The following is a 55,679-nucleotide window of genomic DNA, read 5'->3' on the forward strand; positions in this document are numbered from 1 at the left end:
GTTGCCGCCGGGATGGGGACTCGCCTTCTTGGGATTGCCACGCACAACGTCGTGCCTGGCCGAATCGCAGGGGCTTGGCAGGCAGCCTTGGAGGCTACGGGAAAAGGCGGTTGTGGGCAGGGCGCGGCGAGGCCATCGGCGCGCCAGCGCCCAGGGGGGCTACCTTTCCCCCCGCGGCGGCGCGCAGCGCCGGCGGGGAGGGGGACTGAACCTATGGGTTTCAGGCCGACGCCGCAGGCGGCGGGGCGAAGGGAGCGAAGCGACCGGAGGGTAGGCGGATCGGCGCTCAATTTGCGGCCGGCGCCTCGCGCGCGACTCTCTCTCAAACCTATAAAACCTATAAATACCTATTGAGTACCGTTTTTGGGACTAGCATCAGGCCGTTTTTGGGCCTGGCCGCTGCCAAAATTGGGCCGGGCGAAAGACCTTTTTGGGCCTGGCCCGAATTTGGGACTAGTTCCAAAATTGGTCCATGCTGTGGATAACGTTCAGTGCGGCGGTGGCATGCCGGCAGCTTGGAATACGCGCTGCTTGAACCAGGCTTCCGGCTCGTTCGGGCGAATGCTCAGTCCGAGGCTCTTGCCTTTGGCGACAATGCCGCCCCAGGTGGCATGCCACGGAGTGCGCGAAGCCTTGGGCTCCCATTCCCGGAAGACCCAAAGCCGCCACGACTCGAACCAGTCCGACGACATGCCAGCGTCACCAGGGCGTGAACGCATGTACGCCGCGAAGGTGGCCGCCATGGCGTCGATCTTCTCCGGATTCCAGTGCGGCCGTTCGCGCGCTGCCCAAACGCGCCAGCGCTCTGGCAGTGTCCATCCCGCGGGCAGCCGCGTGGGTGCGGCACCGGCGGCGGCTGCGTGCTGGCCATGCCGGAGCCGGCCAGGTCGTTCTGCAGCCGTAGGTTCATGATCTGTCTTGACAAGCGCCTGCCGCACGCCTGTGGCCACCGCGGCGCATCCTATCTCGTGCACCTCTTCGGCCGCCGCGCTCGCTATCTCCGCAGGCGTGACCGCCTCGGATACTCGGCGGTCGTGGTCAGGCTCTCCATCGGGTTCATTGCTTGGCCCGGCTCCGCCATCGTCTGGTTCGGTCTGCGTTGACGCACTGACATTGCCTGCGTTTACACCGAATGCAGGGGGCAGGCCCACGAGCGGCACGGCGTTGGGACACAATCGATAGACGATGCAGCTGCGGTTCTCGCCCGTACGGTGTCCGGTATCCTGAATGGCGCCCAGCTTGCGCAACCGGCCCAGCGCTTCGATAACCGTTTTGCGATTCAGGTGGGTGACCTTGCTCAGGTACTCGATCGAGGCAAACACGGTCCATTCCTCTGCGTCGTAGCGCACCAACATGGCGAGGTTCAGCAGGATGAGCTTGGACGATGATTTTTCGACGTTGGCCAACCTGGCCCATTTTGTTGCTTCAATGCTCATGGCCGCCCCTTGTGCTGCAGCAGATTCTTACCGGGTAAAGGATTTGTCCAGCTCGGGCCGCTCACACGCCATCCTCCTGCACCGTTTCAGCGATCGAGGCGCGCGGCCGCAGCGGCAGGCCGTGTCTTTCGTAGAACTCGCGGCGAGCCAGGAGCCAGGCCTTGTACGGCCAGGCGCGGCGCTCGCCCCAGGGATAGGCGTCGCGGATCGCGAGATGAATTTGCTCGAGCGTTTGGCCTTCGGCTTGGCCACGTTCGTACACTTGCTGCATGATTCTGTACGCCATGCGGGTGCGCGCTTCCTGCGCGCCGCGTTGGCGGTTCGCGTGGGTCATGGAAGTCTCCGGGGAATGCGGGACGACGCGGGTGCGTCGAGGGCAGGGACAATCAAAGGCCGGCGCTGGCGCCGGGGTTGAAATAGACTTCGACGAGCTTGTAGTCAGCGAAGTAGAGCGCGATGTCCAAGGTCGAATGCAAGTAGCGCAGGATCGTGTCGAGATCCATGGCATTACCGGCTATGGATTGCTTAACCAACAGCGCTACACGGCTGTACGTATCGGCGGCGCTATTGGCATGGGTCGTGGTTACCGATCCAGGGTGGCCCGTATTGAGCGCGTTCAGGTAGTCCCAGGCTTCTGGACCGCGCAGCTCGGACAGGAAGATGCGATCTGGCGAACTGCGCATTGCGGCTGCAATGCAGTCGGTGGCCGACATGCGCCCCGCGCCAGTGCCGTAGATCATGTGAACGCGATTCGGATGGTTAGGCAGGAACAGTTCGTGCACGTCCTCGATCGTCAGAATCCGTTCCGTGACCGGCACGCATTCGATCAGGCTACGCGCGAAGGTGGTCTTCCCCGATCCGGTCTTGCCGGCCACGATAATGTTTTTGCAGCTCTTGACGGCAAGTTCCAGAAACTCGCGCATGCGCCGTTGCTGCTTGAGCTCGAGCAGCTTCCGATCTTGAGGGGTCACCGCCGCCGCTGCGTGATCGCCGCCGCCGCTGACGTCCACCCACTTCTCGAACGCGCCTTCGGCCTGCAGCTCGTCGAGCGTCTTGACCAGGCTGCTGTGCTTGCGAATGTTGATGGACAACGTGCCATCAATGACGGCTGGAGGCCTGGCAACTTGGCCCCGTTCCCCATCCGGCAGCACCAGGGACATGATGGGGGTAAAGTTCACGTTGTTGTAGCTGGCCATGGCGGACACGAGGGCGTCCAAGTATCCGAACGTGAGGGCCGCGTCTTCGTGCTCGTGCCAGCGGCCGTTCTGCCGGGTCAGAATGAGGCCGGGGCGCGGAATCGTGATCTCGCGCACCGCATCGTCCGCCATGTAGTGGGCGACCGGGCGCAGCAGCTGGCGCAATGCAATGTCGTTGGCCACCGCCACAGCGGGCGGAGCGCTATGGGAGTCTTTCATAGTGATCAGAATAGAAGGTGCTGGCCGGGACGCGGCAGGCCAGCGAGGTGGTCAAAGGGTGTTTGGCGACCTACCGCGACACAGGGCGCAGGGCGTAGACCGAGCTGAAGTCCAGATCCCGGGCCACGTAGATACCGATGCGCCCGCCCTGGTTGCGATACAGCGTCGGCGGGATGTTGATCGAGTTGTCCAGCACTGTGCTGACGGCGTCCCGCGCGGCGTCGCCCGTCGAATCAAATCGAATCGACCCGCTGCTGTTGTCGCCACGAGAGGAAGCCCAGGCGCCGAAGTCGCTGATTAGACTGACCAAAATCGCGCCGCCGAAGCGTTCGGCGAAGTGCGTGTCGATGTGGCCATCCAGGCCGGCTTCACCCAGCGCGCCAGTGCCCGGCGAATCCAGGTGGATCACCACGCCCTTGGGCGTCTCCAGCCGGGACCAGACCACGCCAATGCGAGGCTGCCCTTGCGACAGCACACCCTGTTGGTAGCCTATGAACTTCGTTCCTTCGTCGATCAGGACGACACGGCCGCTGGTTGAGCGAACGTCGTGCGGCGCGTAGCAGGTGATCATGCCCGCCTGGGCGCTGACGAACCTGGTGTCCTGGACGCAGTCGATCATTGTTCCCTGCGTAATGAGCAGGTCGCGGTTGCCGAGCGTGCCGGCTCGAGCGGCGGTCAGCTTCATGGGCTTGAGCCGGTCGGACATGGGGCCGCTGTCCGGTTCGCGTGTGGCTGCCTGGGTCGGAGCCTGCTGTCGGCGTTCACCCTGGCCGTCCTTCCCGGCTTGCAGACCGCTCGTCAGGCGGCGCTTGACGACGGGATCCTCGACCACGGACTGCACCAGGCTGCCCAGGTTGCCGGTCGCCGGCGGCGGAGCAGTCAGGTCAGGGAGAGAGGCTCGATTCGGCTCAGGTGGAGGCGGCGGTGGCGGCGCAGGCTTGTCCTCGGGCAGCTTGAGCTTGGGCAGGATGTTCTCTATCTTGGCTTGCGCCACAGCATCCAGTTGGGTGCTGCCATCCGGACTGGCAATCATGGCACGCCATATCGCGGTGCCCGCCAGTAATATGCCACCGAGCACTACCAATGAGAAGAACGCCTTGGCACCAGCTGCCGTCGGACGAGCGGCTCCTTGCAGGTCTGGTGCGCCACGCCCCTCGATATGCGCCTGTTGTCGTTCAATTTCGGCGACCGCGTCGATGCTTTTACGCGCGGCGCGCCGGCGTCTGAAGAATCTCATGGTTTCGGCTCCTCCAGCAGCACGCGCTCCACTGCCGGCGATACCGTTCCCGTCGACAGCGAGCGGGCAGAGAGCGTGCCTTCGTTGTGAACCGCAACGACCTGGTCGCCCAATCGAAGATGCCAGCGCTTGGCGACGCGATGCAACACGATCGTCCGATTGCCTTCCATGTGGCGATTGGCGATGACTTCGTTGCCGTCGGCGTCCACGAAGTAGACCGTCGGAAGATCCTGACCCGGTGCGAAACGCAGCCAAGTCTGGGCACCATCGTCCCAAGCCGCCTCGGGTCCAATGCCGGTGTCGCCGCTCATGGTGTATCCCTGCCAGTTGATGGCCAAGTCAGCCGCGGCCAACTCCCGTTGCACATGCTCCCGCTCTTGTTGCTGCACCGTCTTGGCGTGCTCGGCGTCCGGATAGCGCAGCACGAGCCGGAACACTTCTCGCCCTTTGCGCTCCTTGGCGTACTTGAGCAGAAAGGAGTAGGTGCGCTTCGTGGTGATGTACAGCAGGTTGGTGTCGGCCTGTTCCACGATGGGCTTGAGCAAGAGGTGCTTGCCGATTTGCTGGAAATCGTAGGCGGCCGAGTCGCCGAAACCATGCGTCACATACTCTTCGTCGTCATTGAGCTGAATTTGGGTGGCTACCCCCAAGGTGGTGTCCACCTGGATCACGTCTGCCGGGTCGTAGTCGGTCCAGCGGATGCGCGGATCCTTCGGCGAGGCCTGCGGCCGGTCCAGCGCCCATGCGGTTGGGGCGGCGCCGCAGAGCGCGGCCGCAAGCACCGCTGCGGCCAACGCTTTCAGGCGAGTGTTCATCGGCTGTATTCCATTCCGTGGTTGTGCTCGTGGGTGCGGCTGTGCGCATGCTCCAGGCCGACTCCCATCTCTTTGTCGCGCGCGGGATCGCGGACCAGGCCCACGCCGCCCACGGCCTTGAAGGGATAGCTGATCGAGAGCGATTCTTCTTGACCCGTCAGCTCGAACGACCGATTCAACGAGTTTCGCGCGTGCACGATAAAGTCGCCCGTGTCGCGGTCCAGCTGGATGAGGCAGTTGGGCGTGGTGCCCACCACGGGGCCACGGTATTCGCGGCCGTCCTCGGGCTGGCGAATCTGGCGATCCCGCTCGCCGTACATTTCGATCGGCCGGCGCGCTTCCCGAATGCGCTCCTCGAAGTGTTTCGCGATCCGGTTGGCCGCCGCCACGATGCTGGGCAGCCGAAAGTCTGCGTCCTTGCGCATGTGGTCCTTGACCAGGCGATCGGCACCGTAAAGATCGACCTTCGCGTAGCGTTCGAGATCGCGGTACAGGGCAGCTTGCTCTGCAGGCGTGAGGCGGTGAGCGTTCTCCAGGCGACGGGCCAGTTCGTTGATCTGCTCTTTATTCATGGCGATTACCTCAGTGTTTCGACGTCGGTGGTGTAGGTGATGACCTGGAAGCCCAGGGGATTCTCGCGGCGTACGCTCTCTGTCATCGGGGCGTTGACATATCGATAGGCGAGCGTGGCCACCAATTGCTCCGGCGCTGGCGACACGTCGGAGCCTTCCAGTTTTCGAGTGAAGCGCACGGTGGCGCTGCGATTGGGGCCGAGTGTGATGCTGCGAACACTCACGATGATGCGTGTGTGCTTCCCGTAGCGTTTGTCCAGTGCCTCTTGGCCCGTCTTCGGGTTGTCCTGGAACTTGGCGAAGTAGGCGCGCTGCACGTCGGGCGCGCTGAACAGGCCACAGCGGTCGTAGGCGTTCTGGATGGTGTTCCAGTCGTAGCTTTCGCATGCCAGGACGTACTGCTGAATGAAATACCTGTCCATTCGCTCGCCGTAGTCCTCCTTGCCGTTGCCCAGCTGCGTGACGTGCTCGATTTCGCCTGTGGCATCGTTGACGCGTACGACATAGGGCAGTGGGGGTTTCTGGAAAGGGAAGATGGAGGCGAGCGCTCCGGCGGAAAGGATGGCAATGACGAAAGAGCCTACCGCGACGCGCCAAGCAGCGCGCCTCGACGTGAGCAGCTCGGTCAGCAGATCCCGTTCGAGTCCTCGGGTGCGCTCCAATTCCTGCTGGAGCGAAAGCTTCGGGTCATCGGCGGCCATGGCAACCTCCCAGCCAACTGAAAAGCGGGGCGGACGGACGTACGAACCGTACGGACGAAATAGGGCGGGCCGCGCCAAGCGCGGCCACGTAGGCGTGCTTCATCGATTCTCCGTAGAGAAGAGAAAGGGGGGTTAGATCAGGGGAGCCCGGCTAGCACCGAGCGGAAATAGAAAGGCACAGCGAATGCTGTGCCTTGAAGAGAAGTTCCAACAATACACATCCGTCGAGCGATCAATGAACGCTGGCCGGACGATGGATTACCAGTCGCTCCAAAATCTTTCTCTCCGTCGGCGTGCGTTCTCTACGGCACGACGCCGCTCCTCCTCGTATTCAGCATCCGTGAGCGGCGGGGGCAGTAAGAGTTTGCTCGGCCATTTGAAAAACATGTACCACAGAGGCCGGATGATCCACGTCCAGGTTGCTCGGGCGAGGCTCACCCACTGCCAGGCGGTTACAGGCTGCTCGGCGGACACGCCATGAAGCGTGGAGCCGGTCGCGACATGCTCACCCACGAGGGGCTGTTGCGAGAGGGGCTTGCCCAGAGGAGTAAGTGGAGCCATTAGAGAACCTCATCAATTCATCGGTTCAGCAATCAGAAGGCGTAACCGCACAAATGGTAAGTGTATGTTACCCCAGCTTGCCTAAAAAGGGCACAGATGTTCCGCTGCCCTCACCTCTGGTGATCGCACGTGCGACGTCAGCCACCTGAGCCATCATGTGCTTCGCGCACAGTCCGAACAATACGATGGCTGTCAACATGGAGAAAACATTGATCTGGTCCGCTTTCGTGAGATCAAGCAGTCCCTTCTGCAACATGCCGAACATACCCATGATGAACATGAAGATCAACAAGAATAGGCCGGCGTAAATTGCATAGAACATGGCCTGGCTCAGCCACGCTTTGAAGAAGTCTCGCGTCGGCTCGAACAGCAGGGCTGAATTGCCCCGGGTTTATTGCATAGAACATGGCCTGGCTCAGCCACGCTTTGAAGAAGTCTCGCGTCGGCTCGAACAGCAGGGCTGAATTGCCCCGGGTTTTGCGGAGGCTCCAACCTTTGAGAGAATGGAGCCCTTATGAGCAAGCAGAACAAGTTTTCCCCGGAAGTCCGTGACCGCGCCGTGCGTCTGGTACAAGAGCATCGTGGCGAGTATCCATCGCTGTGGGCGGCCGTCGAGTCCATAGCGCCGAAGATCGGCTGCGTGCCGGCCACGCTGTTGGAATGGGTCAAGCGCAGCGAGATCGACAGCGACATGCGTGATGGCATGAGCACCAGTGAACGAGAGCGCATGAAGGCTCTGGAACGCGAGGTCAAAGAACTGCGCCGGGCCAACGAGATCCTGAAGTCGGCCAGTGCTTTTTTCGCCCAGGCGGCGCTCGACCGCGAACTGAAGAAGTAAACGCCTATATCGACCGGCACCGGGACGTCTACGGGGTCGAGCCGATCTGCAAGGTGTTGCAGGTTGCCCCATCGGCGTATCGGCGTCATGCCGCCCGCCAACGATGCCCGGAGCTGCGCAGTGCGCGCAGCCAGCGCGACGAGGGTTTGATGGCTGAGATTCGGCGTGTCTGGCAAGCCAACATGCAAGTCTACGGCGTACGCAAGGTATGGCACCAGTTGCAGCGCGAAGGCATTGCCGTGGCCCGCTGCACGGTTGAGCGCCTGATGCGTCACCTGGGTCTGCAGGGCGTGCGCCGAGGCAAGCGGNACCCCCCCGGGGGGAACCGCAACGGTTCCCCCACGCCCGCAAGCGGGCGCGGCTCCCCCTCCTGTCAACCCCGTATCCAGCCCGGTGCCCCGGGCATTTCACCATGCAGAAAAGAAGCACTCCTCCTGACGGCGTGCACGTGGACATCGTTCGGCAGCTGAACGCGCTTGAGCATGCTGAGCAGCACGCCAGAATCCGGGCCCTGTTACCGGTGATTGACCACCTTGTCAGCGTCGGCGTGTCACACGCCGCGATCGTTTCCACGTTGGCGAACGCCGGCGTCCCGATGACAAGAGGTGCCTTGCGAAAGGCGCTCTATCGCTGGCGCAAACGGCAGGCGGCGGAACCCGCGTGCATGCCTTCGCCTGCCATTTCCGCCCCATCGCCACCCGTCCCTGCGCTGCCGACACCCACGGCTGCCACTACCGGCGGCGGCCTCATGAGCAAGGCTGACCTCGTCCGCCTTCGCACTTCCAACGACATTGACCTCAACGAGCTGGCCGAGATCGGCCGGCAGAAATAGGAGTAAGCCCCCATGAACGAAGCCATTCTGGCCACCCAGACCCCGCTGAAAATCGCCGTCCTCAACTACTCCGGCACCGTCGGCAAGACCACAGTCACGAGCCACGTGCTCGCCCCGCGTATCCAGGACGCGGAAATCATCGCGGTGGAATCCACCAACGAAAGCGCGGCTGATCTCGGCCTGGACGTCGAACAGATTCGCGGTGGCCATTTCGGCCGCCTGTTTCGCAAGCTGCTGATGGCCGAGGCCGCCATCGTCGACGTGGGTGCTTCCAACATCGAAGACTTCCTGACCGAACTGGTGAAGTACGATCAGGCACACCTGGAGATCGACTACTACGTGCTGCCGGTGATCCCGCTGGGCAAAGCCCAGCGCGAAACCATCAAGACGATCCAGGCTTTGGCCGAAATCGGTGTTCCTGCGGAGCGCGTGCGCGTGCTCTTCAATCGCGTTGACGCCGATGTGAAGGAGGAATTCGCCGCGATATTCGGTTACGCCAGGAAGGCCGGCGGTTTCGTAGCCAACCCGGAGGCCGCCATCTTCGAGAACGAAGTCTTCGACCTCCTGGGCAACAAACGCACGACCATCAAGGAAATTCTGTCCGACCAGAAGGACTACCGGCAGGCTCTGCGGGAAGCGGCCCGCGACGACGTCAAGCTGATCTCGCACCTGAGCGACATGCACGCCCTGCAGTCGCTCGCTCGGCCCGTCGATCGCCAGCTCGACCGCGCCTTCAATGCGCTCCTCGCGTAGGAGGCCGCCATGTCCGATACGCAAATTGGCGGGCCGCCTCCTGCCGTGCCCGCACGCAGCAAGGTGGAGCTGCTCTACCAAGAAATCCTCCGGGAGAGCCACCAGCTTGTCGGGCGCATGGAGTTGCTGACGCAGCGCCAGGAGGAGATGCAGCAATCGCTGCAATCGCTACCGGCCGTCATCCGCCGGGCGGGACAGGAAGCCGCCAGCCAGGCGGCGGACCAGTCCACCCGCTCGATGTTGGAGGCTGGCCGAACGATTGCGCATCTCACCGGCGAACTGCGCGTGACCAGCCGTGCCGCCGCGTCCGCAGTGCCGGCCGTCGCTTGGCGCACGGGCTTGCTCTGCATGGCAAGCGCGTTCTTCGGAACCGCGCTCTGCACGACGCTGATCATGCTTTTCAACCATTCCTGACCAATGTTCCGGCCGGCGAGGCTCCGAAGAGGCCGCCGGCATCACATGCCACCTCGTGGCCCGTCCTCAAGGAAAACCATGGCACCGTACACCCGACGGCGAATCATTCGCTTCGCCATCCTCTTTCTGCCCTTGACCTTCTGGCTGCTGACCGCCAAGGTGATGTCGGGCGTTCCCTTCAGTCAAATCACATGGCTGGTTCTGTCCAACTGGATCATTGCCACCCCGTCCCATATCCTGCTGATTACTGCGCCTGTCGTTGGGCTGATCTTGGCAGTGAGCCTGGCCATCGCTCTGAAGCGCCATTCGAAAAAGAAGGGATTCGACGGAGCGGGATACAAGATCCACATACGCGGCACCAAGGTGGTCCCGATCAAGAAACTGCGCAAGCTGTGCCATGAACAGGGAGTTCAACAGATCAATGTGGCAGGCGTGCCGATGCCCACACGCGTCGAGAACCTCCATATTCTGCTGAACGGCGCAACCGGCAGCGGCAAATCAGTCCTTTTGAGAAACTTGGTTTTTTCCGCACTGGTTCGCGGTGATCGCATCGTCGCCGTCGATCCCAACGGAGACCTCTACAGCAAATTTGGCCGCCCCAGCGACGTCCTGCTCAATCCGTATGACCAGCGCACCCAAGGTTGGTCGTTCTTCAACGAGGTTCGTGCTGACTATGACTGGAAGCGCCTGGCACTGAATGTTGTGCCGTTGGGCAAGGATGCCCAGGCGGAAGAATGGAACGGCTACGCTCGGCTGCTACTGCGTGAAACCGCACGCAAGCTCTACGAGTTGGGCACGCCGTCCATTGATGAATTGTTCCGTTGGACAACCATCGCCTCGGACAAGGATTTACGCGCCTTTCTGGCAGGCACGCTTGCGGAATCGTTGTTCGCTGGCTCGTCCGAGGCCAACAAAGCGCTCACCAGCGCCCGCTTCGTGCTGTCGAAGTATCTGGCGGAACACTGCTCCATGCCAGCAGGCAAGTTCAGCATCCGAGACTGGATGGAGACCGGCACGGGCAGTCTGTTCATCACCTGGCGCGAGGACATGAAGGAGGCAATGAAGCCGCTCATCTCGTCGTTCGTCGACGTGTTCTGCTCCGCCCTCCTTTCGCTGCCTGAAGACCAAGCCCGCCGCTGGTGGCTCGTTATCGACGAGCTCGGCTCGATGGAGAAGATGGCCAGTCTCGAGGACTTCCTCACCAAGGGGAGAAAAAACGGAGGCCGGGCTGTGGCTGGGCTGCAGTCGGTTTCGCAGCTTGACGACATCTTTGGCGAGAAGATGTCGCAAACGCTGCGGGCCAGCTTCCGTTCGCTGGTCGTGCTCGGTGGCTCCAAGACCGACCCCGAAACGGCGCAGGAAATGTCCAAGGCTCTTGGCGAGCACGAAGTCGCGCGGCCTGAGTATACGGATAGTCGCAACCCGGGAAGCGCACGCAGCACAAGCGAACGCATGGAGCGCAAGACCGAACCCGTCGTGACAGCCGCACAAATTCAATCCTTGCCTGATCTCTGGGGCTGGATCGCTTTCGCGGGTGACCGGCCGATCGCAAAGTTCAAGCTTGAGCCCGTCAACTTCGCCATTCGGCATGCCCCCTTCATTGAGGCCAAGCGTGCGGGCGCTCACGGAGCTGCGCATCCAGCACCCAGCGAAGCTCGAGCTTGGTGGCAGGCAGAACTGCCTGAAGATCCCACGATCGCCGCCTAATGTTGTCGCACTGGCCGCCAGCCACCTGGCGGCCTTCTGATTTGGAAGCGAAATGATCTCTCTCAAGACCATTCACCGCAGCGCCGCCACCAAGGCGTCGCACTACTATGCCGACCAGAAGGACGACTACTACAGCCGTGACGGCGCGGCTGCCCAGTGGCAAGGCAAGGCCGCCCAGGCGTTGGGGTTGAGCGGCGTTGTGGATCCGGCCGACCTGCAACGGGCTTTGCGCGGCGAGTTCGGGCCGGGCGTGCGCCTTTCCCGATCGGTTCGTCATGATGCCAAGGCTCGGGCCGCGCTCGACATGACATTCTCCCCGCCCAAGAGCGTGAGCATTCAGGCTCTCGTCGGCAAGGACGGCTCCGTCATCGAGGCACATGATCGAGCGGTGAGCAAGGCGCTCGAATTCTTGGAGAAGGAGTTGGTGCGCGCCCGCCAGACGGAGAAAGGCGTGACCACGATGGAGCGGACCGGAAATGCCGCCATCGCCAAGTTCCGCCATGAAACCGCGCGGCCGACGCACGGAGCATACTCCGACCCCCAGCTTCACACGCACGCCCTGGTCCTGAACATTACCCAACGTGCGGACGGCTCCTGGACCGCCATGTCCAATGATGATGTCTATCGCCTGGTGTCGCTCGTGCAGTCCATCTACTCGGCCGAGCTGGCCACTGAACTGGAGCGGGCCGGGCACGCCATTCGATATGAAGGCAAGAACTTTGAGCTTGCCCACATCTCCCGTGAGCAGATTGAAGCGTACTCGAAGCGGTCCCAGGACATCAACGCCGAGCTGGCCGCCCTCGGCGAAAGTCGCGTCACGGCGAGCCCAAAACTTAAACAGACGATTGCGCTCAAGACGCGCAATGACAAGGCTCCCGAGATCACGCGAGAGGAGCTGCAGGCGGACTGGAGCCGACAAGCCACGGAGATTGGCATTGATTTCGAGGCGGGCAAGGGTGAGCCGAAGAAGTCCAGGGAGTTGTCCGCCGAAGCTGCCGCGCTCATCGCTGACAATGCGCTGCACTGGGCGATCAAGCACCATACCGAGCGGGAATCGGTGGTCAAGGGCCGGGATCTGCTGAAAACTGCACTGGGGCGCGCGACCGGCACCGGTATTCGACTGGCCGACGTGAAGTCGGCTGTCAAGCGCTCGCTGGACAAGGGTCACCTCGTGTTGGGGACGCTGGAGTACCGCATGGCTCGAAGCCACGATGGTGCCGCGTTGACCCGGGCAGCCTGGGTCAACCAGCTGGTGAAGGACGGGCTGACCAAGAAGCAGGCCGAGGCCAAGGTGCGGCGCTCCATCGCCACCGGCGAGCTTGTGCCGAACGGCGCCAAGTACACCACACAGAAGGCGCGGGAACGGGAAAAGCGCATTCTGCAGATCGAACGAGAAGGACGCGGCCGCGTCAGGCCCATTCTGCAGGCTGAGGCAGCCAAGGCCGCACTGGCGGAACGCGGCCTGAAGCCTGGCCAATTGGCTGCCGCTGAACTGATTCTGGGCACAGCGGACCGCTTTGTCGGCGTCCAAGGCCTGGCTGGAACCGGCAAGTCTCACATGCTCGCCCAGGTAAAGGAGGCGGCTGAAGCCGCGGGATTTACCGTCAAGGCCGTTGCGTCCTACGGCAAACAGATCCAAGCGCTGCGCGAGCTGGGTATGGAAGCGCGCACCCTCGCGTCGGTGCTGGAGGCACGCCAGCGCGACCGCTTCAAATTGGATCCGAATACTGTCCTGGTGATTGATGAAGCGGGGGTCGTGCCGGCGCGGATCATGGAACGGCTGATGCAGATGGCCGAGGCCGATGGCGCCCGCATCGTCATGCTGGGCGACACGGGCCAAACCAAGGCGATCGAGGCCGGGCGCCCCTTCCATCAATTGCAGAATGCCGGGATGGCCACCGCCTTGATGGGCGACATCATCCGCCAAAAAAAGGTCGAGCTGAAGGAAGCAGTGGAGCTTGCCGCCCATGGGAAGGCTGTTGAAGCCTTGGACGTCCTGGATGCCAAGCTCCAGGCGGTGCACGCCATCAAAGACGATGCGTCGCGCTACGACAAGATCGCCACGGAGTACGCGGCGCTGACCGCCGATGAGCGCCGAGAAACGCTGATTATCACCGGCACCAATGATTCCCGGAACGCGCTGAACGAAGCTGCCCACCAAAAACTCGGGCTGGCCGGCCGCGGTTTCGAGTTCGACCTGCTCACCCGCCGGGACACGACGCAGGCCGAGCGGCGGGTGGCGAAGTATTACGTTTGCGACGACATCATCCAGCCCGAACGAACGTACAAGACGGGAAACCTGCAGGAGGGCCAAATGTATCGGGTTATCGGGACCGTTGCCGGCAAGCGGAACGAACTGGAGGTCGAGCACGTCGCCACCAAGGTTCGAACGACGTTCAATCCTGCGCGGGCGACGAAGATCTCCGTCTATCAGCCCTTGCGTGCGGAGCTATCCGCCGGAGACTGGGTGCGGGTGACGCGCCATAACGCGTCGCTCGACCTGGCCAACGGCGCGCGCTTGGAGGTCGTGGCGGTCACGCCCACGACGGTCACGGTCGCCGGCAGCGGCCGGCGCCTGGTGCTGGACGCCGCGACAGCCCCTTTGCACCTGGACCGCGCTTACGCCACCACGAGCCACAGTGCCCAGGGCCTGACCTGCGATCGCGCTTTGATAAACGCTGAAAGCTTCAGCCGCACCACCCAGCGTGACGTGTACTACGTGGCCATCTCCCGAGCTCGCCACCAGACCGAGATCTTCACCGACAACTTCGCCAAGCTGCGTGGCGTGGTTAATCGGCTCGAGGAGAAGACCGCGGCGCTGGATATCGGCCTGGAAGCGACCCGACCGTGGCGGCGCCAAGAAAAGGCTGCATCCATGGAAATCGGCTCCTGAAGTTCGGCCAGGCGGTCGGCCAGCTCGGTTGCCTCGTTGCGGTCGGCTTCCAGCTCGGCGCGGGCCTTTTCCAGCCCTTCCCGCTCAACAGCCAGGCGGGCGTTCGCCAGGTCGAGGGCGATTGTCCATAGGTCGCTGCCCAGCCCGGCCGCGAGCGCGTCGGGGTCGAAATTTGGCCCTGTGCGGGCCGTGGCAGCGTTTTCCGGGGTGATAGGCCAAGCCTGCCAGGCTCACGTGCCGGGGCGGCGTTGCGCGTGGCCTCAGGCGCGGCGTGGCCTCAATTGGCACCAGCGCGTCCACGGCGATGATGTGGCGCGCGAAAGCACGCGGCTGCGCGTGGCGGTGAAGGGGAACGCGCGCACCCGCGCGACCAGGTCGGCTTCGGACGGGCCGCTGCCGGCCGGCGCGTGAACCGCACGCCGGTTTTGTGGTTCCGGTTCGACATGCGGACCAGCATCTCGCATTATTGACTCCAGGCACGTGCCCCTGCGGATGCAGGCGCTACGTACCCGTATAGCGTCGCCGTGACGAAAAAACTTGGCCGGCTGGCTGTTTCCAGTTTTAGGAAACCAAAGGCACAAAACATGAACAGCTTTTCCGCCCCCCCGGAAGTTGGAGCGCCGGCGAAGCACCGTAACGCCCAATGTCCCAGGCCGAGAGCGTCGGAGGGCTGAGCGGCTCTTTAGAAGACGGTTCGGCTGTTCATTTCCGCTAGATACGTCAAAATTCTCCGAATTGCGCTCGTTTCCTCCACATCCTACAATCGGATTTGCCGGATGGTCCGGTTCAAAGGATAGAAATGAGTACACCTATTTCCCCCGATGCGGTCGATAACACCGACCGTGCCTTATACCTCTACCGCTGGCGCCGCGCGCTGGGCTGGGACACCACGGCCACCGCCGCCCGACTCAGCGTGACGGCGCGCACCATAAACCTATGGGAAACCGGGGCGCAACCGATGCCGGACGCGCGTTGGTTGCTATTCGTGCTGCTGGTCCAGCAGGCGGCCGAAAAACAGATGAAAATGGACTTAGAACAGGTCCGACCCGGCGGCCCTGACGTGGCGGTGGTCTTGGGCCCGGACGGCACGCCGGTGGACGTCGTATCCCGGGAAAACTACGCTGGCCATGTCACGGACCGTCTCATCGGCAAGGGCATGGTGGCTTCCGTAGTGACCGACCGCGAAACCGGCAGAGAGCGCCTGCACAACCAGTCGTTCGACCTCGCGGACAACGAAGGCTTCGTTCACGCCGCGGAGCAGTGGGCGGCATATCGAAACATCATTGTGGACGCCCACGAACGCTGGTCGTACCACCTGCACCGCGAGATGGTCCAGCAGGCACTGCGCGCTGAAATGCGCAACCCGCAAATCGGCACGCTGAAGGCCGCGATCGAGCAGGCGGCCGCCGAACGCAATGCCGTCGGCGATGACGAGCCGGTTGAGGCCCATCACGCCGCCGAACGCAAGCTGCGCGCAGCCATCTGGGCCCTGCAGGAGGCCATCGCCCAGGGCGTGGAGGACTGATGGGCGGAAAGGGCTGCGGTCAGGTGAAACTTGACATACTGCGCCGTATGTCAAGTTTAGGTTTGTTGACCGGTTTAAATATACCGGTTAATGTACCGACCCTTACAACGCCAGGTGAACCTGATGGCATAGCCAAGTCATCCGCCTGGCCCAAAATACGCCGCCGAGAACGGCAGGCCCATCGCGTGCCGCGCCACGGGCAGACACGGCGGCACTGCCGCCAGAGGCCGACAATGCCGAGTAGGCGCGCCGTCACCGCCTCGCCCGGCCAGCTGGTGCTGCGGCAGATTGATCCTGCCGATGTTCAGCTTGCGGCCCTGGCCGGCGATATTCAGATTGCCAATAACTATGCCGCCGTGCGCGCGCTCTCGGACGGCACCATCGTGGCACTCGGCCGGCTGACCTTCACGACTGCGCTCTACGTGGACCTTTCGCGCACCGGTTGGGCCCGGCGCTACTGCTTTGAGTCGCCACGGCTGGCCGTGGCCGCGTTCGACGGCTTGGCCAGCGCCGATGATGAGCCGAGCGGCTGGGTTGCGTGCCGCGAAGGATGAAAGACATGGCCATCATTGCCCTCGCTGCAGGCCTGGCGCTCGGCGCCGGCGCAACCTGGCTGTATCGCTACGTCCCGCGCTGGCTTCTCAACGATGTCGGGGACCGGAACGCAAACCCGCCCGCATCCGGCGGCGGCGTGCGCGGCATCGCCATTGTCATTCTGGCCATGGGCTTGTCGTGCATCTGCTTTTTGCATTTCGCTGCGCCCTGGAAAGCCGCGGCGGCCGCAGCGTTTGCGGCAACGCTGCTGGCCTTGGCCGCTATTGACCTGGAGACCCAACTGCTGCCTGATGTGCTGACCCAGCCCTTGCTTTGGGCCGGCCTGCTGCTGAACACGCAAGGGTGGTTCGCCAGCCCCTCGCAAGCGGTTTACGGTGCGGCGGCCGGATACCTCTCATTGTGGGTTCCGTTTCAGGTTCACCGTGCGCTCACCGGCCGGGACGGCATGGGGCATGGCGATTTCAAGCTTGCCGCCGCCGTCGGCGCCTGGCTGGGCGCCGACGGCGTCCCTTCCGTCTATTTGCTCTCGGTAGGCGCCGCCACCGCCGTCAGCCTGATTCGCTTCGCCATTGGGGATTCCCGCGCGCGTGACCCGCAGCCCTTCGGCCCTTATCTCGTGATTGCGGCGCTCCTCACGCTGGTGTGTCCTTTCTCGCCGCTCGATCTCGTGCCGTAGAAATGGGCCGGCCCTCCATCTTCCCGCTTCCAGACGACCAAGCGCGCGCCATCATCGCAGCCGCCGACGCGCTGGAAGCCGACTTCCCGCCAGGAGGCAATAGCCGCGCCTTCCTGGCCGCGTTCATTGCGCGGGTTCACGCAATTACCGGTGAAGTCTATGGCCACGGCACTTATCGGCGGCTGCTGAAACTTTACGCGCCGCGCTACGCGCCGTCCTCTGTGACCATACATACCGAGATCCAGGCCTTTCGGGGAAAGTTGGCCACCAGGGCGGGGAGAGCGCGCCGGTACCCGCGTCCGCTGCGCAGGGCGCGGCTGTGTCAGCACGCACGACAGGCCGGCCCCGCGAGGCCGCCGCGCCGCCGGCGCACGCTGAGGCCATCGCTGCGCTGGAGCTGTCTCGCCTGCAATCCATGGAGAACGACCGCCTGCGCTCGCAACTGACCGCCACCCAAGACCGCATGAGCCACAACGAGGCCTTGGCTGCGCGGCTGGCCGCTGATTTGGCCGCCGAACGCACACGCGCCGACACGCTGCAAACCCTGATGGAGCAGCTGCAGGTCGAACGCGAGCAATTCCGCCAAAGCATCGAGCGTTTGCAGCACCAGGCCGACGCTGCCCGGCGGGATGCGCTTCTACGCATAGACCAGCTGCACAGCGAAACGCGCGAGGCGCAGGCCGAAAGCAGGGCGCTGCGCGAGCGGCTGGAGCAGGCGCACAAGGATCTGCACGCCGAGCGCGAATTTTCCGCGCTTTTGCGTCAGCAGCTTGGCCAGCGGGCACGGCAGGAGCGGGAGCCATGAGCACAGAGATCGCCTTGAATAGGGGCGCTGAGGCCGTTCCCGCGCCAGGTCATGCCCTGGGCCAAGTGGCCAATGATTGGCAGGCGGCCGAGGTATGGCTTGCCGTGCTGCAGGCCAGACCGGCCTCTCCCCAAACCCTGGACACGTATCGGCGCGAGATCCGCAGGTTGCGCTGGTACTGCGACACCCAGGGGAGGCCGCCGCCGAGCGCCTGGACCTACCAAGACGGACTGCGGTATGTACGCTTCCTGACAGAGGAGGCAGGGCGGCACATTCGACCGGCGGGTCTGCGGTACGGGGATCCTGGCTGGACCCCATTCTTGGGGACGCTTTCGCCCTCGTCGGTCGCAGACGCCCGGAAGATCCTGCATACCATGTTCAAGTTCTGGATGAACGCCGGGTATGTACCGCGCAATCCGTTCGCTGGCCAGGCCGGCCGCGCCCGGCGCACGTCCGCGCCGAGCCGGCGGGCGTTGCCGCAGGCTGCGACGGACTTCGTGCTGACCTTTCTCGATGCAAGGCCAAAGTCAACCGCGCGCGATCATCTGCGCTATTACCGTGACCGCTTTTTATTCCTGCTGCTCCTGCACACCGGTATTCGGGCACATGAGGCCGCGGCGGCAGCGATGGGCGACGTGGAGGCACGCACCGATCCACAGTCTCATCGAATCTATTGGGCATTGCGGCTGCGCACACAGAAAGGTGGCGGAGAAGGAACTGCGTTGCTGAATAGCGAGGTCATGGCAGCATTTCATGGGTATTCGTAAAAGTGGGTTGTAGAGCGCCCTGCTGCCCGTCGATGCGCAAGCATCAACATTCGTAAAAGCGTGTTGGTCATGAGTGCAGAAATCAAGTCTCTTGTTCTGGATACTTGGGCAGGCCGCCGCTATTACGCCGTCGAACTGGTTGGCCAGACTCCTAAGAAAGCGCGAGTTCGTGTTCTCACGCCGGGCGGCGTCATGCTGCCCGGTCGGCGCTACGTCAATTGTGGCGAGACTGTTTTGGTTCCCAAGCACGCAGTTGTTGATCTCCCCAAAGATGCTCACAAGGTCGAACAGGGGTACTACGACGGCCATTTAAATGGCTATGGAGGCGTGGTTGATGCCCCCATTCTTACTGGGCCGCAGAAGTAGAAACTGATGCGGCCATGGCCAGCCGCTGTTTTGGTGTGAGCCCGCCCAATGCCATATTCGGGCGTTCGTGATTGTATGACCACATCCAGCGCGTGGCGTGGTCCTGCACATGCTCGAGGTCTTCCCACTCGTACTGCGACAACCATTCGTACCGGGCGGTCCGATTGAACCGCTCGATATAGGCATTTTGCTGCGGCTTGCCGGGCTGAATGAAGTCGAGCTTGATGTCCCGCTTTTGCGCCCAGGCCAGTAGCGTCGAACCCGCGTATTCCGGGCCGTTGTCGCAGCGAATCGCCAGCGGCTGTCCCCGGTGTTCGATGATCTGATTCAGCGTCCGCGCTACCCGTGCCGCGGGCAGCGAGAAGTCCACCTCGATGGCCAGTGCCTCACGATTGAAGTCATCGATCACGTTCAATGTCCGAATGCTCCGGCCGTCGGCCAACTGGTCATGCATGAAGTCCATCGACCAGACTTCGTTGATGGCCCTGGGAACTGCCAGCGGCTCGGGCATCTGTCGAACCAGCCTTTTGCGCGGCTTGATGCGCAGGTTCAGCTCCAGCTCCTTGTAGATGCGGTACACGCGCTTGTGGTTCCAGCCAAATCCACGCACGTTGCGCAGGTACAAGAAGCACAGCATGAAGCCCCAGGTGCGATGGTTGTCGGTCAGGCGCATCAGCCAATCGGCAATCTCCTCGTTCTCGGCCTTGAGCTTGGCCTCGTACCGATAGCAGGATTCGCTGATGCGAAAGACCGCGCAAGCCACACGGATCGATGCTCGCCTGGACCTGACCACTTCCTTGGCCATCTCGCGCCGGCGAGACGGCCTCAGGACTTTTTTGCCAGGTACTCCGAGGCGATCTCGGCCTTGAGCTTCTCCTCGACGTACATCTTGCGCAGCCGGGCGTTCTCGGCCTCCAACTCCTTCATGCGCACCATCATCGACGTGTCCATACCGCCATACTTCGAGCGCCACTTGTAGAACGTCGCCGAGCTGATCCCCAACTCCCGGCACAACTCCGGCACCGCCAGACCGCCTTCAACACGCTTGATCGCATCGACGATCTGGCTATCCGTGAACTTCGATCGCTTCATCTGTAGAACTCCTCAATGAGAAAATTCTACTTCTGACTCCCAGGGTTTTCAGGGGGCATTACCAGGATGCGCATCGAATTTCCCTATATGCACCATCAAAGGCCAAATCAGTAATCGAGACGATCGTGTGCGTCGGCCTTGCCGACCACCCAGTAGCCGCCCGCCTTGAGCCAGGACTTGGGGTGGCCTCGTTTGTCGATGAGCCATGAACGGATGGCTCGCGCCACATGCGCCTCGGCGGCGACCCACGCGAAGGTCTCCGGCTTCAGGTCGATCGTCTTGATGATGTCCAGCAATGCTCTGGGATCATTCGCCGCCGCAAGCGGGCGATGCGCCCAATGCGCCGTCAGATTCGCCGCTGTTTTGAACGCTTGATGATCCTGTGGCCCTGGTACGGCCACGATGCTGGTGATGTTCGTACCGGCCGGAGCTTCCTCGATGCGGCGGCCGATCGCTGGCAACGCGGTTTCGTCGCCAACCAGAAGCCAGCGCCGAATGTCCGACGGGAGAACGGACGAACTTTTCGGGCCACCGATCTGGATCGTGTCGCCCGGTTTGGCATTGAGCGCCCATAACGTCGCGGGGCCTGCATCGTGGATGGCGATGTCGATCACGAGCGTCTTTGCCCGTTGATTGTAGCGACGCGGGGTGTAGTCGCGTCGCACGATCTCTCCCGTAAGCGTGGGCACGAACAGTTTGAGGTGATCGTCCGGTGAAAGGCTGACGAAATCCGAGAGAGCCTCGCCGGTGAAGGTGATGCGCAGCATCCCTGGCGTCAGTCGCTCGACGCCGCTGACTTGCACCGTTCTAGCCTTCGCTTCGTGGCGGACGCGCTCAGCGCGTGGCCCGGGAACTTGCTTGTCGAAGATGGAAAATAAACTCATGGTGTTCTCCTGGAAACCAATTTGTGAGAAGGACACGGAATCAGTCCTGCGAATGCGCTTGCCATCCCCCGCCCAACGCCTTGAAGACATCGACGCGAGCCGAGCCGGCCTGCTGGTCCGCCGTCGCAACCTGCGACCTTGCGCTGATCAGGTGGCTTTGGGCCACGATTACGTCCAGGTAGCTGATGGCCCCCGCCCGATAGCGTTGTTCGGCAAGGCGGAACGCACTGTCGGCATGGGTCTGCGCTTGAATCAGAGCCTCGCGTTGTTGGATGGCTCCCGCATACGTGCTCAAGGATTGCTCTGACTCCTTCAATGCCGTGAGAACAGCACCGTCGAAGCGGGCAAGTGAGGCCGCGCCCTGAGCCTTGGCCTGCGCAATCCGGCTTCGTGCCGCCGTCATGTTCGGGAACGTCCATGAAATCAGCGGCCCGAAACCGAACGACCAGGTACGGTCGCCGCGCAGGTAGTCATTGCGCAGGTAGCTTGCCGACACGCCGAGCGCGACCCTGGGATAGAGATCCGCGACCGCCACTCCGATGCGCGCCGTGTCTGCGGCCAACTGGCGTTCGGCTTGGCGGATGTCGGGGCGACGGCGCAGCATGGTCGTGCCATCGCCAACTGGAATGGCGCCAGCTACTTCCGGCGCCTTGTTGCAGGCGCGTGCCGGTTCGGGAACTTGAGTGGGGGGCCGCCCCATCAGTGCCGCCAGTTCGAACAGTGCCGCGTTCTGTTGGGCCTGCAGCCGGGGAACAGCCGCCTCGGCCTGGGCCAGTGCCGCACTGGATCGCTCCACATCGAGGCGCGAGGCGGAGCCGGCGCGCTCCTGGCGGGTCACGAGATCCAGCGTTTTCTGTGCCAGCTCGACGGACGAACGCGCCACGTCAACGGACTCTCCGTAGGCGCAGGCATCCACATACGAGCGCGTCGTCTCCGCAGCGACGAGCACCTGGGCCGCATCATGGGCCGCAGCGAGCGCCTCGGTATCACCGCGCGCCGCTTCGATGTCGCGCCTCACCCGCCCGAAAAGGTCCAGTTCGTAGGAAATATCCAGTCCGCCGGTATAGTTCCATTGCACCGGCGCTTGGCCGTTCCCGCTCAAAGCGGTCTGGTTGCGACCGCGACTGGCACCCGCAGTCACATTGGTCGATGGCAGGAGTTCCCCGCGTGTCGCCCGGTAGATCGCGTGTGCCCGATCCAGGTTCGCCAGTGCCACGCGCAGATCGGTATTGGCGGACAGCGCTTCCTGCACGATGGCGTCCAGCGCAGGATCGTCATACAGCTTCCACCAGTCTGCAGGCGGTAGCGAACCAGCGTCCACCTGCGGCGATTGGCTGACGAAGGCTCCGCCAGCCATTTCCGGCAAGGCCGGGGTGCGGTAGTTCGGCCCGCTGGCACAGCCTGTAATGGAAAGGGAGACGGCCAAGATCAGGGCGCTCGGCAGCGCCTTCTTTCGTTCAAGGCGCATGGGACACCTCCACCGATGCCAGCTCGTGCTGGCGTGCGTTTTCTGCTGAAACACGGTGATCCTTGGCGATGAAGCTGTAGATGGTCGGCAGCACGAACAGCGTGAACAGCGTGCCGATCAACATGCCCATCACGACCACGATGCCGATCGAGAACCGGCTGGCCGAGCCGGCACCTTCCGCGAACACCAGCGGCACCAGGCCCGCCACCATCGCGGCCGTCGTCATCAGCACGGGACGCATACGCACCGCTGCCGCCTTCTCGATGGCTTCGAGCCGGTTCAGGTTCTCGTGCTGCTGGATGTGGTTGGCGAACGTGACCATCAGGATGCCGTGTTTGGAGATCAGGCCGATCAGCGTGACCAGTCCGATCTGCGTGTAGATATTCAGCGTGGCGTAGCCCAGCCAGAGCGGCACCAGCGCGCCGCACACCGCCAGCGGCACCGTGACCAGAATCACCAGCGGATCGCGCAGGCTCTCGAATTGCGCCGCCAGCACCAGGAAGATGACCACCAGCGCGAAGCCGAAGGACACCAGCAGGCGGTTGCCCTCCTGCACGAACTGGCGGCTGTCGCTGAGCCAATCGACGCTGGTGCCGGCCGGCAGCGGCTGCGATTGCAGGAAGGCCACGGCCTCGCCCATGCTGACGCCAGGACGCGGCAGAAATTCCACCGTGGCCGAGTTCAACTGGCCGAACTGGGTCAGTCCGTTCGCCTGGGGCCTTGTTTCCACATGAGCGACCGTGGACAGTGGCACCAGTGCGCCGGAACTGGCCTTGACGTAGAAGCGGCCCAGGTCGTCCGGGGTCATGCGGTCGCTGTCCCGGACCTGCGGGATGACGTCGTAGGAGCGGTCGTGGAAGTTGAAGCGGTTGACGTAGTTCTCACCGACCAGCACCGCCAGGGTGTCGGCGATGGCCTGCATGGTCACGCCCATCTCGCGTGCCTTGCTACTGTCGATGGCGATGTGGGCCTGCGGGCTGTCGAACGCCAGGTCGTTCTGCACGTACAGGAAGAGGCCGCTCTTGTAGGCCGCGCTCTTGATCTGCTCGGCCGTCTCGAACAGCGTCGAGAAATTGTCGGGCGAGCGCAGCACCATCTGCACCGGCAGGCCGCCGCTGGAACCGGGCAGCGGTGGCACCTGAACCGCCGTCAGCGTTTCGCCGTCGATGCCGCCGCCGGCCGCCTGGAGTTGGCCCTGTATCTCGATGGACGAGCGGGAGCGCTGCGACCAGTCCTTGAAAATCGCGCCCGCCAGCATCTGGTTCTGGCCGCGCCCGGTGCCGCCGATGTGCATGAAGCTGTTGTCGAACTCCGGAAGCGATTCAAAAATCTTCTCGATCTTCTGGGCATAGCGGGAGGTATAGCTGACCCCCGCGTATTGCGGTGCCTTGGCGATGACGATCACTGCGCCCTGATCCTCGACCGGGGCCAGCTCGTGGCGGATGCCCACGAACAACACCACGATGGCGCCCAGCACGGCCACGCCCACCAGCAGCACCGCGCTGCGCGCGGCCAGCGTGCGGGCCAGCAGGCGCCGGTAGAGCGATGTCAGCTCTTCCATGCTGTGCTCGATCAGCCTGGCCAGCCTTGCCTCGCTTTGCTTGGAGCTGAGCAGCATCGAACTCATCACCGGCGACAACGTGAGTGCGACAACGCCGGAGACGATGACCGAGCCGGCCAAGGTGAATGCGAATTCCTTGAACAGCGCCCCGGTCAATCCGCCCATCAGGCCGATCGGCGCATAGACCGCAGCGAGCGTGATGGTCATGGCGATCACCGGGCCGACGATCTCGCGTGCGCCGAGCAAGGCCGCACGCGCGGGCGATGCTCCTTCCTCGATATGGCGATGGATGTTCTCCACCACCACGATGGCGTCGTCCACAACCAGCCCGATCGCCAGCACCATCGCCAGCAGCGTCAGCAGGTTGATCGAGAAACCGAAGGCCAGCATCAACGCCGCCGTCCCGACCAGGGAAAGCGGAATGGTGACCACGGGGATGATGACCGCGCGGAAAGTTCCCAGGAACAGGAAGATCACGGCGATGACGATCACGATGGCCTCGATCAGCGTGTGCTGGACCTCCGCGATCGACGCATTGACGAACTTCGCCACGTCGTAGTTCGGCACGACCTGCAACCCCGGCGGCGCCATCGCCCGGATGCGGGGCACCAGTTCCTGCGCCTGCCGAGCAATGTCCAGCGGGTTGCCGTCCGGGGTCGGGAAGATCGCCGCGAACACCGCCGGGATGCCGCTGGCGAAGGAGGCGTTGTTGTAGTTCTGGCCGCCGATCTCGACCGTTGCCACGTCGGACAGGCGCACCACGCCGCCGCCGGCACTGGACTTGATCACCATCTGGCGGAAGTCCTCCACGCTGCGAAGGTCGGTGGCGGCGCTGATGTTGGTGACGGTCAGAGAACTCTTGAGCTGACCCGGCGCGGACTGCACGTTGTTGGCTCGCAGGGCGGCCGCGATCTCACCCGCAGACAGGCCGCGGGCGGCCAGCTTCACGGGGTCGATCCAGATGCGCAGCGCCAGCGTCTGCCCGCCATTGGTATCGACCTGCCCCACGCCCGGTATCCCGGCGAACAGCGGCAGCGCCACACGGTTCACGAAGTCCGTGACCTGCGGGATGGTGAGGGTGTCGCTGTAGAACGCGACATACTGGACGGCGGTGCCGCCTTCGGTGGACTTGCTGATAACCGGATCGGTGACGCCTGCCGGGAGCTGGTACTTGACCTGCAGCACCTTCGCCAGGATCTCGGTCATGGCCCGGTCGGCGTTGGCATTGAGCACCAGACGTGCCTTGATCTCGCTGCGGCCCTGGGTCGTCGTCGAACTCAGGTACTCGATGCCGCTGGCCGTGGCGATGGATTGCGAGATGGGCGTCGTGACGAAACCCTGCATCACCTCCTGGGTCGCGCCCGGCAGCGACGTGGTGATGTTGATGGTGGCGTTTTCGAGGTAGGGGTACTGGCGCACCGGCAGGGAGAAGACCGAGGCCAGGCCCGCCAGCAGGATGAGCAGGCTGACGACCAGGGCCAGGATGGGCCGCCGGATGAAGAGGTCGGTGAAGTTCATCACTGCGCCCCCACGGGCGAGGCGGCATTGATCTTCACCTTGCCGCCGGGCTGTAACCGGTTCTGACCGGCGACCACCACGACGTCGCCGGCCTTCACGCCCTGCGTCACCAGCACGTCGTCGCCCAGCCTGCGGCCCGTGACGACCGGAACGGCAACCGCCTTGCCGATCCCTTGGGCATCGGCCTCCTGAACGAGCACCACGCTATCACCCGAGGCGGATGTCTGGATCGCCGTCAGCGGCAGCACGATGGCATCCTCCGTCGCCGGAAGTTCCAGTTTGGCAACCGCATACATGCCAGACTTCAGCAGATTGTCGGTGTTCGACAGGATGGCCTGGACGGCGACGTTCCGGGTTTCCCCGTCGATGCGCGGCTCGATGGTGCTGACCTTGGCGTCGAAGACCTTTCCCGGAACGGCATCCACAGTGACCTGCACCCGCGCACCGAGCGCCAACCTGGAAAGCTCCTGCTGCGGCAGGGTGAAATTGACGTACAGCGGGTCGAGCTGCGTCAGCGTGGCGATAGCTTCGCCTGCGTTGAGGTACTGCCCCAGGTTGATCCGCCGGATACCGAGTTGCCCGGAGAACGGCGCGCGGATGTTCTTCTGCTGGATGCGCGCATCCAGTTGCCGGACGGCGGCGGTCGCCTGGTCGGCTTCTGCCTTGTGCTGCTCCAGCAGTTCGCGCGGCTCGGCACCGCTGGATGCCAGCTCCTGCGAGCGCCGCAACTGCAACTGCGCGAAATTAGCCCTTGCCACAGCGGCACTGCGATCGGCCTGTTCCGGGGCATCGTAGAGCTGAACCAGCGTGGAGCCTTCCTTCACGACCTGGCCGGCGGTGAAGCTGAGGGCCGTCACCCGCCCAGCGGTGTCCGGGGCCAGCACGACTTCGCGCACGGCTTGCAGGCTGCCGACCGCTTGCAGTTCCCCGGCAACGCTGCGCGGCTGCACGCGCACGGTCGATACCAGCGCAGGCGGTCGCACGGGAGGCGCAGCGCCGCCGGCGCGGGCTGCGCGCCATGCGTATAGCCCGCCGAAGATGACAGCCAGACCGACCAGACTGATGATGATCGCCCCGACATTTCTTGCGGCAGCGTTGCCCGTGCTTCCGTTGTCGGCCTGCACGGTCGCTGCCGGACTGTCGGAAAGCAGCCGCAAGGCAATTACCAGCGCCAGTGCGACGGTGATGCCGCCCGCCAGATAGACCGAGCCAATCCCCTGAGCGCCAGCCAGCGCGCCAGCCAGAGGACTTGTCAGGCCCAGCGCGATGTCCATGAATGCCACGTAGGCGCCCATCGCCAGGCTGCGAGTCTGCGGCGGAGCGCGCCGCACGGCCTCCACACCGAACCCTGGATAGGCCAGCGAGTAGCCGAAGCCCGTCAGAGCCGCGCCTACGTAGGCGAGCGACGCGGAATCGGCACCCCATATGAACAACTGTCCGACCGCTTCGATGGCAACGCTCACCAGGGCCACCTTCGCGCCCCCCAACTTGTCCGGCAGGTGCCCGAAGAAAATGCGTGCGCCGATGAAAGCCAGTCCGAACGCGGTGAACGCCAGCGAAGCGTTGCCCCACTGCTTGGCGGCGAACAGCAGCGCGATGAAGGCCGTGATCAGTCCGAAACCGACGCTGGACAGCGCCAAGCCCATGCCGGGCCACAGCACGGCACCCAGTACCTTGTAAAACGGCGTGCGCTTGGTTGCCGAAGGCGCGACGGCGCGCACGCCCGCAACCACGGCCAAGGCCAGGAAGGGGATGGCTACCACGGCGGCGGCGACGCCGGCGAATCCCCACTGGGTATTCACCGCGACGCCGAGGGGCGCACCCAGCGCATAGGCGCCGTAGATGGCAATGCCGACCCAGACCATCACTTTGCCTGCGTTCTGCGGCCCGACCAGTCCGAGCGACCAGCCCAGCGCCCCCGTGGCAATCAGGCTTTCGCCCAGGGCCAGCAGGATGCGCCCCAGCACCACGATCCATACCGAGGTAGTCGGTGTGGCGACGAAGGCCAGCGATGCCAGATAGACCAGGCCGGAGCTGGCTGCGAGCAGGCAGCCGATGACCACAGCTCGCTTGGCGCCACGCAGGTCGGCGAGGTTGCCGGCCCAGGGACGGGACAGCAGTGCCACGACGAATTGCAGGCCGATGACCGAGCCGATCACCAGCGTACCCATGCCGAGAGTTTCGTGCAGGTGCAGCGGCAGGACCGGCATCTGCATTCCGATGGTCAGGAACCCGATGAAGACTGCCAGCGTGATGGGTAGCAGCGTCAAGAAGACATTGGCACCGGGCGGTGATGCCATCGCCGGAGTCGGCGAGGAAAGAGATTGTTCTTTAGACATGGGCACACTCATGGATTGAGCACGACAGATCAGCCGGCGTAATAGCCGGGCTGATCCAGGTCGGCGAGCAGGTTCGGTCCTTCGGGCTTCCAGCCGAGCAGTTCGCGCGTGCGGGCGCTGGACACGGACATATCGGCACCGGCCATGTTGGCGAACCAGCCGAAGTGCTCGCGGTCGCGCGACTCGACCGGCAGACCCAGGCGGCTTCCGATCACTTCGGCGATCGCCTTGAAGGGCACCGCCTCGTCCGCGACGGCGTGATAGACCGATTCGCTCACGCCTTGCTCCAGCGCGAGGCGATAGATGCGCGCCGCATCCCGCCGGTACACGCCGGCCCAGCAGTTTTGGCCTTCACCCAGATAGGCCGATACGCCTTTCTGCTGCGCCGTGCGGATGAGGATGGGCACGAAGCCGTGGTCGCCCAACCCATGAACCGACGGTGCAAGGCGCACCGTTGCTGCGCGCACCCCGCGCGTCGCCGCGGCCCGCGCGGCTTCCTCCGACTTGCGAGGTGAGGCCGGATGGGGCAGGTCGGCTTCGGTGGCGCCACGCGGCAGCCCAGACAGACCCGAAGTGACGAGCAGCGGCCGGTTCGATCCCTCCAGCGCGCTGCCCAGCGCCTCGATCACGCGGCGGTCCTGCTCCGCGTTCTCGATGAACTTGGAGAAGTCATGGTTGAACGCGGTGTGGATCACGGCGTCCACCGTCGAAGCGACGGAACGCAACGTGTCCAGATCATCGAGCGTGGCCTGGATGATTTTCGCGCCTGCCGCAGCGAGCGAGGCGGCCTTGTCGGCGGAACGGGCCAGGCCCGTGACTTGGTGGCCGGCAGCGAGCAGATCTTCCACCACGGCAGAGCCGACCCAGCCTGTGGCACCAGTGACAAATATGTGCATTGCAAAATCTCCTGTTTGGATGGTTTATTCAGGCCAGCCGGATCGACAGTTCCACGTCCTCGCCGAACGGCACGGACAGGTAGCCGTTTTCCGAGGTGCGCACGCGCGCGAGATAGTCCGGGCTGTAGTCGGCGTTGTCGGCGACGATCAGTGCGCCAGCCCGCAGGCGGCTTTCGACCAGATCGAGGACTTCGCAGTAGATGGACTTGGCGCCATCGAGCAGCAGCAAATCGATGGAGTCGGGAAGGTCCGAGGCCAGTGTCTTCAGGGCGTCGCCTTCACGGATTTCGACCAGGTCATCGACGCCGCCTTCGACAAGATGCTGGCGAGCCTTGGCAACCTTTGACGGCTCGAACTCGCTGCCAATCAGGCGGCCGCCGCCGTTGTCGCGCAGCGCTGCCGCCAAATACAGGGTCGAGAGTCCGAACGAGGTGCCGAACTCGACGATGTTGCGCGCGTTCGTGCTGCGTGCCAGTTGGTACAGCAGCACTCCGGTCTCGCGCGAAACCGGCAGCCACAAGTCCTTGGCGCGGCCATAGAAGTCGAGGTACTCGGTCTTGCTGCGCATCAGGCGCTCGCGTTCCTCGCGGGAGATGCCGGCCATTGCCGGGCTAGTGGCCCGATCGGCCTGCTCGAACAGGCGATCCAGCAGGGGCGCCAGCGGTGCGTTGGTCAGTGTTGAGGTCATGGTGTTGTCCGGTTGAAGGTTTGGAGAGACAGAGCCTCTGTGTTGAGGCACCCTAAATGCGATCAATCATTCGCGTTGATGGAATAATATGACGAATCCATCATGTTAGAAATTCGCATTGAGGTTCGCGTTTTCTGCCCTCCAGAACCGACAAGCGAATCACCGTGGTTGCCTAGAAAACACTGCGGTTGCGCCGATCCAGTTGCGCCCACGAAGATCGAAGGGTCGCCAAATGCTCAGGTTTTTCGTCGGTAAAAAGGGGGCATGGTTGAGATGTAGAGCGGTCTTTCAACCGATGCGCATCGAGAAGATGTACCCCCAAGGATGCATGAGGGGGTTGCCGACGTGTGCGTGCTACGTCGGCAACATTGACCACGCAGGCCCTTCACCAAGGGTTGAGGTGACACCCTGTGCTGCGCTAATATGCGAACAATCCATCGCATTGATGGATGCGGAAGACTGACCGCGTTTCTGCTCGCTGAGCTTGGCATCACCACACCACCATGACCACCCGCCGTCGTCCACAGATCACCTCGCGCAAGCAACCCCAACAGGCGCGTTCGACCGAACTGGTGGCAGCCATTCTGGAAGCTGCTACACAGGTTTTGGCCGAGGAAGGCGTTACTCGGTTCACCACAGCGCGCGTCGCAGAGAAAGCCGGCGTTAGCGTCGGGTCGATCTATCAGTATTTCCCCAACAAGGCGTCGATCCTGTTCCGTCTCCAGGTCGATGAGTGGATGCAGACGACCCGGATGCTGCGAAACATCCTCGAAGATTCCGGTACACCGCACTTGGAGCGACTGCGAACCCTTGTGCATGCCTTCCTTCGCTCCGAGTGCGAAGAAGCAGAGATTCGCGGCGCGCTCAATGACGCGGCTCCGCTCTATCGCGACAGCCCCGAGGCACGCCAGGCCAGGGCCGAAGGCGATCGGATGATCGACGCCTTCATGGTGGAAGCCTTGCCAAAGGCGTCCACCGCATCTCGCGAGCTGGCCGGCGATCTCATCTTCACCACGCTCAGCACCGTGGGCAACAGCTTTTCCCAAACGCGGCGAACCAAGGCTGAAATCAAAGCTTATGCCGATGCAATGACCGGGATGTTCAGCGCCTACCTTCAGACACTTCAGCAGGATGGCCGGTCGCGATCTTGATGTATACCGAGGTATCGGTCGCAGCCGGAACTGAACGGTTGCACGTCTCCACGTGACCCGAGAGAGGTTTGTGGCGCGATCTGCCAATCATGTATTGCGGAGCTTCAACTAAAGACTGGGGTGACGTGACCGGGCAATTTCCCACGACACCGCGCTACCGCGCACCGTCGCGGCAAGCTGCTGCCCTAGCCGCTGTTCGATCACCGGCTTCCACGGCACCAGGCTGAAGCCCATGCCGTCATCCAGCATCGCGTAGCGCCCGCTGGCGAGCATGACGCTGCGCCGGTAGATGCCGGCCACGCGCTGACCGTCGGCCACAGGGCGATGCTCCAGGCCGGTATCGGCGGCAATGTCTTTCGCGGCCTGCGCCAGTTCCCGGTTGCGCAGCGTGCCCAGCAGGTTGCGCGCCAGGATGACACGCTGCCCGCGCCGCTCGGCCAGCCCCTGTTCGGTCAGGAAGTCGGCACGCTGCTGCACGGCCTGCTTGGCCTCGCCACCAAAGCCCAGGTCGCCCAGGCCCGAGCCGCCACCGATCAACTGCTGGTCGAGCCAGGTGGCCCCGATCACGCGGGCCTGCCGCTCGATGGGCAGGTGCGATTTCAGTTCCACGGCCACGCCGCCCAGGCGCTGCGCGTCGTAGCGGCGGCCCTGCTCGGGCAGGTCGCCCGGCACCTTCCATAGCCCTTCGGCCACGCGCTCCACGATGCCCGCCCGGCGCAGGGCTTCCAGCCTGCGGACATGGGCCGCCACGACCTCCTGCGGGTCGCGTCCGGGGACGGCCTGGCCCTGCGTGATGGCGAGGTGATGGTCGGTGCGGTACAGGCCATCACTCGCCAGCGCGGCGATGTTCCTGTCGGCAGCGCGCACGTCGGCCGAACCCTTCACCTCCACCACGGCCCCGGTCGGGTAGTTCGCCAGCTCGTCGCGGGCGTTAAGCGCGACGTAGTGGGCCTTGCCGTCCACGCCGTCGATGACCAGATAGCCTCGGTCGCGCAGCTCGTCGGCCAGCCCCTTCGCGGCCACGCGCCCGAGGATGGTTCGGCCGTCGTCCCCCGGCTCGAACACCGCCAGCTCGCGCGGCTCGCCGCGCATGGCCCGCTGCATGGTGCGGATGATGTCGCCACGCTCACCCAGGGCGCGCAGGGTCTTTTCCGCATCCGCATGGACGGCCCAGGTGCCGGGCTGCATCTCGTCGGCCAGGCCCAGGCGCCGCAAGCGTTGCAGGCGGCCGATCAGCAGCAGGCGTTGGCGCTGCAAGCGAGGTTCGTTGAGCCGTTCGACATGCACCAGGCCATCGTCGCCGGCCTCGCGCTGCAAGGTGCGATCCAGGCTCGTCCACCGCTCCTGCTCAACCTCGCGCCCCAAGGTCTGCTGGATCTCCAGTTCGGTTCGCGGCCCCAGCCATTCCGTTGCCAGTTCGGCGGCCCGATGGCGAAAGCCGTGGGCGATGTAGTCGCCGGCGATGATGAGGTCTTTGCCGGTGTCGTCGTGCCCACGCAGGATCAGGTGAGTGTGCGGGTTGTCGGTGTTCCAGTGATCGACCGCCACCCAATCCAGCCGCGTGCCCAGGTCGGCTTCCATGCGGTTCACCAGATGCCGGGTGTAGGTGCGCAGGTCGTCCAGTTCAGCCCCGTCCTCGGGCGAGACGATGAAGCGGAAATGGTGACGGTCATCGGCGCAGCGTTCCTTGAAGGCATCGAGGTCGGCTTCGTCGGCCTGTGGCCCGTAGGCCCGGCCCGGTTCGCCATCGCGGCCCGCGCCGTCGCGCTCGACGTAGCGCAGGTGCTTGGCGAGCGACTGCGGGCTGGCCCGCTGGTGATTGACCAGCAGCGTCTTGATGGTCACGCGCCGCGACATGGGCGTCAGCTTCGCCCCGGCGAAGCGCGCCGCCGTGTGGCCGCGCCCCAGGCGCGAGCCGGGGCGTTGGCCGGTGCCGGCCGCCCCAGGACTACGCACCGCCGACTTGCCGCTGCTGGCCTTGCCGGCCTGCTTGAGCACCTTGGAAACGAAGCTTTGCCCCTGGCCCTTGCCCCGGTTCTTCGGGGCGCTGGGGCGCACGCGGAAATCGTCGTCGCGGCGGTCGGTCATCGCCGTTCTCCCTGCAAGCTCCGGCGTGTCCGGTCGTGCGAAGCACGCGGACATGCCTGCATTGGCGCGACCCTCGCGCCGAACGCGGCACGGCGGCGAAGCCGCTCCGTGCCGCGCCACCCCCATGTGCAGACAGGCTTTCGACGCGGCCCGGTGCCGCGTCCTTTTGTCTTGCCTTCCGCTTTTGCCCTTCGCTGGCGCTCCGGGCAGCGGCGGCCCGGCGGCGCTGCGCGAGCAGCCAGCGCGCCGGCGAACGCGCGAACAAGCGCGATGAGGGCCGCAGGCCGGGCGCGTTCGAGGCAAGACGCCTGCACGTTGGACGGCTGCGCCGAAGGCAGCGCGAAGTGCGGTGCCCAATGCGCAGGATTGGCGCCCGCACTGCACGCCCGACGACACAGCGACGGCCAGCAGCACGACACGCCCGATAGCACGATGAGATGCACGGCAACGTGCAGCGAATCGGCGGCCATCATGGGCGGGACTCCAGCCAGATGGGGTGCGCGACGCCGATCACGGCGGCGGCGCTGACCGGCCCGAAATACCGGCTGTCGAATGACGCCGGGTTAGTCGCACTGAGCAAAAACAGCTCGCCAGGCCGAAGGCGGCGGCACTGCGGCCAGGATGGCAGCGGCCGGCCCCAGCGATCGGCAGACAGCACGGCGGCCGAAGGCACGCCGTCGATGCGGACTTTGCCGTCAGCGATGCACACCTCCTGCGGCGCGACCGCGCCCACGCGCTTGAGCAGCGGCACGCGCGCCGGCAGGTAGCCACGCTGCGCGGCCAGCGCGGCGGCGTCTGGCGGCAGCGTGGTCAGGACGATGCTGCCCACGGACAAAGAACGTGGCAGCGAGCCGGTTCCGTGGCGCTGCGGATCGACGCGATACCAGCCCACGGGAACGCTGTCGGACGGGTTGTAGATCAGGCGTGGCAGCGGATGCACGAAGGACGCCCAGGCCAGCGCAGCGAGGCCGCAGGCGGACAGGCCCGCCAGCACGAGGCGAGCGCGCAAACGTGCGCGGGGCGAGCGAGGACGCGGTGCGGTGCCAGCAGTCGAAACGGTGGTCATGGCAGCGCCCTCCCGATGAGCCAGGCGGCGTGCCGCTCGGCGGTGTATTCGGGCAGTGGCAGGCGCGCAGCGAGCCGGTTGGCGAGCGTGCGCCAGTAGGCGGGCGAAGCGGCGACAGGCGCGATGCCCAGCGCCTCGATGGCGTCGATGCGCTCCAACACCGCACGCACTTGGTTCTCCCCTTCGGCGTGGAGTAGCAGGCGCGCACCCGGCTGCACGCCGGGGATGCGCTGCGCCGCGTCGAGCGGCGTGCAAGCTTGCATGACCATGAGCTGCCAGCGAACGGTGCCGTAGTCGTTGGCCTGCCAGCGGATGCGGCAGAACATGGTGCCCGGCAGGAACACCGCGCAGCGCCGCCAGCGGTCGAGCTGGTGCGTGCGCGCCGGTTCGCCGAAGCGCAGGTAGAGTTTGAAGCGCAGTTCGATGTAAGCCAGCGCCACGCGCGTCAGCGGCGCACTGACAGGCCGACCGGCGAGTGCGGCCGGTGATGGTTGTGGCGCATCCGTAGCCGCGCCAGCGGCAGGCGAAGCGGATGCGGTCATGGGGTGTTCTCCCTGCGGTGTTCTGGAAACTCCCGCTCCAGCAGGCCGCGCAGCAGGTCGGCCACGGTCACGCCTTGCGTGAAGGCCGACACCTTGATGCGCGCCCGCATCGCGGGCGTGATGTCGAGGGTCAAGCGAGCCGTGTAGAGGTCGCCCTTGCCCAGCGCATCGGCGTCGCCCTGGCGAATCCACGCCTCGGCGTGCGGATTCGCGGGCGGACGCGCGCCGATGCCGACGCGCTTTACCGTGCGTTTGCTGTTCGGTGGCGGCTTCGCAGTCATGTCGGCCACCGCAGCAGTTCGTCCAACAGCGCAGTGATTTCGCGCGCGGCGGCGCTGTCCGGTGCCGTCTCGCGTGCCAGCCGGCCAGCGGCCACGCTGTCGGCGAACACGATGCGCTGATGCACTTCCGCGCGCAGCGCAGGAAGCGGTTGGTCGGCCAGCGCCTGGCGCGCTTCGCGCCCGATCACGGTGGTACTGACGCGCCGGTTGATGACGAAGGCCGCGCGCAGCGCAGGCCGAAACACCTGCGCCTCACGGATCAGCGCCACCATCTCGGCGCTGGCCCACAGGTCGTAGGGGCTGGGCTGCACGGGGATCAGCACGCGCTCGGCCGCCAGCAGCGCGGAGCGCGCCAGTGCCGCGATGCGTGGCGGGCCGTCGATGATGACATGATCGGCCCGCCTGGCGAGTTCTGGCGCCTCTTGGTGCAGCGTTTCGCGTGCGAGGCCCACGGCGCTGAACAGCCTAGGCAAACCTTGCTGGCTGCGGCGCTGTGTCCAGTCCAGCGCGGAGCCCTGCGGGTCGGCATCCAGCAGGATGACCGACTGCCCGCGCATCGCCAGCTCGCCGGCGATGTGCGTGGCGAGCGTGGTCTTGCCCACGCCGCCTTTTTGATTGAGCAGAGCGACGATCATGGCACGGCCCCCCATGCTGGAAAGCCGGACTTTTGCTGCTGCGCTTGGAGCCGAGTGATGGTTGTCCACCGCAGCGGCGTTTCTCTACTAAAAGTTAGAGAAATTAAGTTAGGGAAGTTAGAGCGCGCGCAAACCCAATGCTGGCGCGGATTTGCGGCCGATCGGCACGCCTGATAGCACGATAGGCCCACGCCTGATAGCACGATACCCCGCACGCCTGATAGCACGACGCCATCCACAGGCTTTCCCGGAGTTATTCCCGTGCCGTATGCGGCACGGGCCGGAAGGTCAGCAGCTCCATGCCGTTGTCCGGCATCCGCTCGATGCCCAGGACGTAGCCGGGCAGCGACTGCCGCGCTACAAGCGCGCGCAGGTCGCAGGCGAAGTCGTAGGGCTTCGCGGTACTGCCCGATTTCCGGTGCAGGTAGCGAAAGTCGAACTGCCAGCCGTATGCCTGCTTGCCGCCGTGCTTGCGCACTAAGCGGTACAGCCACCGCTCGATGCCGCCCGTGAGCCGGAAGTACGCCGGGTCGATGGTCAGCACCAGGGCCGCGTCGAGCACGCCCGCATAGAACCAGTCCGGCAGAATCAGCTCGATGCCCAGCGGTGTGCCGCTGGCGTCGGCCAGTTCCTTCCATTCGTTGATCCACGAGAAACGGTGCAGGCGCCGCCCGGTCGTCTCGCGGATGGACGTGGCCACCGTGGTCGATTGCAGGCGATCCAGCGCAGCCTTGAAGCGCTGGTAGTCGCGCAGCGACTTGCCGCGTCCGATGAAGCGCAGGATCTCGTAGGGCGTGGCGCGCATCAGCCGCGACGGCCGCAAGCCCGCGTCCTTCGCTTCCACGATCTGCGAGGCCGCCCATATCAGCACGTCCGCATCCCAAATCGTGGCGATGCCGTGCTCCTGCGTGCCTTCCACGCGAATCGTCACGTTGCCCGCGCGGAAGTCGATGGGCTTGACCCGCTTGGACTTGCCGAGCGAGAAGAACGGATAGGCCATCAAATCCTGGCTGTCGCGCGGCGCCATGTCGCCGGGCAGGGCGCGGAACAGGTCGAGCTGTTCGCGCTCCTGCAACGGCCGCTGCCGGGACGGCAGCGCGGTGCTGGACATGGCGATGGCCTGCTGCGCGCCGCCGATCAGCGCGCACGGCTGTCAGCCGAGTGGTGCTCGGCGTATTCGGGATCGGAGGTCGTCTCGAAGCTGCGGTCGGCGGCCCAGGCATCGAGGTCGGCCACGGCGTACATGACGCGCCGGCCGAACTTGCGAAAGCGCGGGCCGCCGCCGATCACGCGCTGCTTTTCCAGCGTGCGCGGCGACAGCCGCAGGTACTCGGCGGCTTCATCGTTGGTGAGGTAGCGTTGGGGCTGCGCGGCAGCGGTCGAGACAGCGGCGGCAGGCCGCAAGGGAGCGGGACGCATGGTGTGAACCTCCATCGGTTGAAAGCGCCCGGCCACACAGCGCGACCGGATGGAGGCAGTCTCAGAAAACCAAGCTGTCCTGCTCAGGGCCGTTTTGCGTCGTCCTCAAAACGGCCCTTCTCAAGCGGCGGAAGCTGTGCTAGGCGGCGATAGCCGCCGCGCATCAGCGCATCGCGCGCCGTACCAGGCGGCGCACCTTCGAGCGCAGGCCACCGTCGCTGTACCAGTCGGCCACGGCGTCGGCACCGAACAGTCCTTCGCCCACATCGCGCAAGGACGCGCCCGCCAGAGTCGCGTCGAGCGCCTGCAAGGTGTGCAGCTCCAACAGCGCGGAGGATGTTGGCCTGGGCGTGGTGGCAGCGAAGGCCGTGCCGGACGCATGACCGCGCACAGCCGCGGCAGTGCCGCCCCGCCGGGCATAGGCCACGGCCATGCCGTCTTCCAGACCGGGCGCCAGGGCAAAGCGCAGGCAATGGCCTGGGCTGCGTGCGATCAGCGCCAGCTTCTTGCCGTCGTGGAATAGCTGTTTGTGGCCTGGGATGTGCCAGAACGCGAAGGCGGTGGCATCCTGCGGCGGATCAGTATCGGGGTAGAGCTGCACCACGGCGGCATGGCCGGGCAGCCAGGCCGGATGCGCGTCGCGCGCATCCAGGGCGGGGTCTTCCAGCAGGCGCAAACCCCAGCGATGCGCTTCAGGTCGGCGGTGACGGCGCAGCCAGTCGAGCCGGTAGTCGGGATGCCTGCGCAGGTATTCCCAGGCGAGTGCAAGGCCATCCAGATGCAGCACGTACAGATACGCGGCAGTCGGATACCAGTGCTCGGCGCTGCGATCGACCATGACGCCACCTCCCTGCGAACAGGACTGGCCGCCACGGCAGGGCTACGCGCTACATCGCCATCGTCAGAAAGTCATGAGTTAAAGAGGCGGATGGGGCTGTCAAGACCGATTGGCTCCGATGCGTTGCGGTATTCGTCTCAATGCTGCGGCGGCAGTGCCCCGATGTGGGGCGCTGTACAGGCCAGCCTGCCGCAGCCCGCGCCAAACATCATGTCTATTTGGGTCAGACTGATGGGGCTACGCCGCAAGAATCTCGATTGAGACTTACCCGGTATGACACCAGACTGAAAAAGTCACAGTAGGCCGTAGTCAGTCCGGGATTGCTCCGTCGCGCTCGGCCAGCCGGGTGTATTCCGACAGCGTGCGCGTGGGGCGGAAATAGAGGTCGCGCATCACGGGCTGCTGGCGCGGCCCGACGATGCCGGCCAGCTCGGACAGCTTGACGGTTCCCTGCGCCGGCATCCCGATTCCCAAGTCGATGAGTCCCCAGGCAGTGTCGCCATCGGCGGGATCGAGCGCGGCCAGCAGCCAGGTCACATGCGCGTCCGGCGTGAACAGCCGCACCACGGGCACCGGGTCGATGGCCCGGCCAGCGGCGCGGGCCTCGCCGTTGGCGAGCAGTTGCGCGCGCTCCGGGGCGGTGGCGAGTGGCTGGGACATGGTCGGCAATCCCACAAATCCAATGATGCACGGATACGGTTTCACGCCCAAGCGCAGAACCGTCAAACCGGATTTACGCCTCCGTGCGCAAGCACGGATGCGCTTGCGTGGCTTTGCTGGAATCCGCCGATGCGGATTTCCGTAAAGGCACAAAAACGTAGAACACCAAATGAACACTATAGATTGTAGTCCTATAGTGCGCAATGGGCTGTCATCTTGGTTTTTCGAGGGAAACCATAGGTGGCGGCTGGGAACTCAGTGGCGAAGGCGTTGAAGATCGTTAGAAAGGCGCGTGGCTTGAGCCAGGAAGCCTTCTCTGACGTGTCCAGCCGCACCTATATGAGCACCCTCGAACGCGACCTGAAAAGCCCGACCCTGCATAAGCTGGCCGAGCTGTGCGAGGTGATGGAGATCCACCCGCTCACGCTGCTGACGCTGGCCTACGCGGGCGACAGCCCGCACAAGGCCGACGAGCTGCTGGCGCAGGTGCGCCAGGAGCTGGAGGCGGTGTTGAAGGAACGCGATGCGGCAAAACCGCGCGCGTGACGCGGTGATGTGCTGCGAACAGCAGCACAGCGCCCCGCCGCGGTGGGCGGGGCGCTGCGGCGGTCACGCCGCCTGGGGCTTGCTGCGCGACCAGATCAGGTCGTGCGTGCCGTCCTCGCCTTCGATCAGGCGGGCATAGACCGGAGCCGGGAACGAAGGATCGTCGAGGGTCACGGACTTGTATTCCCGCCCGGCCTCGCTGGTCTTGTTCCACGCCGCGCCGATGTCGTGGCCGGCGGCCTGGAGGCGGAAGTCGGGGGCGTTCTCCCTGCTGGCCTTGTCGTTGGGAACCAGCTTGACCTTGACGTTGAGCGTCAGGGTGCGCAGCGTGCCGGTGAAGCCGTCTTTGTCGGTGGTGAAGGTGCCGATGTTGGCCATGATGTTTTCTCCTTTCGGTTGAACAAGGTTCGCGCCCATCGCGTCCTTGTTGTGATCCGGCCGGCGGGGGACGGGCTGGCTGCACCGCTTGCGGTCGAAACGCAGTGGAGAGCCGGGAGGCGAAAAGAATTTGCTGCGCGAGGAAGCCGTGCAGCGGCGGGGAAATTGTTTTCGCCGGACGGTTGCAGCCATGAAGCCCGAGGCGCAGCCGCGCCACCGCCAGGATTCACAACGAGACAAGGACGCCTTGGGTCGAACCGCTCCGAAAGGAGATAGGGCCTGCTCGGCATCCCCGCACGAAGGCTGCGCCGGCTTGCCCACTGACGCGGGCCAGGTCAACGACCCGACGACGAGCGAGAACGCCCCAGCCGCACCTTGCGGCGCCGGTCTTGAGGCGTGGCGTGGAAGCTCCATAGCGATGCCGGGCGGGATGTCCGTGAACCGTCCTTCGTAACGTGATGGGCGAGAACCACCAGCGTTGAGGACGGCACGCATTCGCACAACCTGCCGCAGCAAGCCCCAGCGTGTTCGCCAGCTCCCCGTCCATCGCGGCGGGGCGCTGGACGGGCCGATCCGGCGCAGCCGGTTCGGCCACATCGAGGGGCGCCAAGCTGCGCGCGGCGGGGATAGCCCGCAGGGCTTTCCCCTGGAGGCAAGCGAAGCGCGCAGCGCCGCAGGCGCGAAGGCGTGAGCAACTGTCTTGAAAGTCAAGCCTCGCAAGCGCGCAGGCTCCATTCAATTGAAGCGTTTTGCCAATGATTCAATAAATGTTGTATTATCGAATCATGAACGAGACCCAAGCCATTTCCGCCCTCGGCGCCCTGGCCCATACCCAGCGGCTGCGCGTGTTCCGCGCCCTGGTGGTCGCCGGCCCCGAAGGGCTGACACCCAGCGTCCTCGCCGACCAGCTCGACGTGGCCCGCAACTCCCTGTCCTTCCACCTGAAAGAACTGGCCCATGCCGGCCTGGTCACCATCGAGCAGCAGGGCCGCAACCTGATCTACCGCGCCGACTTCACCCAGATGAATGGGCTGCTCGGCTATCTGACCGAGCACTGCTGCCAGGGCGGCGCGTGCGAGGTCACCGAATCCTCCTCTGCCTGTACTTCCTGCTGAAAGGATCACCCCCATGAAGCGCTTTCACGTCCACCTGCACGTCGATGACCTGAACCGCAGCATCGGCTTCTATTCCCAACTGTTCGCCGCGCAGCCCGCGCGCGTCGAAGGCGACTACGCCAAATGGATGCTCGAAGACCCGCCGGTCAACTTCGCCATTTCCACGCGCGGCAACAAGCCGGGCATCGACCACCTGGGCATCCAGACCGACGATGCCGAGGAATTGGCCGTGCTGAAGGCCCGCGCCGAGGCGGCCGACATGGCGCTGCTGGACGAAGGCACCACCACCTGCTGCTACGCGCGCAGCGAGAAGCACTGGATCACCGACCCGCAGGGTGTGGCCTGGGAGCATTTCCACACGCTGGGCAACATCCCGGTCTTCAACGAAGCAGCGCCTGCAGCGAATTCCACCGCTGCCTGCTGCGCCCCGACGCGCGGCAAGCCGGTAGGCGTTGCGGTGAAGTCGGCTTCCTCCTGCTGCTGATACGAGGCCCCCATGACCACAGACAAAACCTACAACGCCCTGTTCATCTGCACGGGCAATTCGGCCCGCTCCATCCTGGCCGAAGGCATTCTCAACCAACTGGGCCAAGGGCGTTTCCGCGCCTACTCGGCGGGCAGCCACCCCAAGGGCGAAATCCACCCGCTGGCACTCGCCACGCTGGAGCGGCTGCACATGCCGGCCACCGGCTACCGCAGCAAGAACTGGGACGAGTTCGCGGCGCCCGGTGCGCCGGAGCTGGATTTCATCTTCACGGTCTGCGACAACGCCGCCGGCGAGGTCTGCCCCGTGTGGCCGGGACGCCCGATGTCGGCGCATTGGGGTGTGCCTGATCCCGCAGCCGTCGAGGGCACCGACGAACAGAAGCGCAAGGCATTCACGGATGCGGCGCTGACCTTGCGCCGGCGCATCGAGCTATTCCTGTCGCTGCCGATGCAACGCCTGGATGCCATGTCGCTGCAGCACGAGCTGCGCAGCATCGGCACGAAGTGAGGTCTGCGCGATGAGTGTTGGAACCCAAACGGCCAGCCGCGTGCCGGCCGCCCCCACCATGAGCGTCTTCGAGCGCTACCTGAGCGTGTGGGTACTGCTGTGCATCGTCGCCGGTATCGCGCTCGGCCAGTTCGCGCCCAGCGTGTTCCATGCCATCGGCCGCATGGAGATCGCGCAGGTCAACCTGCCGGTGGGCCTGCTGATCTGGGTGATGATCATTCCCATGCTGCTCAAGGTGGACTTCGGCGCTCTCGGCCAAGTCAAGCAGCATTGGCGCGGCATCGGCGTGACGCTGTTCGTCAACTGGGCCGTCAAACCCTTCTCGATGGCGCTACTCGCCTGGATCTTCATCCGCCAGGTCTTCGCGCAGTGGCTGCCCTCCGACCAGCTCGACAGCTATGTCGCGGGCCTGATCCTGCTGGCCGCCGCACCCTGCACGGCAATGGTGTTCGTCTGGAGCCGGCTGACCGGGGGCGATCCTGTGTTCACGCTGTCGCAGGTGGCGCTGAACGACACCATCATGGTCTTCGCCTTCGCCCCAATCGTGGGCCTGCTACTGGGCTTATCGTCCATTACGGTGCCGTGGGACACCTTACTGGTATCGGTCGGTCTGTACATCGTGATTCCGGTCATCCTGGCCCAGCTCTGGCGCCGCGCGTTGCTGAGCAAGGGCCAAGCCGCCTTCGACCGGGCGCTGGAGCGCATCGGCCCTCTGTCGATCGCGGCGCTGCTGCTCACGCTGGTGCTGCTGTTCGCCTTCCAGGGCGAGGCCATCATCCGCCAGCCGCTGGTGATCGCCATGTTGGCGGTGCCGATCCTGATCCAGGTGTTCTTCAACTCCGGGTTGGCCTACTGGCTCAACCGTCGGCTGGGCGAGCAGCACAACATTGCCTGTCCCTCGGCGCTGATTGGTGCCTCCAACTTCTTCGAGCTGGCCGTGGCCGCCGCCATCAGCCTGTTCGGCTTCCAGTCCGGCGCGGCGTTGGCCACCGTGGTCGGCGTGCTGATCGAGGTACCCGTGATGCTGCTGGTCGTGCGCGTGGTCAACCGCTCGCGCGGCTGGTACGAATGCGGCCCGAACTCCGCCACCCGATAACCAACCAGGTCACTCCCATGAGCACCGTCACGATCTACCACAATCCCGACTGCGGCACCTCGCGCAACGTGCTGGCCCTGATCCGCAACAGCGGCGAGGAGCCCACGGTCATCGAGTACCTGAAGACCCCGCCCGATCGGGCGACGCTGATGGTGCTGATCGCCGCAATGGGCGTATCGGCGCGCGCCGTGCTGCGCGAGAAAGGCACGCCCTATGCCGAACTGGGCCTGGGCGACCCGCAGTGGGGCGATGACCGGTTGATCGACTTCATGCTCCAGCATCCCATCCTCATCAACCGGCCCATTGTGGTCACGCCGCTGGGCACGCGCCTGTGCCGGCCTTCCGAGGCCGTGCTGGACATCCTGCCGCAGCCGCAGCGCGGCGCGTTCCGCAAGGAAGACGGCGAAGCCGTGGTGGATGCGGAGGGTCGCAGGGTCTGAGACCTCCCGCACAAGCGGCAGGCAATCTGAAGTGAGGCTGGTATTATCGAATTTCGTTATCGATATTCGATATGAAAGAGAAACCTACTCCACGTGCCATGGAGCACCACGACCTGCTGTCGGGGCTGATCCGCCTGCATGTGCTGCACCACGCAGCCGAGCAGGAGATCTACGGGCAATGGATGATCGACGAGCTGGCCCACCACGGCTACCGCCTCTCCCCCGGAACGCTGTACCCGATGCTGCACAAGATGGAGCGCGACGGCTACCTCGTCTCCCGCCAGGAGCGTGAAGGGCGCACCGTGCGCAAGCTCTACACGATCACGCCCAAGGGCAAGGAAGGCTTGGCGCTGGCCAAGGACCGCATCCGGGAGTTCACCGGGGAGGCGATGCACAAATGACAGATTCCACCAACACCTTGCAGCATGAGGCCGCTGCCGCGCGCGGCTCACCCGTCGAAGTCTTCGGCGCCTTCCTCAAGCTGGGGCTGACCTCCTTCGGCGGGCCGATCGCGCATCTGGGCTATTTCCGCTCGGAGTTCGTCGAGCGTCGCCGCTGGCTGGATGACCGCAGCTACTCCGATCTGGTCGCCCTGTGCCAGTTCCTGCCGGGGCCGGCCAGCAGCCAGGTCGGTATGGCGCTGGGGTTGGGCCGCGCGGGCTGGCTGGGGCTGCTGGCGGCCTGGGCCGGATTCACCTTGCCATCGGCGATTGCGCTGATCCTGTTCGCCTTTGGCATCGCCGAGTACCAGGGGCTGGCCCAGTCCGGCTGGGTGCGCGGGCTCAAGGTCGTCGCCGTGGCCATCGTGGCGCAAGCGGTCTGGGGGATGGCCAAGTCGTTGTGCCCGGACCGGCCGCGCGCCGCGCTGGCCATTCTGGCGGCGCTGCTGACCATGGTCCTGCCCTCGGCCGCGGGACAGCTTGCCGCCATCGCGGTGGCAGGGCTGCTGGGCTGGTGGACATTGAAGATCGCGCAACCCGGCGGCGGCCACGCCCACAGCTACCCCGTCTCGCGCAAGCTGGGCATCGTGGCGCTGCTGCTGTTTGCCGCACCGCTCGTCGGGCTGCCCCTGTGGGCGGCAGCCACGGACTCGTCCACGATAGCCCTGCTGGAAGGGGTGTACCGCTCCGGTGCACTGGTCTTCGGCGGTGGACACGTTGTGCTGCCGCTGCTGCAGGCCTCGGTGGTGCCCAGCGGCGTCGTGAGCAATGCCGACTTCCTGGCCGGCTACGGTGCGGCGCAGGCCGTGCCGGGGCCGCTGTTCACTTTCTCGGCCTACCTCGGCGCGGTCGCCCACGGACCGCTGCATGGCTGGATCGGCGGGCTGGCACTCCTGGGCACGATCTTCCTCCCCGCTTTTTTCATGCTGGTCGGTGCACTGCCGTTCTGGGAAGGGCTGCGCCACCGCGCGGGCATCCAGACGGCCATGGCCGGCATCAACGCCGGCGTGGTCGGTATTCTGGTGTCCGCCCTCTATGACCCGGTATGGACGAGTGCCATCCACAGCAAGGCGGATTTTGGGCTGGCGCTGCTCTCGTTCGGACTGCTGACGGTGGGGCGCGTGCCGCCGGCGCTCGTGGTGCTGTTAGCCGGGCTGGTGGGCTGGGTCATGGCGATGGGCGTCTGAATCTCATGTGGCACACCCTGACCATCCAGCTCCGACACGAAACCGCCGACGACATTGCCGCCATCGAAGCGGTCACGACCGCCGCCTTCGCTGATGCACCACACACCAGCCACACCGAGCAATTCATCGTGCGCGCCTTGCGTGCCGCCAACGAACTGACGCTTTCCATCGTGGCCGAAGAACATGGGCGCGTCGTCGGTCACGTCGCGCTGTCGCCAGTAACGATCACCCATGAGCACAGGCGAAAGACCGAGGGCTGGTATGGGTTGGGGCCGATCTCCGTCCTGCCGCCAAGGCAGGGGCGAGGCATCGGTTCGCGCCTGATGGAACAGGCGCTGTCTGAACTGCGGGCTATGCAGGCCGCAGGCTGCGTGCTGCTGGGAGATCCAACGTACTACACGCGCTTTGGCTTCCAGGCCCATGCGGGCTTGCAACTGCCGGGCGTGCCGCCCGGCTATTTCATGGCGCTGGCCCTGCATGGGACAGTGCCGGAAGGCATCGCGCACTACAGCGATGCCTTCAACGCCGCCGCCTGAGCCAGCGCGAAGGCGGCGGCGTTTTAATTCGGCTATTGGCCTTGAACACCGGGCGCGGCCACTGTCGCACCCGGATTTCGCGTCCACCGCGCCCAGGGCGGAACGGCCTGGGCGCGGTGCTGATCGCGGTTATTCCTTCGTCTCGATGCGCCACCACACAAAGCGAAGCGCCCCGGTCGAGGCCGGGGCGCTTGCCTTCGGCGCGGGTCAAGCGGCCAGTGCCTCGGCGGGTTCATCCGCCATTGCCTCGGTATCCTCCGGGGCGTCCTGCTCCGGGCCTTCTTCCTGCGCGGCCTCCTGCGGGCCTTCGGCCTTGAAGATGGCGGGCATCCAGCCGGTGCCATCGGCCAGCCGCTCGGCCTCGCTGGCAATGTCGGCCTTCTTGAGCTTCGCCAGCCGGGTGACGAATTCCGGTGCAAACGCGCCCACGGCATCCAGAATCACGGCCTTGGAAACGTGCTTGAAGTAGCCTTCTGCGGTCGGCTGCCACCATGCGGCCATGTCGAGGCCCACGGCCTGCGCCAGTTCCTTGCCGGGCTGGTGCGGCGTGGCACGGGGCGTCACCACGTCCACCGTGGAAGCCACGCACACGGCCAGCAGCCGCACCAGTTCGTCTTGCGACTTCGCCAGCAGCGCGGCGAACAGTTCGGCGCTGTCCTCCGGCAAGGCTTCACCGGCTACCTGTTGCAGTTCGCGCAGCGCCACGGCGGCAGGCGATTCCGGCCAGTCCGGGGCCATGCCTTCCAGCCGGTCTTGCGCCGTGAGGCGCACGCCGAGTGGCAGTCCATCGCCGTAGGCGTCGGGCTGCAAGACCTTCTGCACCATGCCATGCACCAGCGCGGCCAGCGCGACGTGCGGATGCCGTGCGACTTCGATTTGCAGCGCCGCCGTGCGATGGGCGCTCAACCACTGCGCCAGCCGGTCGGACAGGCTCGCGGCCTTGGGCGCGTCGTCGGCGTCCTCGTGCTCGTCGTTGGCGGCTTCGCCTTCGGTGCTGCCGAAACCGCGCCGCAGCTTTTCCAGCGTGCGCAGCGCCTTCGCCTCGGCTTCGCGCAGCAGGCCGCGATGAATGACGGCCTCGCCGTTGCGGTCGATGGTGACGATGGCACCGGCCACCTCGCGCACCTCGGGGGCATAGCCGTGCAAGGCGTCCTCCGCGTCTTGCAGTTCGCCGACCACCTGATCGCGACGCTGTTCCAGCTTCTCGGCCTTGGCCTCGTCCTCGGCGTCGCAAGCTTCTTCCAGTTCGGCGTCGATCTTTTCGAGGCGGGTTTCCAGCGAGGCGATGCGGCGGGCCTCGCGGGTGGTCGGCTCGCGGCGGTGGCGCGGGGCGTTCTGGAACGCCTGCCGTTCCTCGTAGGCCAGATGCGGTACGGCCTCCACCCATGCCCAGCCCTCGGCGCGCACGTCCTCGGCCAGCGTTGCCAGCTTGTCGCGCACCAGCGTTTCCAGCACTCCGGCGTCGGTGAGGTAGGTTCCGGCATCGCCTTCCGCGAACAGGTCGCGGCGGATGCCGCCGCCTGCCTGCTGGTAGGCGTCCAGCCCGACGAAGCGCACCAGTGCGTGCGTGGCGTCGATTTCGCGCTCGGTCAGGCGCTCGCGCAGCTTGGACGGGCTGCGCTGCCATTCCGGCGCACCATAGAACGCGGCTTCCTGCGCGGCGTGGTCGTCGGTGATGGTCAGGGCCATCAACTGTTCCAGCGTCACGCCACTGGCGCGATAGTCGGCCATGAGGCGCGGCGAGACATTCGCCAGCTTCAAGCGGCGCTGCACCACCAGCGGGGACACGCCGAAGTCGGCAGCAATGTCCTCGATGGGGCGTCCTTCCTTGACCAGCGCGGCGAAGGCCGCGAACTGGTCGGCGGGGTGCATGTTCTCGCGCTGCACGTTCTCCGCAAGGCTGACGGTGCGGGCGGAAGCGTCGGCCACCAGCAGGCACGGCACTTCGTAGTCGGCGGGAATGCGCTTCTTCTTCGCCAGCAGCTTCAAGGCGGTCAGGCGGCGATCGCCGGCCACCACCTCGTAAGTCTCGCCATCGGCGGAAAGGATGACGATGAGGTTTTGCAGCAAGCCGATGCGGGCAATGCTCGCGGCCAGTTCGGGGATGGACAGGCGCGGCATCTTGCGGGCGTTGCGCTTGGAGCGGCGCGGCAGCAACTGCGAGAGCGGAACCAGAATCAGGTTCTTGGACGGGTCGGCCATTTCCAGCGGGGCGGCGGCTTCGATGGCGACGGCTTCGGTTTTGAGTACGGCGTTCATGGTGATGACTCCTTGCGGTTGGGATGCAGCAGCGAGAGAAGCGGCAAGGGCTGCTGCCTGCCCCTGCCGCGTGGGGATTCAGGCTTTCAACTGGCGCAGGCCATCGGCCAGCAGCCACAGGGCGCGATTGAGGCGCACGCTTTGGTCGATGCCCTGCACGGGCCGGGTGGTCTGGCGGCGGCCATTCGCGGCGCGGGCGGACAGGCCGCCTTTGGTCAAGTTCTCCTGCGTGCGGTTGAACACGCTCCACAGGTCGCGGCGGTCGTCGTCGTGGCGGCGCGGCATCAGGATTTGCGATTCCGTGATGGGCGCGGGCTTGTCCTCGTCGTACTTCAATGCCAGCGCAGCGCGGGCGAACACTTCCGATTCCCCGGCGTCGAGCGTGATGGCGCGCATGGCATCGCGGGATTCCTGCGCCCGGTCGAAGCCGTGCAGGACTTCGTAAGCGCCTTCGATGACGTGCCCCGCTACGTCGCCCTTGTGGGGAACGCGCACGTTGGCCACGGTGTCGCCGCAGACAAGGCCATTGCTGCAAACGAAGCGGAACATCCCGGCCAGCATCTGATAGCTGCTAGTGCCGTCATGGGAGTTCAGCAGGATGATTTCGTTGGCCTCGCGGCCGTTGATCTGGCTGGCGTGGCGCAGCCGGATCATGTGCTTCGTGTAGTCGCGGCGGTCGTCGTGGCGCACGCGGGTTTGCGTCACCATGAAAGGCTCGAAGCCTTCCCCGCGCAGTTCTTGCAGCACGGTCGCGGTGGGGATGTAGCTGTACCGCTGCGAGCGGCTTTCGTGCGGGGCGTCCGCGAAGATGGACGGGGCCACGGCCCGGATTTGGTCATCGGACAAGGGACGTTCCGAACGCAGCACCGGGGAACGGGAAGCGAAGCGGGATGCGAGTTGCATGGCATTTCTCCTGACAAAGAAAAAAGGGTTTGCTGTTCACCGCACACCGGATTCCTAGATTCGGAAGCCCAGCCTTTCGGCTGTTCGGTGCGGTCGGCACGAGGAACCCGGTTGGCCCTGTTGCCACCGTCTTTCCTGAGTTCATCGCCCGCGACGGTCAGGAGCGCGCGAACGGGTGCCGTCAAGGAGGCAAGCGCAGGGTTGGTGCGGCCCGCAGGCGCAGCCGAGGACACGGCCCTGCGCGCCTTGACGGCACACGGGCGCGGGCTACAGTCGCGGTGAAGGTGATGAAGTCAGGGGAGACGGCTGGACATGGCAACGGCCCCTCAACACGCCGACCGCACGGCAAGCGAAGCGCGCAGGCCCGGATCTAGGAATCCGGGCCGGAGGCGTCAGCCGAGCGGAGCGAGGGAACGATGGAAGCCCATCAGGGGCGAGACGCCGCAGGCGGCTCGATGCGCAACGCGCACGACAGCGCGACCGGCCACGTTTCTTGGCCGGGGACGCACAGCCTTCAAGGCTCGATGCACAAGCTCATGCGCCAGTCATCGGGAAACAGGTTCGACAGCGACTGCCGTGGTCTGGCCGATCCGGCGCAGCCGGTTCGGCGGTCTTTGAGGGGCGCCAAGCATCGCGCGGCGGGGATAGCCCGCAGGGCTTTCCCCTGGAGGCAAGCGCAGCGCGCAACGCCCCGTCAGGGGCACTTAGGCATCACGCCGAGTCGTCAGGACGCAGGCTGGATTCCGCAACCGGCATCCAAGGCGAAGTCGAGTTCAGGTAGTAGCGCCTGCCACGCGCATACAGCCCCGAAGGCTCGGTAGGCTGGTAGAACCCGGTGACGCGGCGCCGGAACTGCGCGCCAAACTCGTTGGTGTAGATCACCGCGTCGCCGATCTTGAAGCGCAAGGGCTGACCGTTCTCCGGCGCGAACGGCTTGAGCGCATCGTGTTGCGCCGTGATTTCGATGATGTAGTCGTGATGGCTGCTCATGGCATTGATCTCCTGCGAAGGTTGGGAAAGCGCAAGGAGCGCCTTGCGGCGCTCCAAGGGCTGGTTCAGACGACGACACGCCCGACCAACCGGGCATCGCGCGCGTAGGCGCTCAACCGCTTCTCGGCGCGGAAAGACAGGTCGCGCTCGATCGGCAGGCCCAGCCTGCCGCGCACGGTCGCCAGCTCGCCCAGGCTGACCCAGCCGATTTCCGGCATCCCCAGGCCCAGGTCGCAAAGACCAAAGGCGTGGTCGTGGTCATCGGGATCAATCTCGGTCAGCAGCCAGGTCGCGCCGGCATCCGGCGTGAACAGCTTGACGACGGGTGCCGGATCGAAGTCCGGGTTCTCCAAGGATTCGCGGCCGTTGGCCAGCAGCACGATGCGCTGCTCGTCAGTGATGAGTGCGTTGTTCATGGTGAACTCCTGAAAGGTTGCCGGGCGGAATTGCCCGACCCTTCCGGGGCACGGCGCAGCGCAAGCAGTCAGGGGTCAACGACGGCCGCCAGAACGCAAGCGCCATCGGCGCGCAGCCCTTGACGGCGAGAACGCCGTGGCACGATGAAGGGGACAGCAAGACCGCCTCCCTCGCACCTCCACGCACGCGGTTTTTGGCAAGCGAAGCGCGCAGGCCCGAATAGCAATCCGGGCCGGAGGCATCAGCGATGTGAAAGGCGGGCAGTTCTTAAATGCGCGCCCAGTCCCGGTGCAGATCGTCAACGATCATGGGATGACGGTGCCCGCCTCGGTCTGCATGTTCGCGCAAGTGAGGATGATCTGGCGGTAGATCAGGGTGATCGTGGGCGATGTCGGAAGAATCACTAGCGGGCCAGAGCCACAGCGCCAGTCCCACTCCGACAAGACCAATCAGCGACATGATGATGAAGGTCGATTGCAGCCCAAAGGCAGCGCCGAAGCGACCGGCCAAGGGATAGCAAATGAGCCAACACGCATGGGAGAGGGCGAATTGCGCGGCAAAGACCGCGGGGCGATCCTCGGGGTGAGCGGAGCGGCGCAACAGCCGGCCGGAAGGTGTTTGCGCCACGCTGTAGCCGAAGCCGACCACCAACCAGATCACCACCAGAACGGCATATGTCGGAATCATTGCCCCGGCTGCCGTTCCCACAACCAGCATCGTCGCTCCCGCAATCATGACAGGCCGATCAGCAATCTTGTCGAGCAGGCGAGGCAGCGCGAAGGCCGCAACCATCGACCCGCCTCCGAAGGCCGCCAGCGCCCACGCTACCTCGGATTCGCCCAGGCCGAAGCGTGCCTTCACGATGACCACCGTGTTCACGATCACCATTGACCCCGCTGCTGCCACCGCGAGGCTGATCGCCAGCAGACCCCGAAGGCGCGGCGTGGCGAGGTAAATGCGCGTGCCCCGCGTAGTGCGATCCCATATGCCACGACGCGGGCCGGGAACGGTTGTGGGAAGCCTCACGCTGACCACAAGCGCGGCTGACACGAGGAAGCCGAGAACCGTTCCGGCAAACAGGTTGTGGAAGCTGATGACCGTCAGTAGCGCGGCGGCCAGCATCGGGGAAATCAGGCTTTCCAAATCGTAGGCCAGCCGGGAAAGCGACAGTGCTTTCGTGTACTCGTCTTCGTCGGGAAGGATGTCCGGGATAGTGGCTTGAAAGGTCGGCGTGAAGCCTGCGGACGCCGCCTGCAAGACGAAGATCAGCAGATAGATTTGCCAGATTTCGCTGACAAAGGGCAGGCAGAGCGCAACGGATGCTCGTACTAGGTCAAGGGCAACGAGCAACGACCGTCGCGGCAGCCGGTCGGCGAACGCCTGCGCGACCGGGGCGACTCCGACATAGGCCAGCATCTTGATTGCGAGTGCCGTCCCGAGTACCGCGCCGGCATTCGCCCCGGCCAGATCGTAGGCAAGCAGGCCAAGGGCCACCGTCATCAGGCCGGTGCCGACAAGCGCAATCACCTGAGCGGCGAACAGGTGACGATAGGTACGGTTCTTCAGGACGGAGAGCATCGGCGGGCCTCAGAGCAGTTTGGTCAGTGCCTTCATTTCGGTCAAAACGGAGTCTTCGTCATGGGCCAGGCAATGGTCGATGTGGTCGTGGATCAGGACGCGCTTTGCGGCCGTCACCGCGCTTTCCACCGCCGCGAGCTGGCGGGCGATGTCGAGACAGGATTCGCCACTTTCGATCATCCCTATGACGTGCCGAAGATGACCATCGGCGCGTTTCAGCCGCTTCACGAGATCGGGATGGGTTGAGTGCTTGTGTGTCGCGTTCATGTGGCAATTGTATCCCCCCTGGGGGGATATGAAAATGTGCGCCGCCCGCGAAGGAGCGACGCACCGAAGGCCGCACGACGCAATCAGCCCGCCGCCGGCGCTGTCATCGACTGCAACTGCTCGATCACGCCAGGCTCAACGAACACGCAAGCCTGCTCGTCCGCGATCGGCACGTTGAACACCTGCGCGAACACCGTGCGCCGCAGATGGGCCAGCCGGCCGGTCCGGTATGCCTGCTCGGGCTTCATGCGCCCGCCAGCCTGCGACCCGCTGCGCTGCGGATCGCATTCGACCAGCGCGACAAAGCCATCGTCGGCCAGCTTCTGATGCTCGGGGCACAGGCCCCAGCCGGTCGCCGTGTGGCGCTCCATGCTCGCGCGCAGGCGCTTGTCCAGCAGGATCGCGCCGGTGTCGAACGCCGTGCCGCAGACCAGGCAAACGTGCTGTTCGAGGGAAACGTGTGATTTGTCGTTCATGACGGTTCTCCGGTTGCAAGGGCGGAATTGCCCGGAACCGTCGCCCTCACGGCGCAGCGCAGCAGTCAGGGGTCGCAGACGGCCGCCAGGACGCAAGCGCGCAAGGCGCGCGCAGCCCTTGCACGGCGAGAACGCCGTGATACGGTGAAGAGACATAGCAAGATCGCCCCCTCACACCACCCCACGCATGCGGGGTTTCCGGTAAGCGGAGCGCGCAGGCCCGGGAGGGCCGGAGGCGTCAGGGGTCAAAGCCGAATGGCCGCGATTCGGCACGGAGCGCGGGGCGCAGCCCGCGAGCCCGCCGGCGGAACGCCGTGACGCCCGACAGGGGGCTCGGCATGGGCTGTAGGCTGCCGTCGCTCTTTCACTGCACAGTAAAAATTGACATTCGGCTGAATTTTCGGTAGAGTTCGCATATTTACTGAACAGTGAACAAGGCTCCGCGCTGCATGTTTGAGTCCACCCTGCCTGAACGAGAGTTGATCGCGCGCTTGGTTGACGCCCTGCGGGAGCTACCCGAGGTAGAGGCCGACCTCGCCCAGGAGCCAGCCGCCCAGCACAGCGATCGCGGGTACGACGCCCAGGTCGATTTGCGCGTTGCTGGGAAGCCCTTCGTCCTGTTGCTTGAAGCCAAGAAGGTCGTCTTTCCGCGAGATGCCCGCCAAGTAATCTGGCAACTCCGGGCGGCGAGCCACGGGAGGCCCACCGGGCAGCGGGAGAACCCCTTGCCACTCCTCGTCGCCGAGTCCATCTCTCCCGGCGCGAAGGAACTGCTCAGAAGCGAGCGCGTCGGCTACTACGACAGCGGCGGCAGCCTGTACCTACCCGCCCCCGGTGCGTACCTCTATATCGACAAGCCGCCCCCCAAAGCCCTGGCGAAATCGGTGCGGACGCTGTTCACCGGGCGACGTGCCCAGGTGCTTCACGCCCTGCTGGTACGGCATCAGAAGTGGTTCGGCGTCACCGAGTTGGCGCAGCAGGCGACGGTGTCGCCCGCCACCGCCTCCCAAGTGCTGACCGAACTGGAGCGCTTCGACTGGCTGGTGGTGCGTGGGCAAGGCCCGGGCAAGGAGCGCCACCTTCGCGAGCCGGCGGCCTTGCTGGACGCATGGGCCAAGCAGCTCGTCACCATCCGTCCGTCACCTGTGCGGCGGTACTACGTGCCGGGCACGAAGGCAGACACGCTGGCGACGCGAATCGGCCAGGTTTTCGACGCGCACGAGGTCCAGTACGCGATCAGCCACGAAGCCGCCGCGCAGCGCTATGCGCCGTTCATTTCTCATGTCTCCCAAGTGCGGGTGCGCGTGCTGATCGGCGGGAACGCCGATGCGGCGATCGGTGACCTGGACGCACGTGTCGTCAATGAGGGCGCCAATTTGGGGGTCATCGAAGCCAAGTCGTCAGGCGAACTGCTGTTCCGCGAGCAGATCGACGGCCTATGGCTGGCCAGCCCAATCCAGATCTATCTCGACCTGCTGCGTGGCGAAGGCCGCTCCAAGGAAATGGCCGAGCACTTCCGCAAAGAAAGGATCGGCTTCTGATGGCCAAGCCCGCAACGCTCGACGGCTACAGCGACCAGTACACCGTGGACTGCGAACGTGTCCTCGTGACGCTGCTGCGCGGTCTCGGACCGTGGAAGGATTCGGTCTACCTGGTCGGCGGGCTCACGCCGCGGTATCTCGTCGCCGCACGGCCGCCCGCGGTGCCGGCGCACGCCGGCACGCTGGATGTGGACATCGTGATCGACCTGCAAATCCTGGCCGACACCGAGGCCTATCACACGCTGGAGGATAACCTCAAGAAGATGGGCTTCGAGCGTGCCGAGAACGAAGCCGGGAAGAAGCTCTCGTGGCGTTGGCAGACGCGCACCGAGCATGGTGCGCTGATGGTGCTGGAACTGCTGGCGGATGCGCCGGACCTCGTTGGCGGCAAGGTACAACCGCTGCCGACCGAAGGGACGATCTCGGCCCTGAACATCCCGCACTCGTCCATCGTCTTCGACCTGTACCAAGTCACCGAGATCCAGGCCGAACTGCTGGGCGGCAACGGCATCGCCACCGAGAAGATCAAGCACGCCAATCTCGTCAGCTTCACCTGCTTGAAGTCCTTCGCGTTCGATCAGCGCTTCGAGCGCAAGGATGCGCATGATCTGATCTACTGTATCGAGCACGCGCCCGAGGGCATGGCCGCCGTGGCCGAAGCCTTCCGCAACGAGCGGCGCGGCAAGCACGGTGCCGTCATCGAGGCCTCGCTGGTGATCCTGCGCAGCCGTTTCACGGGCGACGAGAAAACCGAGGGCTATCGCAAGGATGGCCCCGTATCGGTCGCCAGGTTCGAGCTCGGTGAAAGCGACGAGCCAGATCTGCGCGAAGCACAGGCACTGCGGCAGCGGCAGGCCAGTGACGTGATAGAGCAACTGCTGGCCAGGATCGATCAAGGGTCAGCGACATGAGCTTTCCCGCTGACATCAAAGGCTGTATGAAGGACTGCATCCTGTCCCTGTTCTGGCCACGCAAGGATATCGTGGGCTTCTTCGAGAAGCACGGATGCACGAAGGCGGAGATCGCGCCTTTGCAGCTCGAGGGCGAGCATGCGCTCAAGCGGCATGAAGTGGTCGATGCCCTGTTCTCCGCACTCGCAGCACGTTCTGAAAACGGCCTTGGCCCGTTCCGGGCGATGCTGCAATCGCTACTAAGCTGGTCGCATTTCGACCCGTACTACTTCGACAAGCTACGCAAGCTGGACCGCAGCACAGCCAACAAGAATCTGGAGCATCTCCGCCAACTGCAGGAAATTCGAGACGCCAAGATCAAGGCCGATCGCGAGCGCAGAGCTGCACAGGATGCAGCTCGCCAGCAACCCACGGCGTCGCTCGATCAACTACGCGCCGAATACCTCGATCTCCTCGCCGACAAGACCTCACGGCAGCAGCGCGGGTACGCGCTGGAACGGATCTTGGCCGAGTTGTCACGCCTCTCTCATCTGGAAACCACCGAGGCTTTCCGCGTAAACGGAGAGCAGGTCGATGGCGCAGTGAAGTTCGACGGGGAACACTATCTGATTGAAGCGAAGTGGCAGGAACGGTCTGCAAGCAACGAGCCCGTCTACCAGTTTGCCGGCAAAGTGGCGGGCAAACTATACGGACGCGGCCTGTTCATTTCAGTGAATGGCTTTAGTTCAGAGGTTATTCGTAGCCTCGTAATGGGCAAGGAACTTCAAACGCTATTCATCGACGGCGAGGATCTGATCTTGGTACTGGAAGGGCACCTGAGTTTGCGGGAGATGATCGATCACAAAGTCAAGGCGGCACAAACCAAAGGGCTCATCTACGTCCATCCCATATCCGGTGCCGAGAAGAAGCTCTGAGATGCAGGCGATCGCTATGTCACCCAAGAACCTGTCAAAGATCCACTGGAATCAAGAATGAGCAGCCTCGCCTCCAGCTATAGGGGCTATGCCGATCTAGCCAAAGCCCAAGCCGAAGGTGAGGACTACAGAGTGCTTGTGCGTCCGGTCGCTGCGTCGTCAATCGCTGTCATTGCGCCACATGGAGGAAGGATTGAGCAGTACACGTCGGACATCGCCTGCGGCGTTGCTGGAGGAGACTTCAATCTCTACTCCTTTGAAGGAATTAGGCAGTCCGGCAACTATTCAACGTTGCACCTGACAAGCCATCGGTTCGACGAACCGCGTTGTTTGGAACTCCTGTCCAAGTGCGATTACGTCGTTGCGATTCACGGATGCGGCGGCGATGATCAACGAGTTCTCCTCGGCGGGCTTGATGGACCTTTGAAGCTGGCGATCAGAGAAGCGATGCATGGGATCGGAGTCGATGCCCAAAGCGAGGATCACCCGTTTCCCGCCACAGACCCGAAGAACATTTGCAATCGGGGACGACGCGGCATCGGTGTGCAGCTCGAACTGACAATAGGACTCAGGCTGCACGGACCACGCGACGTGATATGCAAGGCGATCCGCTCGTTGCTGATGGCGTTGCCGAACGCGGACCGAGGAAGAGGACAAGGGAAATGATCCTGACCGACAACGAAACCAAAGTCGACCT

At 64.6% G+C, this 55,679-nt stretch carries 57 protein-coding genes, 4 pseudogenes and 1 other annotated feature (1 of these 62 running past the window's edge); of the genes and pseudogenes, 28 read left to right on the top strand and 33 right to left on the bottom strand.

What is annotated here, in order from left to right; genetic code table 11:
* Positions 1-488: 488 nt before the first annotated feature.
* From AD428_RS25855 to AD428_RS00045, 8 genes are all read right to left on the bottom strand, one after another.
* Positions 489-1,436, bottom strand: a complete 948-nt coding sequence (locus tag AD428_RS25855; RefSeq protein ID WP_152967937.1) for a helix-turn-helix domain-containing protein — start codon at positions 1,434-1,436, stop codon at positions 489-491.
* Positions 1,437-1,497: 61 nt separating this feature from the next.
* Positions 1,498-1,770 carry a hypothetical protein gene (locus AD428_RS00015; RefSeq protein WP_053243655.1) on the bottom strand — a complete coding sequence of 91 codons (273 nt, stop codon included), beginning with the start codon at positions 1,768-1,770 and terminating at the stop codon, positions 1,498-1,500.
* Positions 1,771-1,822: 52 nt separating this feature from the next.
* Positions 1,823-2,851, bottom strand: coding sequence for a P-type DNA transfer ATPase VirB11 (gene virB11, locus AD428_RS00020; protein WP_053243656.1), 1,029 nt, complete (start codon positions 2,849-2,851; stop codon positions 1,823-1,825).
* A 70-nt stretch (positions 2,852-2,921) separates the two neighbouring features.
* On the bottom strand, positions 2,922-4,088 hold the full coding sequence (gene virB10, locus AD428_RS00025) for a type IV secretion system protein VirB10 (RefSeq protein ID WP_053243657.1): 1,167 nt from the start codon (positions 4,086-4,088) through the stop codon (positions 2,922-2,924).
* Positions 4,085-4,903 carry a TrbG/VirB9 family P-type conjugative transfer protein gene (locus AD428_RS00030; protein WP_053243658.1) on the bottom strand — a complete coding sequence of 273 codons (819 nt, stop codon included), beginning with the start codon at positions 4,901-4,903 and terminating at the stop codon, positions 4,085-4,087. The genes virB10 and AD428_RS00030 overlap by 4 nt, the downstream gene beginning before the upstream one ends.
* A complete protein-coding gene (locus AD428_RS00035; protein ID WP_053243659.1) occupies positions 4,900-5,475 on the bottom strand; it encodes a hypothetical protein in 576 nt (191 codons plus the stop codon). The genes AD428_RS00030 and AD428_RS00035 overlap by 4 nt, the downstream gene beginning before the upstream one ends.
* 5 nt (positions 5,476-5,480) lie before the next feature.
* Complete coding sequence (locus tag AD428_RS00040) at positions 5,481-6,176, bottom strand: virB8 family protein (RefSeq protein ID WP_053243660.1); 696 nt, start codon at positions 6,174-6,176, stop codon at positions 5,481-5,483.
* Positions 6,177-6,804: 628 nt separating this feature from the next.
* The gene (locus AD428_RS00045; RefSeq protein ID WP_082308177.1) at positions 6,805-7,110 is read right to left on the bottom strand and encodes a type IV secretion system protein; all 306 of its coding nucleotides are present in this window, start codon (positions 7,108-7,110) and stop codon (positions 6,805-6,807) included.
* A 141-nt stretch (positions 7,111-7,251) separates the two neighbouring features.
* Here AD428_RS00045 and AD428_RS24075 point away from each other — a divergent pair.
* The 13 genes and pseudogenes from AD428_RS24075 to AD428_RS25860 all read left to right on the top strand — a co-directional run.
* A pseudogene (locus AD428_RS24075) lies at positions 7,252-7,883 on the top strand (IS3 family transposase); the annotation flags it as partial.
* Positions 7,530-7,646 (top strand) — a sequence feature (AL1L pseudoknot). It overlaps the preceding pseudogene by 117 nt.
* A gap of 104 nt (positions 7,884-7,987) precedes the next feature.
* Complete coding sequence (locus AD428_RS00055; RefSeq protein WP_200907966.1) at positions 7,988-8,407, top strand: hypothetical protein; 420 nt, start codon at positions 7,988-7,990, stop codon at positions 8,405-8,407.
* A gap of 45 nt (positions 8,408-8,452) precedes the next feature.
* Positions 8,453-9,160, top strand: coding sequence for a StbB family protein (gene stbB, locus AD428_RS00060; protein ID WP_053243696.1), 708 nt, complete (start codon positions 8,453-8,455; stop codon positions 9,158-9,160).
* Positions 9,161-9,169: 9 nt separating this feature from the next.
* Positions 9,170-9,574: a hypothetical protein gene (locus AD428_RS00065; protein WP_053243664.1), complete on the top strand. Its 405-nt coding sequence runs from the start codon at positions 9,170-9,172 to the stop codon at positions 9,572-9,574.
* A gap of 78 nt (positions 9,575-9,652) precedes the next feature.
* The gene (locus AD428_RS00070) at positions 9,653-11,281 is read left to right on the top strand and encodes a type IV secretion system DNA-binding domain-containing protein (protein WP_082308179.1); all 1,629 of its coding nucleotides are present in this window, start codon (positions 9,653-9,655) and stop codon (positions 11,279-11,281) included.
* Between the two features lie 52 nt (positions 11,282-11,333).
* Positions 11,334-12,212, top strand: a pseudogene (gene mobF, locus AD428_RS29155) (MobF family relaxase); the annotation flags it as partial.
* 264 nt (positions 12,213-12,476) lie between these two features.
* The gene (locus tag AD428_RS29895; RefSeq protein WP_432205833.1) at positions 12,477-14,174 is read left to right on the top strand and encodes an ATP-dependent DNA helicase; all 1,698 of its coding nucleotides are present in this window, start codon (positions 12,477-12,479) and stop codon (positions 14,172-14,174) included.
* A gap of 799 nt (positions 14,175-14,973) precedes the next feature.
* On the top strand, positions 14,974-15,699 hold the full coding sequence (locus tag AD428_RS00080; RefSeq protein ID WP_152967938.1) for a helix-turn-helix domain-containing protein: 726 nt from the start codon (positions 14,974-14,976) through the stop codon (positions 15,697-15,699).
* A 275-nt stretch (positions 15,700-15,974) separates the two neighbouring features.
* Positions 15,975-16,253 (top strand): hypothetical protein, encoded by a 279-nt coding sequence (locus AD428_RS00085; protein WP_235488612.1) that lies wholly within the window; start codon positions 15,975-15,977, stop codon positions 16,251-16,253.
* 5 nt (positions 16,254-16,258) lie between these two features.
* Positions 16,259-16,930: a prepilin peptidase gene (locus AD428_RS00090; RefSeq protein WP_160318529.1), complete on the top strand. Its 672-nt coding sequence runs from the start codon at positions 16,259-16,261 to the stop codon at positions 16,928-16,930.
* A 319-nt stretch (positions 16,931-17,249) separates the two neighbouring features.
* Positions 17,250-17,735, top strand: a complete 486-nt coding sequence (locus AD428_RS00095) for a hypothetical protein (protein WP_235488617.1) — start codon at positions 17,250-17,252, stop codon at positions 17,733-17,735.
* Complete coding sequence (locus tag AD428_RS27290) at positions 17,732-18,502, top strand: hypothetical protein (protein WP_053243670.1); 771 nt, start codon at positions 17,732-17,734, stop codon at positions 18,500-18,502. Before AD428_RS00095 ends, AD428_RS27290 begins: the two co-directional genes overlap by 4 nt.
* Before the next feature lie 69 nt (positions 18,503-18,571).
* Positions 18,572-18,868, top strand: a complete 297-nt coding sequence (locus tag AD428_RS25860; RefSeq protein WP_152967939.1) for a hypothetical protein — start codon at positions 18,572-18,574, stop codon at positions 18,866-18,868.
* Here the strand turns inward: AD428_RS25860 and AD428_RS00105 are convergent.
* The 8 genes and pseudogenes from AD428_RS00105 to AD428_RS00145 form a co-directional block, all read right to left on the bottom strand.
* A protein-coding gene (locus AD428_RS00105) for an IS3 family transposase (RefSeq protein WP_152967940.1) occupies positions 18,849-19,960 on the bottom strand; the annotation gives its coding sequence in 2 pieces (ribosomal slippage) (positions 18,849-19,708 and positions 19,708-19,960; 1,113 coding nt in all). The two genes, AD428_RS25860 and AD428_RS00105, sit on opposite strands and share 20 nt — an antisense overlap.
* A gap of 107 nt (positions 19,961-20,067) precedes the next feature.
* Positions 20,068-20,844, bottom strand: a complete 777-nt coding sequence (locus tag AD428_RS00115) for a siderophore-interacting protein (protein WP_053243673.1) — start codon at positions 20,842-20,844, stop codon at positions 20,068-20,070.
* 40 nt (positions 20,845-20,884) lie between these two features.
* A complete protein-coding gene (locus tag AD428_RS00120) occupies positions 20,885-22,312 on the bottom strand; it encodes an efflux transporter outer membrane subunit (protein ID WP_053243674.1) in 1,428 nt (475 codons plus the stop codon).
* Positions 22,302-25,391 (bottom strand): efflux RND transporter permease subunit, encoded by a 3,090-nt coding sequence (locus AD428_RS00125; protein WP_053243675.1) that lies wholly within the window; start codon positions 25,389-25,391, stop codon positions 22,302-22,304. Before AD428_RS00125 ends, AD428_RS00120 begins: the two co-directional genes overlap by 11 nt.
* Positions 25,391-26,374 (bottom strand): efflux RND transporter periplasmic adaptor subunit, encoded by a 984-nt coding sequence (locus tag AD428_RS26945; RefSeq protein ID WP_235488620.1) that lies wholly within the window; start codon positions 26,372-26,374, stop codon positions 25,391-25,393. The genes AD428_RS00125 and AD428_RS26945 overlap by 1 nt, the downstream gene beginning before the upstream one ends.
* Before the next feature lie 45 nt (positions 26,375-26,419).
* Positions 26,420-27,730: pseudogene (locus tag AD428_RS27295) on the bottom strand (arabinose transporter); the annotation flags it as partial.
* Positions 27,731-27,759: 29 nt separating this feature from the next.
* A complete protein-coding gene (locus tag AD428_RS00140) occupies positions 27,760-28,626 on the bottom strand; it encodes an SDR family oxidoreductase (protein ID WP_053243676.1) in 867 nt (288 codons plus the stop codon).
* Positions 28,627-28,654: 28 nt separating this feature from the next.
* Positions 28,655-29,314, bottom strand: coding sequence for an O-methyltransferase (locus tag AD428_RS00145; RefSeq protein WP_053243677.1), 660 nt, complete (start codon positions 29,312-29,314; stop codon positions 28,655-28,657).
* Between the two features lie 503 nt (positions 29,315-29,817).
* On the opposite strand from AD428_RS00145, the gene AD428_RS00150 reads away from it, so the two are divergent.
* A complete protein-coding gene (locus tag AD428_RS00150) occupies positions 29,818-30,465 on the top strand; it encodes a TetR family transcriptional regulator (RefSeq protein WP_053243678.1) in 648 nt (215 codons plus the stop codon).
* 108 nt (positions 30,466-30,573) lie between these two features.
* Here AD428_RS00150 and AD428_RS00155 read toward each other — a convergent pair whose 3' ends face one another.
* From AD428_RS00155 to AD428_RS00195, 9 genes and pseudogenes are all read right to left on the bottom strand, one after another.
* Positions 30,574-32,553 (bottom strand): relaxase/mobilization nuclease and DUF3363 domain-containing protein, encoded by a 1,980-nt coding sequence (locus AD428_RS00155; protein WP_053243679.1) that lies wholly within the window; start codon positions 32,551-32,553, stop codon positions 30,574-30,576.
* Positions 32,554-33,022: 469 nt separating this feature from the next.
* Complete coding sequence (locus tag AD428_RS00160) at positions 33,023-33,619, bottom strand: S26 family signal peptidase (protein ID WP_009523275.1); 597 nt, start codon at positions 33,617-33,619, stop codon at positions 33,023-33,025.
* Positions 33,616-34,161 carry a DUF2840 domain-containing protein gene (locus AD428_RS00165; RefSeq protein ID WP_009523274.1) on the bottom strand — a complete coding sequence of 182 codons (546 nt, stop codon included), beginning with the start codon at positions 34,159-34,161 and terminating at the stop codon, positions 33,616-33,618. Before AD428_RS00165 ends, AD428_RS00160 begins: the two co-directional genes overlap by 4 nt.
* Positions 34,158-34,442 carry a hypothetical protein gene (locus AD428_RS00170; RefSeq protein WP_009523273.1) on the bottom strand — a complete coding sequence of 95 codons (285 nt, stop codon included), beginning with the start codon at positions 34,440-34,442 and terminating at the stop codon, positions 34,158-34,160. Before AD428_RS00170 ends, AD428_RS00165 begins: the two co-directional genes overlap by 4 nt.
* Positions 34,439-35,077 (bottom strand): ParA family partition ATPase, encoded by a 639-nt coding sequence (gene parA, locus AD428_RS00175; RefSeq protein ID WP_053243680.1) that lies wholly within the window; start codon positions 35,075-35,077, stop codon positions 34,439-34,441. Before parA ends, AD428_RS00170 begins: the two co-directional genes overlap by 4 nt.
* Positions 35,078-35,330: 253 nt before the next feature.
* The gene (locus AD428_RS00180; protein ID WP_053243681.1) at positions 35,331-36,188 is read right to left on the bottom strand and encodes a replication initiator protein A; all 858 of its coding nucleotides are present in this window, start codon (positions 36,186-36,188) and stop codon (positions 35,331-35,333) included.
* Between the two features lie 26 nt (positions 36,189-36,214).
* The gene (locus tag AD428_RS00185; RefSeq protein ID WP_013721771.1) at positions 36,215-36,496 is read right to left on the bottom strand and encodes a helix-turn-helix transcriptional regulator; all 282 of its coding nucleotides are present in this window, start codon (positions 36,494-36,496) and stop codon (positions 36,215-36,217) included.
* An 83-nt stretch (positions 36,497-36,579) separates the two neighbouring features.
* Positions 36,580-37,334 (bottom strand): annotated as a pseudogene (locus AD428_RS00190) (DUF2285 domain-containing protein).
* Positions 37,335-37,643: 309 nt separating this feature from the next.
* Entirely contained in the window at positions 37,644-37,994 is a 351-nt protein-coding gene (locus tag AD428_RS00195; protein ID WP_053243682.1) for a DUF2958 domain-containing protein, read from the bottom strand.
* 240 nt (positions 37,995-38,234) lie between these two features.
* Here AD428_RS00195 and AD428_RS00200 point away from each other — a divergent pair, with 240 nt between their 5' ends.
* Positions 38,235-38,540, top strand: a complete 306-nt coding sequence (locus tag AD428_RS00200) for a helix-turn-helix domain-containing protein (protein ID WP_082308182.1) — start codon at positions 38,235-38,237, stop codon at positions 38,538-38,540.
* A gap of 63 nt (positions 38,541-38,603) precedes the next feature.
* Here AD428_RS00200 and AD428_RS00205 read toward each other — a convergent pair whose 3' ends face one another.
* A complete protein-coding gene (locus AD428_RS00205; RefSeq protein WP_053243683.1) occupies positions 38,604-38,918 on the bottom strand; it encodes a DUF736 domain-containing protein in 315 nt (104 codons plus the stop codon).
* Between the two features lie 767 nt (positions 38,919-39,685).
* Between AD428_RS00205 and AD428_RS00210 the strand changes: the two genes are divergently transcribed.
* The 8 genes from AD428_RS00210 (at position 39,686) to AD428_RS00245 (ending at position 44,726) form a co-directional block, all read left to right on the top strand.
* Positions 39,686-40,033, top strand: coding sequence for an ArsR/SmtB family transcription factor (locus tag AD428_RS00210; RefSeq protein WP_003107245.1), 348 nt, complete (start codon positions 39,686-39,688; stop codon positions 40,031-40,033).
* A 13-nt stretch (positions 40,034-40,046) separates the two neighbouring features.
* The gene (locus AD428_RS00215; RefSeq protein WP_053243684.1) at positions 40,047-40,517 is read left to right on the top strand and encodes an ArsI/CadI family heavy metal resistance metalloenzyme; all 471 of its coding nucleotides are present in this window, start codon (positions 40,047-40,049) and stop codon (positions 40,515-40,517) included.
* Positions 40,518-40,529: 12 nt separating this feature from the next.
* On the top strand, positions 40,530-41,027 hold the full coding sequence (locus tag AD428_RS00220; RefSeq protein ID WP_053243685.1) for an arsenate reductase ArsC: 498 nt from the start codon (positions 40,530-40,532) through the stop codon (positions 41,025-41,027).
* A gap of 10 nt (positions 41,028-41,037) precedes the next feature.
* Positions 41,038-42,123, top strand: coding sequence for an ACR3 family arsenite efflux transporter (gene arsB, locus AD428_RS00225; RefSeq protein WP_013721778.1), 1,086 nt, complete (start codon positions 41,038-41,040; stop codon positions 42,121-42,123).
* A 17-nt stretch (positions 42,124-42,140) separates the two neighbouring features.
* Positions 42,141-42,563, top strand: a complete 423-nt coding sequence (gene arsC, locus AD428_RS00230) for an arsenate reductase (glutaredoxin) (RefSeq protein WP_013721779.1) — start codon at positions 42,141-42,143, stop codon at positions 42,561-42,563.
* A 71-nt stretch (positions 42,564-42,634) separates the two neighbouring features.
* Entirely contained in the window at positions 42,635-42,964 is a 330-nt protein-coding gene (locus AD428_RS00235) for a PadR family transcriptional regulator (protein ID WP_015014846.1), read from the top strand.
* Complete coding sequence (gene chrA, locus AD428_RS00240; RefSeq protein WP_053243686.1) at positions 42,961-44,190, top strand: chromate efflux transporter; 1,230 nt, start codon at positions 42,961-42,963, stop codon at positions 44,188-44,190. Before AD428_RS00235 ends, chrA begins: the two co-directional genes overlap by 4 nt.
* 17 nt (positions 44,191-44,207) lie before the next feature.
* Complete coding sequence (locus AD428_RS00245) at positions 44,208-44,726, top strand: GNAT family N-acetyltransferase (RefSeq protein ID WP_023980163.1); 519 nt, start codon at positions 44,208-44,210, stop codon at positions 44,724-44,726.
* Positions 44,727-44,933: 207 nt separating this feature from the next.
* Here AD428_RS00245 and AD428_RS00250 read toward each other — a convergent pair whose 3' ends face one another.
* From AD428_RS00250 to AD428_RS00280, 7 genes are all read right to left on the bottom strand, one after another.
* Positions 44,934-46,985, bottom strand: coding sequence for a ParB/RepB/Spo0J family partition protein (locus tag AD428_RS00250; protein WP_053243687.1), 2,052 nt, complete (start codon positions 46,983-46,985; stop codon positions 44,934-44,936).
* Between the two features lie 78 nt (positions 46,986-47,063).
* Positions 47,064-47,888 (bottom strand): DUF932 domain-containing protein, encoded by an 825-nt coding sequence (locus AD428_RS00255; RefSeq protein ID WP_023125153.1) that lies wholly within the window; start codon positions 47,886-47,888, stop codon positions 47,064-47,066.
* A gap of 711 nt (positions 47,889-48,599) precedes the next feature.
* Positions 48,600-48,878, bottom strand: a complete 279-nt coding sequence (locus tag AD428_RS00260) for a hypothetical protein (protein WP_023114169.1) — start codon at positions 48,876-48,878, stop codon at positions 48,600-48,602.
* Between the two features lie 65 nt (positions 48,879-48,943).
* A complete protein-coding gene (locus AD428_RS00265) occupies positions 48,944-49,294 on the bottom strand; it encodes a DUF2958 domain-containing protein (RefSeq protein WP_023114168.1) in 351 nt (116 codons plus the stop codon).
* Positions 49,295-49,562: 268 nt separating this feature from the next.
* A complete protein-coding gene (locus AD428_RS00270; RefSeq protein WP_023103967.1) occupies positions 49,563-50,873 on the bottom strand; it encodes an MFS transporter in 1,311 nt (436 codons plus the stop codon).
* A 9-nt stretch (positions 50,874-50,882) separates the two neighbouring features.
* Positions 50,883-51,140 (bottom strand): metal-sensing transcriptional repressor, encoded by a 258-nt coding sequence (locus AD428_RS00275; protein WP_003111693.1) that lies wholly within the window; start codon positions 51,138-51,140, stop codon positions 50,883-50,885.
* 83 nt (positions 51,141-51,223) lie between these two features.
* Entirely contained in the window at positions 51,224-51,616 is a 393-nt protein-coding gene (locus tag AD428_RS00280; protein WP_023114166.1) for a hypothetical protein, read from the bottom strand.
* Between the two features lie 449 nt (positions 51,617-52,065).
* Between AD428_RS00280 and AD428_RS00285 the strand changes: the two genes are divergently transcribed.
* The 5 genes in view from AD428_RS00285 to qatA are tightly spaced (at most 57 nt apart) and all read left to right on the top strand, a layout consistent with a single transcriptional unit that may run on beyond the window.
* Positions 52,066-53,157 carry a hypothetical protein gene (locus AD428_RS00285; RefSeq protein ID WP_053243688.1) on the top strand — a complete coding sequence of 364 codons (1,092 nt, stop codon included), beginning with the start codon at positions 52,066-52,068 and terminating at the stop codon, positions 53,155-53,157.
* Positions 53,157-54,068 (top strand): hypothetical protein, encoded by a 912-nt coding sequence (locus AD428_RS00290; protein ID WP_053243689.1) that lies wholly within the window; start codon positions 53,157-53,159, stop codon positions 54,066-54,068. Before AD428_RS00285 ends, AD428_RS00290 begins: the two co-directional genes overlap by 1 nt.
* Positions 54,065-54,982 (top strand): restriction endonuclease, encoded by a 918-nt coding sequence (locus AD428_RS00295; RefSeq protein WP_053243690.1) that lies wholly within the window; start codon positions 54,065-54,067, stop codon positions 54,980-54,982. The genes AD428_RS00290 and AD428_RS00295 overlap by 4 nt, the downstream gene beginning before the upstream one ends.
* 57 nt (positions 54,983-55,039) lie before the next feature.
* The gene (locus tag AD428_RS24105) at positions 55,040-55,648 is read left to right on the top strand and encodes a poly-gamma-glutamate hydrolase family protein (RefSeq protein ID WP_082308184.1); all 609 of its coding nucleotides are present in this window, start codon (positions 55,040-55,042) and stop codon (positions 55,646-55,648) included.
* A protein-coding gene (gene qatA, locus AD428_RS00305) for a Qat anti-phage system ATPase QatA (protein ID WP_033880214.1) crosses the window boundary here: on the top strand, positions 55,645-55,679 show its 5' end (the start). Its footprint extends 1,900 nt past the window's final position; 35 of the gene's 1,935 nt are visible here — the first part of the coding sequence; the start codon lies at positions 55,645-55,647; the stop codon falls past the right edge of the window. Before AD428_RS24105 ends, qatA begins: the two co-directional genes overlap by 4 nt.

It is taken from the genome of Achromobacter sp. DMS1, from assembly GCF_001270295.1.

Bases quoted from the DNA above. Each gene is read 5' to 3' on its own strand.
- AD428_RS25855 (WP_152967937.1), bottom strand. From the start codon at position 1,436: ATGAGCATTGAAGCAACAAAATGGGCCAGGTTGGCCAACGTCGAAAAA.
- AD428_RS00015 (WP_053243655.1), bottom strand. From the start codon at position 1,770: ATGACCCACGCGAACCGCCAACGCGGCGCGCAGGAAGCGCGCACCCGC.
- virB11 (WP_053243656.1), bottom strand. From the start codon at position 2,851: ATGAAAGACTCCCATAGCGCTCCGCCCGCTGTGGCGGTGGCCAACGAC.
- virB10 (WP_053243657.1), bottom strand. From the start codon at position 4,088: ATGAGATTCTTCAGACGCCGGCGCGCCGCGCGTAAAAGCATCGACGCG.
- AD428_RS00030 (WP_053243658.1), bottom strand. From the start codon at position 4,903: ATGAACACTCGCCTGAAAGCGTTGGCCGCAGCGGTGCTTGCGGCCGCG.
- AD428_RS00035 (WP_053243659.1), bottom strand. From the start codon at position 5,475: ATGAATAAAGAGCAGATCAACGAACTGGCCCGTCGCCTGGAGAACGCT.
- AD428_RS00040 (WP_053243660.1), bottom strand. From the start codon at position 6,176: ATGGCCGCCGATGACCCGAAGCTTTCGCTCCAGCAGGAATTGGAGCGC.
- AD428_RS00055 (WP_200907966.1), top strand. From the start codon at position 7,988: ATGCAGAAAAGAAGCACTCCTCCTGACGGCGTGCACGTGGACATCGTT.
- AD428_RS00065 (WP_053243664.1), top strand. From the start codon at position 9,170: ATGTCCGATACGCAAATTGGCGGGCCGCCTCCTGCCGTGCCCGCACGC.
- AD428_RS00070 (WP_082308179.1), top strand. From the start codon at position 9,653: ATGGCACCGTACACCCGACGGCGAATCATTCGCTTCGCCATCCTCTTT.
- AD428_RS29895 (WP_432205833.1), top strand. From the start codon at position 12,477: ATGGCTCGAAGCCACGATGGTGCCGCGTTGACCCGGGCAGCCTGGGTC.
- AD428_RS00080 (WP_152967938.1), top strand. From the start codon at position 14,974: ATGAGTACACCTATTTCCCCCGATGCGGTCGATAACACCGACCGTGCC.
- AD428_RS00090 (WP_160318529.1), top strand. From the start codon at position 16,259: ATGGCCATCATTGCCCTCGCTGCAGGCCTGGCGCTCGGCGCCGGCGCA.
- AD428_RS27290 (WP_053243670.1), top strand. From the start codon at position 17,732: ATGAGCACAGAGATCGCCTTGAATAGGGGCGCTGAGGCCGTTCCCGCG.
- AD428_RS25860 (WP_152967939.1), top strand. From the start codon at position 18,572: ATGAGTGCAGAAATCAAGTCTCTTGTTCTGGATACTTGGGCAGGCCGC.
- AD428_RS00115 (WP_053243673.1), bottom strand. From the start codon at position 20,844: ATGAGTTTATTTTCCATCTTCGACAAGCAAGTTCCCGGGCCACGCGCT.
- AD428_RS00120 (WP_053243674.1), bottom strand. From the start codon at position 22,312: ATGCGCCTTGAACGAAAGAAGGCGCTGCCGAGCGCCCTGATCTTGGCC.
- AD428_RS00125 (WP_053243675.1), bottom strand. From the start codon at position 25,391: ATGAACTTCACCGACCTCTTCATCCGGCGGCCCATCCTGGCCCTGGTC.
- AD428_RS00140 (WP_053243676.1), bottom strand. From the start codon at position 28,626: ATGCACATATTTGTCACTGGTGCCACAGGCTGGGTCGGCTCTGCCGTG.
- AD428_RS00145 (WP_053243677.1), bottom strand. From the start codon at position 29,314: ATGACCTCAACACTGACCAACGCACCGCTGGCGCCCCTGCTGGATCGC.
- AD428_RS00150 (WP_053243678.1), top strand. From the start codon at position 29,818: ATGACCACCCGCCGTCGTCCACAGATCACCTCGCGCAAGCAACCCCAA.
- AD428_RS00155 (WP_053243679.1), bottom strand. From the start codon at position 32,553: ATGACCGACCGCCGCGACGACGATTTCCGCGTGCGCCCCAGCGCCCCG.
- AD428_RS00160 (WP_009523275.1), bottom strand. From the start codon at position 33,619: ATGACCACCGTTTCGACTGCTGGCACCGCACCGCGTCCTCGCTCGCCC.
- AD428_RS00165 (WP_009523274.1), bottom strand. From the start codon at position 34,161: ATGACCGCATCCGCTTCGCCTGCCGCTGGCGCGGCTACGGATGCGCCA.
- AD428_RS00170 (WP_009523273.1), bottom strand. From the start codon at position 34,442: ATGACTGCGAAGCCGCCACCGAACAGCAAACGCACGGTAAAGCGCGTC.
- parA (WP_053243680.1), bottom strand. From the start codon at position 35,077: ATGATCGTCGCTCTGCTCAATCAAAAAGGCGGCGTGGGCAAGACCACG.
- AD428_RS00180 (WP_053243681.1), bottom strand. From the start codon at position 36,188: ATGTCCAGCACCGCGCTGCCGTCCCGGCAGCGGCCGTTGCAGGAGCGC.
- AD428_RS00185 (WP_013721771.1), bottom strand. From the start codon at position 36,496: ATGCGTCCCGCTCCCTTGCGGCCTGCCGCCGCTGTCTCGACCGCTGCC.
- AD428_RS00195 (WP_053243682.1), bottom strand. From the start codon at position 37,994: ATGTCCCAGCCACTCGCCACCGCCCCGGAGCGCGCGCAACTGCTCGCC.
- AD428_RS00205 (WP_053243683.1), bottom strand. From the start codon at position 38,918: ATGGCCAACATCGGCACCTTCACCACCGACAAAGACGGCTTCACCGGC.
- AD428_RS00210 (WP_003107245.1), top strand. From the start codon at position 39,686: ATGTTGTATTATCGAATCATGAACGAGACCCAAGCCATTTCCGCCCTC.
- AD428_RS00215 (WP_053243684.1), top strand. From the start codon at position 40,047: ATGAAGCGCTTTCACGTCCACCTGCACGTCGATGACCTGAACCGCAGC.
- AD428_RS00220 (WP_053243685.1), top strand. From the start codon at position 40,530: ATGACCACAGACAAAACCTACAACGCCCTGTTCATCTGCACGGGCAAT.
- arsB (WP_013721778.1), top strand. From the start codon at position 41,038: ATGAGTGTTGGAACCCAAACGGCCAGCCGCGTGCCGGCCGCCCCCACC.
- arsC (WP_013721779.1), top strand. From the start codon at position 42,141: ATGAGCACCGTCACGATCTACCACAATCCCGACTGCGGCACCTCGCGC.
- AD428_RS00235 (WP_015014846.1), top strand. From the start codon at position 42,635: ATGAAAGAGAAACCTACTCCACGTGCCATGGAGCACCACGACCTGCTG.
- chrA (WP_053243686.1), top strand. From the start codon at position 42,961: ATGACAGATTCCACCAACACCTTGCAGCATGAGGCCGCTGCCGCGCGC.
- AD428_RS00250 (WP_053243687.1), bottom strand. From the start codon at position 46,985: ATGAACGCCGTACTCAAAACCGAAGCCGTCGCCATCGAAGCCGCCGCC.
- AD428_RS00255 (WP_023125153.1), bottom strand. From the start codon at position 47,888: ATGCAACTCGCATCCCGCTTCGCTTCCCGTTCCCCGGTGCTGCGTTCG.
- AD428_RS00260 (WP_023114169.1), bottom strand. From the start codon at position 48,878: ATGAGCAGCCATCACGACTACATCATCGAAATCACGGCGCAACACGAT.
- AD428_RS00265 (WP_023114168.1), bottom strand. From the start codon at position 49,294: ATGAACAACGCACTCATCACTGACGAGCAGCGCATCGTGCTGCTGGCC.
- AD428_RS00270 (WP_023103967.1), bottom strand. From the start codon at position 50,873: ATGCTCTCCGTCCTGAAGAACCGTACCTATCGTCACCTGTTCGCCGCT.
- AD428_RS00275 (WP_003111693.1), bottom strand. From the start codon at position 51,140: ATGAACGCGACACACAAGCACTCAACCCATCCCGATCTCGTGAAGCGG.
- AD428_RS00280 (WP_023114166.1), bottom strand. From the start codon at position 51,616: ATGAACGACAAATCACACGTTTCCCTCGAACAGCACGTTTGCCTGGTC.
- AD428_RS00285 (WP_053243688.1), top strand. From the start codon at position 52,066: ATGTTTGAGTCCACCCTGCCTGAACGAGAGTTGATCGCGCGCTTGGTT.
- AD428_RS00290 (WP_053243689.1), top strand. From the start codon at position 53,157: ATGGCCAAGCCCGCAACGCTCGACGGCTACAGCGACCAGTACACCGTG.
- AD428_RS00295 (WP_053243690.1), top strand. From the start codon at position 54,065: ATGAGCTTTCCCGCTGACATCAAAGGCTGTATGAAGGACTGCATCCTG.
- AD428_RS24105 (WP_082308184.1), top strand. From the start codon at position 55,040: ATGAGCAGCCTCGCCTCCAGCTATAGGGGCTATGCCGATCTAGCCAAA.